The organism is Pseudoalteromonas sp. 1181_04, from assembly GCF_052850545.1.
Map to the genome: position 1 here is coordinate 115,344 of NZ_VXCS01000003.1, position 57,671 is coordinate 173,014.

Consider the following 57,671-nt stretch of genomic DNA (forward strand, 5'->3'; position numbering starts at 1 on the left):
TAATAAATATGCTTCCGCTAAGATAATATAACCGTAGTACACTAATTTTTCATTGGCTAACTTTTTGCTCAACGTCAGTAATTTCTGACTACTTGCAATCGCCTCTTGGCTGCGCCCCATCTTTAAATAAACTTTAGCTAAATGAAAATACGACACTAAACTGTCAAACGCTAAGTCATGTTTTAAAAAATAATCTAATGCCTTAGTTTGCACTTCAATTGCTTTGTTGTAATCAAACAAATATTCGTACGATTTTGCCATTGTTGATTCTATGTAGGCTAAATCAAGTAAACTTCCACTACGCTTAATAATTACATAACTTTTATAGAAGTAATCTAATGCCCGAATATCATCATGGTTATACACATAAAAATTAGCTAAAGCGCCATATACATCACTTTTTAGCTTATCATTATCAAGTTGTTCAACTAGCTCTTTAGCTGTCATTAAAACTGCTAATGATTTTTCAGTTTGCCCAGTAAAATTGTAAATATCCGATTTTACTAAGTAGTAGCTTATCAGCGCATCACTACTTAGTGAGTTTAGCTGCTTCGCTATTTGCTGTTCCAATTCAATGGATTTAGTTATTTCACCATTTAATAAGTAATTTTCAGCTAAATTGAGTTGTAACCTTGTGCGTTGTAACACTGTTAAGCGACTCGTATGCTCTACTAATAATAGCGCTACAAACTCAATGGCTTGGCCTGGATCCTGAATGCTTTTTTCGTGGGCGGTATGCAGTTGTGTTGTTAACCATTGCTCATCAAAAGCGGTTTTTTGCTGTGCTTTTAAAGGTGCGCAGTACAAGTACAAACAAGTAACAAGAATCGTTAATAAAACTAAACTGTTTAAATGTTTAAAACAACTCCCTTGCTGTACTTGCATGGCATTACACCCTTGAAAAATCACACTTGAGCACGATTACCGTGATCTTCTAACCATTGACGACGATCTGATGAGCGCTTTTTCGCCAGCAACATATCCATCATTTCCATGGTTTCAACTTCATCTTCTAAGGTTAGCTGAACTAAGCGACGAGTATTAGGATCCATGGTCGTTTCGCGTAGTTGCAGTGGGTTCATTTCCCCCAAGCCTTTGAAACGCTGAACATTTACTTTACCGCGTTTTTTCTCTGCTTCAATACGCGCTAGGATGCCGGATTTTTCATCTTCATCAAGGGCATAATAAACATCTTTACCAATGTCGATTCTAAACAACGGCGGCATAGCTACATATACGTGACCCGTTTTCACCAACGTTGGGAAATGACGAACAAATAGTGCACACAACAAAGTCGCAATATGCAGTCCATCGGAGTCAGCATCCGCTAAGATACAAATTTTATTATAGCGCAACGAAGAGATATCAGTTGAGTCAGGGTCGATACCCAGCGCCACAGAAATATCATGCACCTCTTGTGACGCTAAAATTTGCCCTGATTCAATTTCCCACGTATTCAAAATTTTACCACGTAGTGGCATTATTGCCTGAAACTCACGATCACGTGCTTGTTTAGCTGAGCCACCAGCTGAGTCACCTTCTACTAAAAATAGCTCAGTACGGTCGTTATCTGCAGCGCTACAGTCGGTTAATTTGCCCGGTAATGCGGGACCTGCGGTAACACGCTTACGCACCACTTTTTTGGCTGCGCGAAGACGTTTCTGTGCATTAGAAATACATAACTCTGACAGTAACTCAGCAGTATCGGTGTGCTCATTTAACCATAAACTGAATGCATCTTTTACCACCCCAGATACAAATGCCGAGCACGAACGAGAAGATAATTTCTCTTTGGTTTGACCGGCAAATTGTGGATCTTGCATTTTCACTGATAAAACGTAGCTACACCGTTCCCAAATGTCATCGGGGGTGAGCTTAACGCCACGCGGCAGTAAGTTTCTAAATTCACAAAACTCACGCATAGCCTCAAGTAAACCTTGTCGCAAACCATTTACGTGAGTACCGCCTTGCGCAGTTGGTATTAAGTTAACGTAACTTTCAGCTATCGATTCACCGCCTTCAGGTAACCAAACAACCGCCCAATCAGCACCTTCCGTTGAACTTGAAAACTCACCGGTAAATGGGTCTTTTGGCAGTACTTCGTAACCTTTAACAGCTTCGTTTAAGTAGTCTTTAAGGCCTGTTTCGTAATACCACTCTTGGGTTTCTTTGGTTTGTTTATTAACAAACTTAATACGTAAGCCAGGGCAAAGTACGGCTTTAGCTTTTAATAAATGATGTAATTTAGTCAACGAGAAATTAGCTGAGTCAAAGTAGCTTACATCAGGCCAAAAACGTACAGTTGTACCTGTATTACGTTTACCTACGGTGCCTATAACATGAAGATCTTCAACTTTATCACCGCTTTCAAACGCCATCATGTATTGTTGTGCATCGCGGCGCACAACCACTTCAACGCGCGTTGATAATGCATTAACCACGGAGATCCCTACCCCGTGCAAACCACCTGAAAATTGGTAGTTTTTATTAGAGAACTTGCCACCAGCATGCAGCTTGGTAAAAATCAATTCGACCCCAGGAATACCTTCTTCTGGGTGAATATCGATAGGCATACCACGGCCATCATCGCTAACTTCTAGCGAATTATCTTCATGCAAAATGACATCAATTCTAGTGGCATGTCCGGCCATGGCTTCATCGACACTGTTATCAATAACCTCTTGTCCTAAGTGATTAGGACGGGTGGTGTCGGTGTACATACCAGGACGGCGTTTAACAGGTTCTAACCCATTTAATACTTCAATGGCTTCGGCGTTATAATTTTGCTGACTCATAGTTTTTATCTTTTATGCGCTTAGCTATGTTTTACGTGATTTTAAGAAAATCTACAATACTAGCAATGGAGTCTTCAAAGCCAACAAAGCTATGATCACCACCAAATTCTATCTGTTGCTTGCATTGTGAATAATATTTAACGGCCTGCTGATAATCCAGTACTTCATCACCCGTTTGCTGTAATAAATACAGTAATGATGGGCGCTCTAAGCTGGGTATCGACAGTGATTTTAACGCGTTAATATGACTATTTTTGAGCTCGTAATGGCTATCCTGATAGGGATTATAGTTCGGCCCTAACAAAGAACTCAATAATAAATAAGGCTTAACCGCAGGGTTTATAACCACTGCTGGTAACTGATATTTTTGCGATAAATAAGTGGCGTAAAAACCACCTAAAGAACTGCCAAGTAATACAGTATTTGGCGTTAATAATTGTTCAATTTGAATTATCGCATGAAACGGTTCATGGCTTAGCCGTGGCACACAATAATCAACGTCATAGTGTGCCATATACTCACCAAAGCGGACAGCTTTAAATGAATGTTCGCTGCTATTAAAACCATGAATATAAATTACTCGTTGGGCCACATCAGTTCCGAGTTAATTAATAGATTTGCACTGTTTGTTGGCTTTGATATTGTCAACAATCGATAACCAGGCCCCGCATTGTATTGCTGCCAGTCATCGGTGTGTTTAGTAAACTGCACTGAGCTTGCTGGCGTGGCAAAAATCTCAATACTTCTGAATTTAAATTGATAGTCATTGTGAACATGACCATGAAATAACTGCCTTACTAGCGCGCTATTATGCAATACATTAAGTAGTTGCGGGCCATTTTCGAGCATATGCTTGTCTAGGTAACCATTAATAGGTAATGGATTATGGTGGCAAAAAGCCACGCTCGGCGACTGTGAAGTCGCTAATAAATCAGCGAGTTCATTTAAATCGGCTTCGCTTACCCAACCTGCTGGTGTTGGCCCTTTAGAGCTAATTAACAACACTTCAAAGCCATCGGCAATTAATCGTTTTGCGCTATTGATTTGACCACCAGAAATACGCTGCATCGCACTGATATCATCATGATTACCAGGCAGCCAAAAAACAGGGCAAGTAAGCGCAGAATCGGCAATCAACTGAGCAAACAACAAATATGATGCAAAACTGTGATCTTGGGTTAAATCGCCACCAAAGATCACAGCGTCTAATGACTGGTGTGCCATATCAGCAAGCGCGCGAGAAAAGTGCTCAGCGGTATTGACCGCAAAATACTCCCCTTGTGGGTCTGCAAATAAGTGACAATCGGTAATATGCGCTAAGCGCAGCTGAGTATTATTGAACTGCGCCGACTCATCAAACCAGGCCATCATTTATATCCCAGTTAAGTACCGCTCGACCACTTTCAACACACGCCACTAACCAATCATACAAAAACGCATTAAGTTGATATTTTTCATCTTTTTGATGCATTTGCGGATTAGGGTAACCATATGAAGGTTTGATCCTTTGATGGTAATCATGGTGAATTATTTCAGCAACTTTTGCATCGTGATATAAACGCACAGTTAAAAACAGCGGATTAAACCCTTTTAACATACCGGTTAATTGGGTTATTGAAATATCCATCGTGTATTTAGCACAGCCATCCACCTTAATTACAAACTGGTTATTACCCAATTGTACTTGACGTGTATTGCCTTCTTTGCGCTCATTGGGCAGCAATTTTAAAGCACGTAAGTAGTTATGCTCACATAACGTCAAGTATTTAGGAAGACTCTGAATATATCGTTGTTTCACTGCAAGTGCTGTCACATTACCGCCATAAAGTTAGAGGTTAAGGGTAGTCTATTACTATTTTAGCTGCGCTGATTAATTATACGTTCGCGATTAAGCGCTAACCACTGCAATGAAATTACCGAGGCAGCATTATCTATCTCACCGGTTGCTAAACGCGCCATTGCATCATCAAAACTGAGAATATGCGTTTTAATATCTTCACCTTCAGTTGCAAGTCCATACACGTCACTTTGCAGCTGGCTTAAATCCGTTTTTGCAAGATAAAGATGTAACCGCTCAGTAGTCCCTCCTGGGCTTGACAGGTACGATAGCATAAACTCCAATTCGCTCAGTACTAAGCCCGCTTCTTCAAATGCTTCGCGCCTAGCGACATCTTCATAATTAGTACTGCCATCGGTCATGCCTGCTATACATTCTAATAACCAAGGTGACTGTTTAGTTCTTATCGCGCCAATACGTATTTGTTCTATCAATAAAATACTGTCTGCTATGGGATCATACGGTAAAACTGCAACCGCGTCACCGCGTTCGAGTATCTCACGACGGATAGTCTCTGATTGACCTCCCGCAAATAATGCATGTTCAAACTGATATAAGTTAATATTAAAAAAGCCGCTATAAAGTACTTCTATAGGAGCAATTTTAACGTCTTGTTTGGTAAATTTTGTGAGCTTTTCATCAGCCATGAAGTTTCCTATTACACATGCTATTACTTGAATTTAAACCTAGATACTTACTATCATGTCCGGGGATTATACCCAAACCACCTCAAGATGCAGAATCCAGCGTTTCACAGGGGCTTAATATCAAGGCGTTACTTTGCAACAATGGCAGTCCCTTTTAAGAAGTAACAACGATGAGAGTAAGTTCCTGTGAAACGCCCAGGGGGTTGGTTTAAAAGCGATTTATACTGCGTTATTGATTTTAATAATAGAACCACTATAACTTACAATCAATGCCTTGCCTAAATCGCTTTTAATTCCAACTGAAACTGACATATTGAGGTGGTTTGGGTATATATTCTGTTACACTTGTTTACGCTGTTTTACGCAAATTTTTTTTTGTTCTTAAGTAAAACAGGTTACCATGCTTTTAGAACGTAAATTGTCTAAGGACTGAACGAATAATGAAAAAAAACATTCTTGCTGCGCTGATTGGTATATCTTGCGCATTAACTGCCACAGCGTCAAATGCTGAAGACTTATTACAAGTTTATGAAATCGCCACAGCTAACGATCCTACTGTTTTAAAAGCAAAAGCCCAAGCAAACGCACAAGCTTATAACAGTGACCGTGCAATGAGCGCATTATTGCCACAAATCGGTTTTTCTATGGGGTATGATAAAACCGATAGCACATCATTTAATGGTACTGATGCGGCAGGTTACACCAAGGTCGATAGCGATTCAGATACATTCAGCCGTGGTCTTAAACTAAGCCAGACACTGTTTGATTTAGGTGCATGGAATTCACTCGGTATTGCAGACAAACAAGCGTTGCAAGCAGCTGCTCAATATGACTTTGCCAAGCAAGACCTAATTGTTCGTGTTGCTGATGGCTATTTCAACGTATTAAGTTCGATTGATAACTTAGAATTTGTACAATCTGAAAAACGCGCTATTGAACGTCAACTTGAGCAAACCAAACAGCGTTATGCAGTAGGCTTAACGGCAATTACCGATGTGCATGAAGCGCAAGCACAATTCGATAACTCGGTTGCCCGCGAAATCGTTGCCAGAAACGGCGTTGAAACTGCCCGTGAGCAGCTTCGCGAAATCACCGGTAAATATCACGCTAAGCTGGATATGTTAAACACTGAGACTTTCTCTACAGTTCAACCGGCAAAAAAATCACCCGATTATATTAAGCTTGCAGAACAAAATAATTTAACTCTGCAGGTCTCTAAAGTAACGGTTGATATCGCTAAAGATCAAATTGATTTAGCACAAGCGGGTCATTACCCTAAGCTGACTTTAGATGCCAGCTACGGTGATACACTAACTGATAGCAATAGCAACACTGCCCGTCCACGTGGTGATAGTACAAATATTGGCATTAACTTTAGTGTGCCAATATATTCAGGCGGTGCTACTACTGCAGCGACTGAGCAGGCACGTGCTTTTTATGTTGCTGCAAGTGAAGATCTAGAAGCTAGTCTACGTGGCGTAACCCGCTCGGTGATCACCTCTTATAATCAAGTGGTATCAGATATTGCGACCTTTAAAGCCCTTGAACAAGCCGTAGTTTCTGCTGAAAGTGCATTAAAAGCCACTGAAGCTGGTTTTGAAGTGGGTACTCGTACTATTGTTGACGTACTGGTCAGTACACAAAACTTATTTAACGCCAAACGTAACCTCGCTGATGTACGCTATCGCTACGTTGTATCAACGCTACGCTTAAAACAAGCAGCGGGCACGTTAACAAGTAATGATTTACAAGCCATCAACCAAGGTTTAAAAGAAATCCAATAAAGATAAGCTTAACATTACTCATTTAAAAGCCAGCAACTTGCTGGCTTTTTTGTATTTTTTTATTCATCCAGTTAAACTAGCTTCTTTTGCATATGAGATACTTCTGTGGTCAACAACTCCCCATTTAAATGGTCTTTCTTGGGCCCTCGTTATTGGTTTACTTGGTTTGGCGTATTTATTTTGTATATAATTTCTTGGCTACCGCAGAAATTACAACTTGCATTGGGCCGACTGCTAGGTCGCTTAGTCCATCGTTTTATGAAAAGTCGTCGCCATATTGCTGAAGTCAATATTAAACGCTGCTTTCCAGATATGCCCGCAGCCGAACAACAAGCATTAGTACTTTCTAACTTAGAAAATACCGGTATAGGTATGATTGAAACAGCCATGTCATGGTGGTGGCCTGATTGGCGTGTAAAAAAAGTTTGCGGCTCGGTTAAAGGGCTTGAATACTTTGAGCAAATACAACAATCTGGTAAAGGGATTCTAATGATAGTCCCACACATACTGCATCTTGAAATGGCAAGCCGTGTCATGGGATTACACTATCAAGGTATTGGTTTTTACCGCCCCCATAATAATCCGCTAATGGAATATTTTATTACCAATGGTCGTTTACGCTCAAATGAATTTGTGGTTGGCAAACGCGATGTTAAAGGCCTACTCAAAGCCTTAAAAAATAAAAAATTATGTTATTACTTACCCGATCAAGATTATGGCCGCCAACGCTGTGAATTTGCACCTTTTTTTGCAGTTCAAGATACCGCAACTACCACTGGGACTTTGCTATTTGCAGCCAGTAAGCACTGTGAAACCGTCAGTCTTATAAGTCGACGTGACGAACAGGGAAAATATCATTTAGAAGTACGCCCTATGCTTGAAGACTTTCCATCTGGCGATAACCTCGCCGATGTGACTCGTGTAAATCAACGCATTGAAGAAGCTATTAATGCCGCACCAGAACAATATATGTGGGTTCATCGACGCTTTAAAACTAGGCCGGATGAGAACGCCCCCTCTTATTACAAGTGACAACGCCGCTGTAATATGCTTTTATTAGTAAATATAAATACAAGAGTATGAGCCATGTGGTTTTGGGTTAAGCATTTATCACTAGCTGCTATTTTAATTGCCGCAGCGATTTATTTTTTATTAGGTCATGGCCCAGTCATGGACATGAAAGATACTAAAAATGCGGCTGCGCAAGGTTTATCACGTTTTTATTCATCGTTACGCAACCAGGTAAATAAAAGCAATGAACGCGATAAATACGTACTTAAATTAGCTAATCCGGATATAAATATAGATGCGGCGCTGACCGAGCGCGCTAAAGTTGTTGAACCATCCTCACCTAATTGGACTGGTGAGTTAATGCCGAGACGCTTTGAAAATGGCTCGACTTTAAAAAAAGTATTAACTGATTACGCACGCGATGAAGATATCGTTCTGTATTGGTATTTAAGTAAAGACTATGTGATCAAAGAACACTTTCGAGTGGATAGCAATTTTAATTCAACGCTTTATCAAGTTGGCCGGGCGATAAATGATGACTTTGAAAACGAAGTTTATACCTTCTTTTGTTTTAAACAGCGAGCAGCCGTGATCACCGAGCTGCCCTCTGAATATGTGCGCGAAAACTGTAAGCGCCTAAGAAGTTAAGCGCTTAACTCAAATATCTGCTGCCATGCTTGTGTAACAAATGCGATGTCTTTCGCAAATTCAGCTTTTGTTACACAACGTCCCTGCTGATCTAGACTCAACACATGATAACGCGAGCGATAATCAATATAGGCTGTAATAAGCCCTTGCTTGATCTCATCACTAATACAACCAAGCCTTGCTGCATCGGTTAAAATCCTTACGTTGTCTGAGTAAGTAGTTAGTTGCTCCAAGCTATAAGCGTTATCAAGCACTAAATATTGAGTCAGAAACTCAATATCAGCAATGCCGCCAGTATCTTGTTTTAAATCAAACTCAATATCGTTGCCTTTCGCTAAATGTGTGCGCATTTTTTCACGCATGGTGATCACATCGTCTTTAAGCTTTTGCGGGTCGCGCTGCTGGCACAAAATGCCTAAGCGAATTTGCGCAAAGCGCTGCTGTAATTCGGGTTGCCCAAAAATCATCCGAGAACGCACTAGCGCTTGATGTTCCCATGTCCAAGCTTGCGTTTGCTGATAGTGGTTAAAGCTCTCAAGATTGATTGCCATTAACCCTGAGGCACCTTCTGGGCGTAACCGCGTATCTAGTTCATATAAAATGCCCGACGCCGTTCGAGTATTAAATAAATGCATTAGTCGCTGTGCTAATTTTAAATAAAACTGCCGTGAATCAATCGCTTTAGTGCCATTAGTTTGCTCTGAGCCATCACTATTATGTACAAAGACTAAATCGAGATCAGAATCATAACCCACTTCAAAACCACCGGTTTTACCATACGCTATTACGGCAAAGCCCTTGTGCTCTTCATCAGTATTAGGCGGAATACCAAAACGCTGCGCCATTTGTTGCCAAGCAAGGTTCACCGCTTGCTCAACTATCGCTTCGGCTAATGCTGTTAAATGATCGCTTACTTTCATTACATCTAACACACCGATTGCATCAGCGGCAGCAATACGTAGTTGATGGGTTTGTTTAAACTGACGCAGTGCTTCCATTTGCTGTTCTAAGTCTGCGCTATCAATTCGTAAAAAATACTGTCGTATTTCGTCTTTATATGCAGTTAGTGGTGTAGGCTTATACAGCACCGCAGGATCGATAAGCTCATCAAGTAAAATCGGGTAACGCGAAATATGCTCACCAATCCATTTACTATGACAACACAACGAAACAAGCTGTTTTAACGCGCCTTGGTTTTCAAACAGCAACTCTAAATAGGCTGTTCGTGAAATAACCTTGCTTAATACTTGGCAGATCATACTAAATACGTCACCACTTGCTTGACTGTCTGATAGTTGCTTTAGCATTAATGGCATGAGTTTATCGAGAATATCACGGCCACGATGACCAATTTTAGTTTTCGTTAAGCGGGCTTTAAAATCTTCTAGTGGTATTTGCCATGCATCATTTGGGTCGGTTAAAACACTAATATCGGTGTGTTCCCAAGCACTTATAAAAGCACTTTCGCAAGGATCAACAGGCTCACTTTCATAACCAATAACTTGTTCAAATTCACTGTGGATGCCAGCCATAATGTCATTTATTTGCGCTAGAGATGCGCTGAAGTCACTCTGCTCTAACAGGCAATTTAGCCGTTGTTGGTTCAGGGCATCATCTGGCAATGTTTGCGTTTGTTGATCTGCAAAAATCTGCAAATATTGCTCAACTCGCCTTAAAAACAAATAATTGTGGCGTAATAATTTTGCTTCATCTGCGCCAATAACTTGAATATTTACTAATTCAGCTAACGCTTTTTGTAATGATTGTGTTTGTAAATTGGCTTCACGCCCACCTCGTACCATTTGCAATGCTTGCACCACAAACTCGACCTCACGAATCCCACCAGCGCCTAGTTTTATATTGTTGGTTAAGCGCTTACGGCGTACTTCTTGAGCTATCATTTGCTTCATTTTACGCAGCGATTCAATCACTGAAAAATCGATATAGCGACGATACACAAAAGGCTTTAATAACTGATAAAATTCATCACAGTAGCGCGTTTGAGGGCCAATTAAACGTCCTTTGAGCATCGCATAGCGTTCCCACTCACGGCCTTGATCTTGGTAGTAATCTTCCATGGCATTAAAACTCATCACCAAGGGGCCACTTTCACCAAAAGGCCGCAGCCGCATATCGACCCTAAATACTTGTCCATCAACCGTTGTTTGATTAAGTGCGGCAATCAGCTTTTGTGCCACTTTAGTGTAAAACACTTGCGCTTCTAAAGAGCGCCGCCCACCTTGAGTTTTTACACTACGCGGATAAGAAAAAATTAAATCGATATCTGACGAATAGTTAAGTTCTTGGCCACCTAACTTACCCATTCCTAATACCAACATCGCCAGTGGCAGTTGTTGCTCATCGAATGGTTGCCCATTAATCTGAGCAACCTGGGCAAATGCCCAGTTATTGGCACTATCAATTAGCTGATCGGCTAAAGCCGAGATATAGCCAATACTATCGGCTATATCATTGCTGTAACATAAATCTAAACACGCTACTTTTAGCCAATAGCGTTCCCGGTAACGGCGTAAAATTTTATGGCACTGCGCTTCATCAACCTCGGTAAGATTTAAGTCTTGAAATGGGTTAGGACTATCTCGCAAACTCATTTGAGTATCACTGAGCAACATCTCAATTAACTGCGGCTGAGATTGCAGGCAACGCCAGGCAAAGTCACTCAAACCTAACAAATTAATAATTAATTCATTAGCAGGAAGCTCTGGATATAGCTGAAAAAAACGTTCGCTGCCTAAGCCATGCAGTGCTGTTGGGAGTTGTTCGCCTGGTGTCATCAAATACTCTCTTTTATATCAGTCGTAACCGTACTAGAATAGTTAACATAATAATAACCACCCTAGGTTCTCAATGTCATATTTATCTTTATCTAACACTAGTTTACTCGCGATTGCTATCTGTTTTATGGTTATTTGTTTAGCTGTTATTTGTTTGCGGGTAGTAAGTCAACTCAAGGCTAAACAAGCATTAAAAGAAGAACTTGCTCAACATGACAATTTTGCTCTAGGAATTAGTTTTGCGTCAGAAATTAGTGTAGTGATCGCGACTGTAGCATTTTTATTTGATGAAATTAGTATCAGTGCAGCCCAATCAAACCCGCTTAAGATGATTGTACTGATAGTACTGTTGTTTACTTTTATTAAAGTAGGCCACTTGATCCACCGCAAGTGGATCTTGCACCGCTTTAATGAAGAAGCCGCCATACTAAAACAAAATGTCTGTGCCGCGTTGGTAGATTCAGGCATGTTGATCGCTAACTGTATTATTACATTAGGGCTATACAGCTGGTCTCATACCCAAGGGTTTAGCAGCTTACTAATTGCTTTTGTCAGCTTCTTTTTACTGCAAACTATTTTTGCCTTAGACAGTAAATTCCGTGAATATCGCTTTGCTCGCGCCAATCAAGGGGCGTCATTACAAAGTAACTTTAATTTAGAAAACACCTCTATTGGCATTCGTTATGCCGGTAAATCCATTGGCCTTGCATTAGCTATCTATGCGGGTCTTGCCAGTGCCACTTTTCACAGTGGTAAAATGGTTGAGAATTTATTCACATTAGCTTTACATTGCGGCACTATGTGGTTATTACTGTATCTATTAACGACTATAATCAAGTTCATCTCTTTGCCAAACATTGATACTGAGCTTGAAATTGATCATCAGGATAATATTGGAATAGCTTGCATTGAATTTGCTGTTTTCAGCGCTATAGGCTATTTACTAATAAGTATGTTTTCAATTTAATATTGAAAATGACGTAATACGTGGGGCCTTATGCCGTTTGAAGTAAATAACTATCTACTGATCGATAACGACAGTGAATTCAGCCGGCAATTCACTGAACATTATTTTGCTCAGCCACACGGCACCAGTCCAAGTACCCTTGTTGTTGCTGGTGCAAATACCCGTCACTTGGTTAAATTAATGTTTGACCAGTTGATCAAAGATTATTGCTACTGCGACTTTAGTAATGAAATTAGCGTGTCAGAACTGGCGAGTTATTTACATGAACACCATGATATTGCCGGTGTACTATACAATCAAACGGATTATTTATTAGCTGATGATAAACAACGATTTATATTCAATTCATTACATTCTGTACGATTTTTAATTAAAGAGATTGATGATGGATACCTGTTTGAACCAGTCACAGACTTAGCACAAAATAATCACTTATCATGCCAAACCGAAATAGCCGAAACACCGCAAAATTTAGACGCATTATGTGAAAAGCTTAATAATTAGTTAAAATAAAACTTAACTAATTATCACTGACTCACAATAAGTATTTGCACCGAAGAGATGACTTACATACCATAACGATATTAGCTATTTTTGTTGAAGGTCATCATGAGAGTTCCTCATATTTATCAAGCAAGTCCTATTGTAATTGCCACTGCACTTCAGTTAGAAGATGATGCAGCAGGCCACATAGGTCGCGTATTACGGATGAAAGTCGGTGAGCATATTTCATTATTTAATGGCCAAGGCGGCGAATATCTTTGCGAACTCATTGAAGTAGGAAAAAAATCAGTCGTTGCAATGCCGCTTGAATTTAATGAAAAAGATGTTGAATCACCGCTGAGCATTCACCTAGGGCAAGGGATTTCTCGCGGTGACAAAATGGACTTTACCATTCAAAAGTCTGTTGAATTAGGGATCACTGAAATCACCCCTATTTTCAGTCAACGTTGTGGCGTTAAATTAAGCGCCGAGCGACTTGCAAAAAAACACCAGCAATGGCAAAAAATAGCGATTGCTGCAGCAGAGCAATCTGGTCGTAACCGAATCACCACGATTCATCCACCGATAGACATCAGCCAATGGCTTGCACAAAGCAGTGATGAAATTAAGCTTACCCTACACCCTCGTGCAGAGCACAGTATTAAAACAATCGAAGTACCTAGCGCTGGCGTGCGGTTTTTAGTTGGTCCTGAAGGTGGCTTCACTGATGATGAAATTGCCCAGACCAAACAACAAAATTTTGTTGATATCCGTATCGGCCCACGCGTGCTGCGCACTGAAACTGCCGCTTTGACAGTCTTAAGTGCACTACAGCTACAATTTGGCGATTTAGCTAATTGAAATTAGTAAAACCACCCTCATATCAATAGCAACAGATTCAGTAAGGCAACGAACATGGCAATTAAGTTAGGTATAATTTCAGATCCGATCAGCGGATTCAACATCAAAAAAGACACCGGTTTTGCAATGATGATGCAAGCCCAAAGCCGTGGCTATGAAATTTACTACATGGAAATGAATGATCTTTCATTGCGTAAAGGCAAAGCGTATGCCACAGCCGCAAAAGCAACCGTGTTCGACGATACAAACCATTGGTATGAGCTGGAAGAAAAAGCCAGTATAGCACTTGCTGATTTAGATGTTATTTTAATGCGTAAAGATCCACCGTTTGATACTGAGTACATTTACGCAACCTATATTTTAGAACGCGCCGAACTTGAAGGCACGCTTATTATTAATAAGCCACAAAGCCTGCGTGATGCGAACGAAAAGTTATTCACCGCATGGTTTAGTGAGCATACACCTGACACTTTAGTAACCCGTTGTAAGCACCAGATCCGCGCATTTTTGGCTGAACATAAAGACATCATTCTAAAACCTTTAGATGGTATGGGTGGCGCCTCTATTTTCCGTGTGACTGAAAATGATGCCAACATTGGGGTTATTTGCGAAACACTCACCGAACACGGTAGCCGTTTTGCCATGGCACAAAACTATATCCCAGAGATCAAACAAGGTGATAAACGCGTATTGGTGGTCGATGGCGAAGTGATCCCATATTGCCTAGCCCGCATTCCACAAAATGGTGAAACACGTGGTAATTTAGCTGTTGGCGGTCGTGGTGAAGCACGCCCAATCAGTGATTCAGATCGTAGAATTGCCGAAGCCGTTGCACCAACATTAAAAGCTAAAGGGCTTATTTTTGTAGGTCTTGATATCATTGGTGATAAGCTAACAGAAATTAATGTTACAGCACCTACTTGCGTAAAAGAAATCGAAGCTGCCTATGATATTTCAATTACTGGGCGCTTATTTGATGCCATAGAAAGAAAACTGAGCCATACTTAAATTTACTAACAATAAAGGGGTATCGTTATGCAATCATTAGAAAATCATTTTTTAATCGCAATGCCATCAATGCAAGACCCTTTTTTTAAACGTGCTGTCGCGTATATTTGTGAGCACAATGAAGACGGGGCTATGGGGCTGGTGATCAACCAGCCGATCAATATTACAGTCGGCGACTTGCTCGACAAAATAGAGATTGATAACGACAAATCCACCCACGCAGCAAGTGTTGCAGTATTTGCTGGAGGACCTGTAAAAACCGATCGTGGTTTTGTACTGCATTCTCCAAAAGCAGGTTATAGCGCAAGCCAAGAACTTAGCAGCGAAATCATGATAACCACATCCAAAGATGTGTTGGCAAGTTTAACCACAGCCCAAGCACCAGAACAGTTTATTATTACACTGGGCTATGCGGGTTGGGAGCAAGGCCAGCTCGAACAAGAGCTACTCGAAAATTCATGGCTAATTATAAAAGCCGATCCTGAGATTATTTTTAACACACCGATAGAGCAACGCTGGGAAAAAGCAGTCGCGACGCTCGGTTTTGATATTAGCCAATTAAGTTCGGAAGCTGGCCACGCATAAGCGTGGTCAACCACAATTTTAAAGCACAGAGATAGCATGACTAAAAAACAACTAAAGCCCAAAGGTGAACGCACCGTGATGGGCTTTGATTTTGGCACCACCAGCATTGGTGTTGCTATCGGTCAAGAACTAACAGGAACCGCATCGAGCCTAAGCGCTATCAAAGCCAAAGATGGTATTCCAAATTGGGATTTTATTAAAAAGCATGTCGATGAGTGGCAACCTGATTTACTGGTGGTTGGATTACCGCTTAATATGGATGGCACAAATCAAGAAGTCACCTTTAAAGCTAAAAAGTTTGCCAACCGCTTACATAATCACTATGGACTGCCTGTAGAGACTCAAGACGAACGTTTAACCACAGCAGATGCTAAAGCACGATTATTTGAGCAAGGCGGTTACCGTAGCTTAGGTAAAGGGAATGTGGATAATATGTCGGCTGTTATTATTTTGGAAAGCTTCTTTGAACAAGCTTACGGGTAAGCGGTAGATTTATAATAAGCTGCTCACTCAGTTCAGGAATAAATCCAGCTTGGCGATAGGCTTTTTCTATCGCACCTTGTTCTCTTAATATCTTTAAGCCTTTTTGCAATGCTTTAAAAGCCTGAGCGCCATCAGGATGGCGTTTTGATATTACAAAATGACGACTATCATCTAATAATATCAGCACATTAGGTACCGCTTGCAAAACAATATCTTCAAGTACATATTGGTTACCCATCTGTGGCATCAGTGGCATTAACATAAAATCAATCCATTGCATCGATACCATACGCACTTGACTGAGCCATTCATCCTCTGCAACTAGATCTTTTAATGGTAATTGCGATAAAGTTTTCCAATCTGTACGCCAACGCGGCGTAGACACACTAGTTAGTTGATTAAAATCTGACAGGTGCTGCAGCTGAAATACTTTTTTATTGTTTGGAGAAGTAAAAATCCCCGCAAAATACTCGCCTTTACGGATCAGCTCATCGCTGATATACACTTTATCTGCCAGTGATTTGGCATCTTCATACCAATAACTATCAAAGCTGATCAGTAGCTCACCTTTTTCTAACAGTTTGGTATTACGAAAATTAATTTTACCAATTTGATAACTGAAAGTTTTATTAAAGCCCCCCAAGTACAAGGCTTGTTGGGCAATGATCATATCAACTACATCGCGACGTATAAATCGACCACTAAAATCAGTAATATCCTGCGGTGCTCTACCGGCTAAAAAATGTGTGTAATCATAATGCACGTCATCTCGGATAAAAATAGCAATCGATTGATCTGTCGCCATCGCAAAAAATGAGTTACTAACAACATAAAAACTAACTGTTACAAGTAACCATTTTATGCGTTTTTTCATACTACTGACCTTTAGGTTCTAACCCGTCAATTGTTACTCCCTGTAAAAAACCAGCCCCTTGCTGTTCATTATTTCGAAGCTTAATCATCAAACGTAAATCGTTAGGTGAGTCAGCGTGATGCAAAGCATCTGCATAGTTGATACGTTGCTGTTTATAGAGCTCAAATAACGCTTGATCAAAGGTTTGCATACCCATATCTTTCGCTTTAGCCATGGCTTCTTTAATGCCGCCAATGTCGCCTTTTTTGATAAGCTCGCCGATAATCGGGGTATTTAATAAAATTTCGATAGCAGCTACTCGACCATTGCCATCGGCTGTAGGCACTAGTTGTTGTGCTATGATAGCTCGTAAGTTTAAGGATAGATCATATTTTAGCTTATCGTGCTTTTCTTTAGGCACTAAATGCATAATACGGTCAATTGCTTGGTTAGCGTTATTGGCATGTAATGTAGCAACACATAAATGACCGGTTTCAGCAAAACTAAGTGCGTATTCCATGGTCTCTTGCGAACGTATTTCACCAATTAAAATGACATCGGGGGCTTGGCGTAATGAGCTTTTTAACGCCGCCTCAAAACTTTCCGTATCTAAGCCAACTTCACGCTGAGTAATAATACTTTTGCGATGTTCATGGACAAACTCAATCGGGTCTTCAATAGTCAAGATATGCCCACGTTGATTACGATTACGGTAACCTAATAATGCAGCCAACGACGTTGATTTACCGGTGCCAGTACCACCGACAAACAGCACTAAACCACGTTTAGCCATGATCACATCAGTCAATGTCGACGGTAGACCAAGCTCAGCAACATCAGGAATTTGCGTAACAATACGGCGAATAACCATACCCGCGCAATCTCGTTGCCAAAATGCCGAGATCCTAAAGCGCCCTTCATCGGTAGCTATGGCAAAGTTGCACTCTTTAGTATTATGAAACTCTGCTTTTTGTTTTTCACTCATCGCTGATTCAACTAATTGCAGCGACTCTTCGTCTGATATTTTTTCGTCGCCAAGTGCAATTAGCTCGCCATTAATCTTTGCGCTGACTGGCAATTGGCTCGATACGAATAAATCCGAACCTTGCTTTTCAATCATCAAATGTAAAAAGTAATCAAGAGAATGTGTCATTACTGCTCCTTACTCGGGCCTAGCCGCCGAAATTATTTTTATCTTGTGCTTTAGCACGCGCTTCAGCATTGGTAACAACACCGTGATTCACTAAATTGATTAAACACTGATCCATGGTTTGCATACCATGCGATGCGCCAGTTTGAATCGACGAATACATTTGCGCAATTTTATCTTCGCGGATAAGGTTACGGATCGCAGGCACTGCAATCATGATTTCATGTGCTGCGACTCGCCCGCCACCAATTTTTTTCAACAGGGTTTGTGAAATAACTGCGCGTAATGACTCTGAAAGCATTGAGCGGATCATACTTTTTTCTTCACCAGGAAACACATCGATAATACGGTCAATGGTTTTCGGGGCTGACGTAGTATGCAATGTACCAAATACTAAATGGCCGGTTTCAGCAGCAGTCATGGCAAGGCGAATAGTTTCTAAATCACGTAGCTCACCAACCAAAATCACGTCTGGATCTTCACGTAAAGCACTGCGCAGTGCATTAGAAAAACTATGCGTATCGCGATGCACTTCACGTTGATTAATTAACGATAGTTTATTGTCGTGCACAAACTCGATGGGATCTTCGATGGTTAAAATATGATGATGCTTGTGTTGATTTATATGATCCACCATCGCAGCCAAGGTGGTCGACTTACCAGAGCCTGTAGGTCCTGTTACCAACACTAAACCACGCGGCGTATCTGAGATTGTTTTAAATATATCTGGCGCACCTAAATCATCAAGCGTCAGCACTTCACTGGGAATGGTACGAAATACAGCTGCGGGGCCTCGATTTGAGTTGAAGGCATTAACACGAAAACGTGCTAAGTTTGGCACTTCAAACGAAAAATCCACTTCAAGGTTTTGTTCATAGTCCTTGCGTTGATTATCGTTCATAATATCGTAAACTAGGCTGTTAACATCTTTGTTTTCCAGCGCTGGTATATTAATACGTCGCACATCACCATCAACACGGATCATTGGCGCAACCCCTGATGATAAGTGTAAATCTGATGCTTTGTGCTGCACACTAAAGGCCAATAATTCGGTAATATCCATTTATGACTCCACAACTAACTGATAATTATATGGTTACAATAGCAGAACGACTTAAGTCCGCCTATGCTAGAATTGCCCTAGCGGCAAAAAAACATCATCGTAATGAACACGATGTCTGCTTGTTGGCAGTATCAAAAACCAAACCTGCTGATTTCATTCTAGCGGCTTATCAACAAGGTCACCGAGAATTTGGTGAATCATACGTTCAAGAAGCTGTTGATAAAATAACCCAATTAGCAAATTATAGCGATATTGTTTGGCATTTCATTGGCCCTATTCAATCAAATAAAACCGCCCTTGTTGCCAGCCACTTTGATTGGGTGCAAAGTATTGAACGTGAAAAAATAGCGCAACGTTTAAACGATCAAAGGCCCGCAGATAAAGCCCCTTTAAAAGTACTGATCCAAGTAAATATCAGCTTAGAGGACTCAAAATCAGGCTGCCACCCCGATAAACTTGCAAGCCTCGCTGAATTTATTCACCATTGCCCGCATTTAGAATTGCGTGGTGTCATGGCAATCCCAGCAAAAACTGACGATCCACAGCAACAAATACAATATTTTGAGCAATTACGTGCTTGCTTTGATAGACTTAAAGCCCAATATCCTCAAATAGACACCCTGTCGATGGGGATGAGTGGTGATGTCGAAGCTGCGATTGCAGCAGGCTCAACCATGGTACGCATCGGCACGGATATTTTTGGCCAACGAAGCTAAGGTGATAACTAAGATATGTCAGATAAAACAATTGCATTCATAGGCACAGGTAATATGAGCTACGCCATTATTGGCGGCATGGTAAAAAAAGGATTTGCTGCATCGAGTATTATTGCAACAAATCGTAACCAAGAAAAACTCGCTAAGGTAGCAGCGGATTTCGGGGTTAAAACCACCGCAGATAACAACGAAGCACTGCGCGATGCCGATGTTATTGTGTTGTCTGTAAAGCCGCAAATGATGGGTGATTTATGTCAATCATTTCAAGATTCGGGTATCGACTTTAGCGATAAGCTATTTATTTCTGTCGCCGCAGGCTTAACGGTTAAGCGGTTACGTGAAATGCTCGGACAAGACGTTAAGATGGTACGTTGTATGCCAAATACCCCGTCTTTATTAGGGCGCGGTGTATCAGGTTTATTTGGTGCCGGCGAAACCGAGCAAGAACACACTTTTGTGCAACAAGTATTTGAATGTACAGGTATTGCGGTATGGGTTGAGCAAGAGTCACAAATTAACGATGTTATTGCTGTTACGGGGTCATCACCGGCTTACTTTTTCTTATTTATGGAAGCCATAGAAGAAAAAGCCAAAGCACTTGGCTTTAGCGATGAAGACGCGCGTCGCTTAGTACAGCAAACAGCATTAGGTGCAGCTGAAATGGCGGTATCACAACCTGATATTAGTATTTCACAATTGCGTGCTAATGTGACATCAAAAGGTGGCACCACGCATGCAGCTGTTGAACATTTAAAAGCACACGGTCTGACTAACACTGTCGCCGATGCAATGGATGCCTGTATTGCTCGCGCGGAACAAATGGAACAAGAACTTTAAAAGCACTTTGCTGCTTTTAGCCCTATTTATGTTTAAGGTTTTTAATTAAGGTACGTTATGAACGCCATGCAATTTTTAATAAGCACACTATTCGATCTATTTTTAATGGTCGTATTAATGCGCTTTTGGCTACAAGCCGCCAAGGCTGATTTTTACAATCCGTTGAGTCAGTTTGTGGTCAAAGCTACTTCATTTGCTGTTAATCCACTGCGTAAAATTATTCCAGGGTTAGGTGGCCTAGACTTAGCTTCGTTATTACTGGCGTTCATTGTCGCTGCTGCAAAAATTACTGCGCTGATATTTTTAGTAGGCGCGACATGGGAAGTTGGATTTGTACTTTTAAATGCGCTAGTAACGGTGATTAAAGAAGGCTTAAACTTACTGTTTTGGGTATTAATTATTCGCGCGTTATTAAGCTGGGTAAGCCAAGGCAACAATCCAGTAGAAGCGGTATTTCAGCAGCTAACTGAACCAATGTTAAGACCTATTCGTAAAGTGTTACCGCCACTGGGCGGCTTAGATCTATCAATTTTAGTGTTAATTATCGCGCTGCAATTTGCCCAGTTTTTGTTTATTGATTTAGTCGGCTAACCTTATCATTAACACAGAGGCCTACTAGGCCTCTTTTTTTAAGAGTCATTTATGAAAAAGCTCGCAAGTATTTTATTCTTTGCATTAGCAGGTATTACCTTTAGTGCCCACAGTGAACAAATGCAAGGCGCACAATACAAAGAACTCGGCCCATGGCAAGTACATTACATTGCATTTCCGTCAACCTTTATTCAACCACAAATAGCCAAAACCTATGGCCTAGAACGTAGTGGTTATAAGGGCATTGTCAATATTTCAATCCTTAAAAAAGATACCGATGCCACAGCGCAAACGGCCATTCTTAAAGGCACTGCTAAAAACCTACTTGGTAATAAGCAAACCTTGGACTTCAAAGAAGTCATCGAAGGCGATGCAATTTATTACCTCGCGCAAGTTGATTTTACTAACGAAGAAATTCTGCGCTTTGAAATTGAAATACAACAAGGTAATCAATTTCAAAAGCTGCAGTTCCAGCAAAAATTTTACGTAGATTAATTCATGAAAAAAACTTTAGTGTTAGCCACTGGCAATCCGGGTAAAGTCAACGAATTAGCGCAGATGCTAAACCCGCTTGAAATAAACGTTGTGCCACAAAGCGATTTTAATGTGCCAGAAGTAGCAGAAACAGGCACCACCTTTGTTGAAAACGCTATTATCAAAGCTCGCCATGCTGCAAAAATAACGGGGCTACCAGCTATTGCTGACGACTCAGGGTTAGAGGTTGATGGCCTTAACGGCGCCCCTGGCGTTTACTCAGCTCGCTATGCCGGAGAAGGCGCTAGCGATCAAGATAATATTAATAAATTATTAAGCGAACTTGCTAACAACCCTAACCGCAGTGCGCGCTTTTGGTGTGTGCTGGTATTAATACGTCATGCTGATGACCCTACTCCACTGATTTGCAGTGCTAGCTGGGAAGGACAAATTACGCAAAGCCAAGATGGCCAAGGTGGTTTTGGTTACGACCCTATTTTTTATGTGCCAGAACTTGAATGCACCAGTGCGCAACTGACTAAACAGCAAAAAAATGCAGTAAGCCATCGTGGTCAGGCATTACAACATTTATTGTCTGAGCTTAAGCTCAAAGGCGGCCTGTGAATTTACCACCATTAAGTTTATATGTGCACGTCCCTTGGTGTGTGCAAAAGTGCCCGTATTGTGATTTTAATAGTCACGGTCAAAAAGGTGAGATCCCTGAAAAGGAATATGTGCAGCATTTAATTGATGATTTAAAAACCGATCTGCACTTAGTGCAAGGACGTAAAATTCATTCAATCTTTATCGGTGGTGGCACGCCTAGCTTATTAACCGGTGAGGCCTACGTTAATTTATTAACGGCGGTGGATTCATTAATTGGCCTAAGTGAAAACTGCGAGATCACCTTAGAAGCTAACCCCGGTACGGTTGAAACAGGCCGTTTTAAAGACTATGTGGCAGCTGGCATTAATCGTATTTCGATTGGTGTGCAAAGCATGCAAGACGACAAACTCAAAGCGCTGGGGCGTATTCACGGTGCTGATGAAGCCATATATGCCGCCGAGCAAGCTCATGAAGCAGGTTTAAATAGCTTTAATCTTGATTTAATGCACGGCTTACCGGGGCAATCTGTTGCTGATGCGCTGAGCGACTTGAAAAAAGTCATCGCCCTTAATCCGCCACATATTTCGTGGTATCAGTTAACGATTGAGGCCAATACCCAATTTGCCTCTAAACCGCCAACGTTACCGGCCGATGACACCTTATGGGATATTCAAGAGCAAGGCCAAGCCTTACTTACTGAGGCAGGTTATCAGCAATATGAAATTTCCGGCTATGCAAAACCGGGTTTTCAATGCCAACATAACTTGAATTATTGGCGCTTTGGCGATTATTTAGGCATTGGTTGTGGTGCCCATGGTAAGGTAACCGATGCTAAAACAGGCATCATTACCCGCACTGAGAAAGTAAAACATCCTCGCGGTTATATGGATTTAGCTAAGCCGTATTTATTTAAACAGTGGCCAGTTGAACAGCACGACTTACCGTTTGAATTCTTTATGAATCGCTTACGGTTATTTGAAGCCTGCCCAATTAGTGACTTTACAGCCTTAACTCAGTTACCGCTGCAAAGCCAAGCAGATGCGCTGCAACAAGCCATTGCCAAGGGTTTGCTTAAGCAAACGGATAGTCACTGGCAGGTAAGCCAAAAAGGTCATCGTTTTTTAAATGACCTGCTAGAATTGTTTGTGTAATAACGACCCAAACTTTACTAACAAATACACACTAATAATAATTAATAACCTTCAATGGTTTCTAACAACAAAAGGGAAAACATGCGTAAACTAACCTTTATCGCCGCCGCAGTGAGTATTGCACTGCTAGGTGGTTGCCAGCAAACACCAGAGCAACAAAGCACGCCAACTGTACAAGCACAACCGGTACAAAGCGAAATAGACAAAGCGAATGCGTTTTTCGAAGATACTTTTAACCGTGATGTGATGAGCAGCCCTGTTTATCAAACATACATGGGTATCAAACAAGACTACGACAAATGGGATGACGGTAGCGAAGCGCGCGTACTGAAAGATCATCAACAAACAAAAGATGATTTAGTGGCATTAAACGCTATTAACCGCGAACTCCTAGATGACACCACAAAAGTTAGTTATGACCTTAAAAAGCAAGACCTTGAAAACAGCATTGCTGATTTTAAATGGCGCTATCATAACTACCCAGTGAACCAAATGTTTGGTACTCACTCGATGATCCCGGCCTTTTTAATCAACCAACACCAGATTTCTGATGTTGCCGATGCCAAAGCCTACATCTCGCGTTTGAATGGCGTAACCACGGTTATTGATCAACTGATCACTGATTTAGAAGTACGTGCTGATAAAGGCATTATCGCTCCTAAATTTGTATTCCCACATGTGATTGATTCAAGCAAAAATATCATTCACGGTGCGCCATTTGAACAAGGTGATGATTCCACCTTACTTGCCGACTTTAAACGTAAAGTTGCGAAGCTTGAAATTGCTCAAGCTGATAAAGACGCGTTAATCAGCGATGCTGAGAAAGCCCTTAAAGCGGCTGTAAAACCTTCTTACTCTAAGTTGATTAATTATTTAGCACAGCTTGAAAAACGTGCTGATGATCGTGATGGTGCTTGGAAATTTCCTGATGGCGAAGCGTTTTACAACAACGCATTAGCGCGCACGACTACCACTGATTTAACGGCTAAAGAAATCCACACCATCGGTTTAGCTGAAGTATCTCGTATTCATGACGAAATGCGCCAAATCAAAGAAAAAGTTGGTTTTAAAGGCGATTTAAAAGCCTTTATGCAGTTTATGAAAACCGATAAGCAATTTTACTTACCTAATACTGAAGCAGGTAAGCAGCAATACCTTGACGAAGCCACGGCACTTATTAACACCATGAAATCACGCTTGGATGAGCTATTCATTGTTAAGCCTAAAGCCGACATGATTGTTAAGCGTGTTGAAGCCTTCCGTGAAAAAGCGGCTGGTAAAGCATTCTACCAACAGCCTGCACCAGATGGTTCACGCCCGGGTGTTTACTACGCTAACCTTTACGACATGGAAGCAATGCCAACGTATCAAATGGAAGCGCTGGCTTATCACGAGGGTATTCCAGGTCACCACATGCAAATTGCAATTTCGCAAGAGCTTGAAGGCGTGCCTAAGTTCCGTAAATTCGGTGGCTACACAGCCTATATCGAAGGTTGGGGCTTGTACTCAGAGTTATTACCAAAAGAAATGGGCATGTATGCAGACCCTTATTCTGACTTTGGCCGTCTATCGATGGAACTATGGCGTGCATGTCGCTTAGTGGTTGATACTGGTATCCACGAAATGAAGTGGACTCGCCAACAGGGTATTGATTACTACGTAAATAACACGCCAAACGCGACGTCTGACGGCGTTAAAATGGTTGAACGCCACATTGTAATGCCTTCGCAAGCAACGGCTTACAAAGTAGGTATGCTGAAGATTCTAGAACTTCGTGAAGCTGCCAAGGTTAAACTAGGTGATAAGTTTGATATCCGTGAATTCCATGATGTGGTACTTAAAAATGGCGCAGTGCCACTAAACGTACTAGAGAACTTTGTTGATGAGTGGGTTGCAAGCAAACTAGCAGCTTAAGCATCCTTACTTTATAACATATACAAAGGCCGTATCTACGGCCTTTTTTATTGCCTGAAAGATAGATAAACACTTGACCAACAAGTGCTTTACGCTAGGATAAAGCACTTGATATACACGTAACGTATAGGATTAACAATGGATACATGTATCAGTCAACTAAACCAACAGATGCAGCAGCATCAGTTGCAAGCCATTGTTGATAGCTTTGCCAGTTTATCTGCAATACAACAAGCCATGCAGTTACAGCACTTATATAGCAGTGCGCAACGCATGAGTGTAAAATATACTTATCTGCAAAATATCGCCACACGCATATTAACTCAACACTCGCTACCAACAGCCATCATCAGTCAGCTAAATAATACCGACCAATTAAGTTTTTTTACCCCTGGTCTAAAGTTCAATCATGGTTTTACACAACAAAACCAACAGCAGCAAAATGTATTGCACCGCTTATTTAGCGAGTGTAGTGAGGCTAAATTACCGTTTAATTATGTACGTTCACTGATGCTATTTGAAAGTAACGAAAACTTGTTGCAAGCTTTAGCGCAAGTTAATGATATCGGGCTGACCCCAGTTGCAAGTTACATTGCAAACAATCCAGCCCAACACAGCTTACCAAAGCATGAATTTTCGGCCTTGCTGGCATTAATGGAAGTTGAGTTTAAACAAAATCAGGGCAATATAAACACTGCCGCATTCTTAAAAGCCTTACTCACGTTATCTCAAACAAGCCCAGACAAGCCACTCAGTGACTATAAAATACTGCTCAGTGGCGCTTACTTACGCTGTAAAACAGAACAAGTTGAGCGCTACCTTGTACAACATAAATAATATTAATCAGATAAATAATATTCAACGCTGGTTACAACTCGCACTTTTTTGATCTGCGGAGTGTTTGAATCGCGGTCGATTATACTAAACTGCCCTTGTCTTGCGGTGCGAATTTTACCTAGTTTTGACTGTGAGTCCTTGGCAAATTTTAATGCCACTTCGCGAGCTTTTTCGGTGGCTTCTTGCACCATTGCTGGTTTTATATCGTTTAGCCCAGAGAACAAATATTCAATGCGGGTTTCATAGTTATCTTGCACAATCGCAATACCTTGTTTGGCTAGCTGGCCCACCTTAGTTAAGGCGTTTTGCACTTTATCAGGCTGCTGCGAATACACGGTAATATTTGCGCGGGCAATATAGCGAAACTGTTGATTATCAGCGCCGTATTCGCGCGCTTGTTTATCAACAATTGATTGCCTACCTTGGCTGATCTCTTGTTCATCAAAGCCATGCAGTTTTAAAAAAGCGATCACTGCGGCATTTTTCTGCTCAACCCGTTCAACTAACTTTTCGAGGTCATTATCTGCATCACTAAATTGTACCGGCCAGATCACTGTATCAGCAGTTACTTCACGCTCTGCTAATCCTTTAACCTCAACCGTGCGTTCCATATTTTTTACATCAAGCGCTGCTGATTTTAAAATCCATCCGCAGCCAAGTATAGCGACACTCAATACAGCTGCGCCAAGCAACTGATAATATCCATTTGGTTTATTCATTTAATGATCCTTTGATAATAATCAATTATATGTGGTTATGATGCTCGAAAAATCAACCTAAACAGGTTACATTGAGCATATACTCAAACCACCTCAAGATGCGAGCGTCGTTAGCAAAAAGATTATATGCATCACCTCGCTAGAAAACAAATAACCCGCAAGGAAAGACCATGAGTGTAAAACGCATTAGTCAGTTTTTCAACCCGACTTCGGTTGCCGTGATTGGTGCATCGAATAACGTTTCCCGAGCAGGATTTGTAGTAATGCGCAACTTATTACAAGGCGGATTTAACGGCCCTATCATGCCAGTAAGCCCGACTAATAGCGCCGTACATGGCGTGTTGGCCTACCCGTCAATTGCGGCGCTACCGAAAATACCGGACCTTGCGGTTATTTGTACGAACAAACACACCCTACTTAATATCATTGCAGAGCTTGGAGAGTTTGGCTGTAAAAATGCGATTGTGATCGCAGCCGGACTCAATCATGAACAAAAAACAGCACTGCAAGAAGCCGCTAAACAAGCCAAAGTATCGTTACTTGGCCCTAATTGTTTGGGTTTGTTGATCCCTCATATTGGCCTCAATGCGAGTTTTTCTCACACTATCGCAAGCCCTGGTAAATTAGCGTTTATTTCACAGTCCGCAGCTGTGTGCTCCACTATTTTAGATTGGGCAAAACACAAAGAAATTGGCTTTTCATACTTTGTCTCTGTGGGTGATTGTTTAGATATCGACTTTGCTGAACTACTCGACTTTTTAGGTCGCGATGCAAAAACGAAGGCTATTTTGCTGTACATCGATAACATTGAGAATATCCGCAGCTTTATTTCAGCTGCTCGTGCCGCTGCGTTTAGTAAACCGGTGATCGCCATTAAAACCGGTAAAACAGCGGCTGGAGCGCTTGCTGCCGAAATTCACACTGGCGGCAAGCAAAGTTCAGATGCGGTGTATGACGCCCTCTTCCAACGCGCAGGTATGTTACGGGTAAATGATTTAACTGAACTGTTTGCTGCTACACAAACACTGGCCATGCATCCTAAATTATTAAAGGTGGAACAACTCACCATTTTAACCAATGGCGGCGGCCCCGGCGTAATGGCCGTTGATAGCTTATTACAAAGTTCTGGTAAGCTGACACAATTGAGTGAAGAAACCCGTGCGGCGCTCAATAAAGTGATCCCACAGTCGGATATGACCTCTAATCCGGTGGACATTTTTGGTGACTCAGTTCCGGCACGCTACCAACAAGCACTGGAAATTTTATTACATGCTAAGGAAGTAAAAAATCTACTGATCATTCATACGCCATCAGCCCTTGCGCCAAGTGAAGACTATGCATTAATTATCGCTGAAACGTTGAATAAACTACCGAAAATGGCGCGTCCTTATGTGATCACAAATTTTATGGGCGAAGATGCCGCCTATGCCGCCCGTCGCGTATGTAGCAACTACGGCATTCCTACTTATCGCACCCCTGAGGGCGCAGTACGCGCCTTTATGCACTTAGTAAGTTATCGCCGTAATCAAAAACATTTAACCCAAACTCCAGAGTCAAACACAGATGACGCTAAAATCAATAAACACGCAGCAAAAGCGCTCGTGAATGAATTTTTAGCAGAGCAGCAAAGCTATCTATCCACCCATCAAGCCAGCCAAATACTCGCTCACTATGGCGTTGAATGTATTCAAACCGAGGTCGCATACACACCAACAGAAGCAAAAGAACAAGCCATAGAGCTAGGCTTCCCGGTTGCACTGAAACTGATCAGCCCTAGCATTCCATCTAAATCAGAAGTCGGTGGCGTGGTACTTAACTTAAACGATGCACAAGAGGTTGAACAAACCGCCTTTGCCATGCTATTGAGAATAAAAAACACCTACCCTGATGCGATTATTGAAGGCTTTTCACTGCAAAAAATGGCACCTAGAGCTGGCGCCAATGAACTACGTATTGCGATAAAAACAGAACCGAATTTTGGTCCTGTAATACTTCTAGGAGAAGCCGGCACAGGTCTAGAGTTTGCTCAAGCAGCGGTTGCTTTACCACCTTTGAATATGAACTTAGCAAAATATTTAATTGCTGCGGCGCATGATAAAGGCGTGCTTAAAGATCGCATTTTGCCTGAGAAAGTTGATAAGTATCGCCTGTGTGCATTGCTTACGCGAATTTCACAACTGGTAATTGATCAACCCGATATAACTTCGCTTGAGTTAAATCCTATTTTAGCCAGTAATGGCCAGTTTTTGGTGCTTGATGCCACCATGACCCTGAGTCACTACCAAGTACAATCACATCGTAAACGCTTATCTATTCGCCCTTACCCAATTGAGCTGGTTAAACAAGTGACGCTTAAAAATAATACCCTTGCGACACTCAGACCAATAAAGCCAGAAGATGAACAAGCGCACCAAGAGTTTGATCTATCTCTCAGCAAAGAAGATCGCTACAAACGCTTTTTTGGCGAGCTGCCGCAGTTTAACCACGATCAACTCGCTAAAATGACACAAATTGACTACGATCGTGAAATGGCGTTTATTATCACTCAAGACAACGCAACGCTTGGCGTCTCTCGGGTGTTAATGGACCCTGATAAAGTGCATGCCGAATTTGCTATAGTAGTACGCTCAAACTGCCAAGGCCTTGGCTTAGGTGGCTTATTAATGCGCGCCGCTATTGAGTATTGTCAAAGCCAAGGCGTACAATTTATTGAGGGTATCACCCTGCCGGAAAATACCGGCATGATTGAATTAGCCCGAAAACTAGGCTTTAAGATCAGCCGCGACTTTGAAGAAGGCAGCATTAATATGGTACTTGCTTTAACTCCCAATAACACATACGGATAATAGCTTGAATAATTTACGTAAACGCACAGCGCTATTTTTTGAAGGTAATGGGGAGTACCGTAAGACTGGTCATTACATCGATATATTTCTAATATCGCTGATCATGATTAATGTAATTGCAATTGTGCTTGAATCCGTGGTCAGTTTGGCTCAGCAATATAAGTATGAATTTTTAATACTTGAGCTTGTCTCGGTTAGTATTTTTGCCATCGAGTATTTACTTCGCCTTTGGTCATGCGTAGAACGTGCCGAGTACAAAAGTCTAGACTGTGGTAATTTTCAACGCCGTTTAAAATATTTACTCTCTCCTTTAGCCTTAATTGATCTCATGGCAATCCTGCCCACGCTCTTAATGATGTTTATCACCTTTGATTTACGTTTTTTAAGAGTACTCAGACTCCTACGTGTTTTTAAGCTCACTCGTTACTCACGAGCAATGCAGCTACTTTTACAATCATTTCGTGATGAAAGCAGTTCGCTTTTGGCCGCATTCTTTATAATGGCAGTGGTGCTAATTTTAGCTTCCTGCGGAATTTATTTAATTGAACACGATATACAACCGGATAAATTTGGCTCCATTCCTGCGGCAATGTGGTGGGCAATGGCAACGCTGACCACTGTAGGTTATGGTGACGTTGTGCCAGTAACACCGCTAGGGCGTTTTTTTGGCGGCGTGATCACGTTACTGAGTATGGGAATGGTAGCAATACCCACCGGCTTATTAGCTTCGAGTTTCTCTGAACAGCTACGTAAGCGTAGGATCATGTTTAGTGATGCGGTGCATGAATATCTGCATGATGGCGAGCTAGATGGCAAACTAGATGATGTGCAACTGGAGCATCTAGAGAATTTGCGCTGTAAGCTTGGTTTAAGTAAGCAAGAAGCAAACAAAGCAATTAAGTCTCAACTTAGTGCGCGCACTAAAAACCTTTATTGTCGTCACTGCGGTGAACGCCAAGACTAGATATAGCTTCTAGTTAAAATTTCAACTGTTTAGGGCATCAACACCGCGATTGGTTTAATTGTAGTGTTGAGTCTCAAAAACGTTATGACTCAGCAAATAAAACCCAAGCTATAAAAAAGAAGAAAGCAAAGAAGACCATACCTTTTATATAGCCAGTATTTCGAACTTTAAGCCAAAATTCTCTTTGAGTTTTTTGCTCCGTATGACTGAGCAAATAATCACAATGCGGGCACCTGTTTCCTAAGTACATAATCAAATTACAATTAGGACATCTCGCTGATGGCTTAAATTCGGACATATCCATAATAGTAGGCTTCTCAGGCTTCATAACTTCCTTGATTCATAATAGTTATTTTTTTGCTAAAACAAGTTAAGCTTAAAAATTCAAAAAAGTAACCATTTATAAACTCGGCACTGATATTTTCACCATTTAATAAAACTCTAGCTAGCATTAGTCTTCATTCAACAACGACTGCCAGTCTTTATTTAATAATGCGCTTACATCATCACCTGGGATTGGTTTACTGAATAAATAGCCCTGAAATAAATTACAGCCTAAGTTGCGCAAAAAGGTAAGCTGCTGCTTAGTTTCAACGCCTTCTGCGACGCATTCTTTACCTAAGCTTTTCGCCAATGCAAGCGTTGACTGAATAATCGCTTCATCGTCACTATCTATACCAATATCTGTTACAAAACTGCGATCAATTTTCAGTACATCGATCGGAAAGCGCTTTAAATAAGTGAGTGAAGCATAACCTGTACCAAAGTCATCCATATATAAGCGACAACCTAGTTGCTTCAACTTTGACATGCTATTTAACGCTTGCGGTGAATCATGCATCAGCACTGATTCTGTAATTTCAAACACCACAGAGCTGGCTGATACATCAGCATTAATTAGCGCACTGCGAATTTCATCAACTAAATTTTTATACTCAAAATCCAGTGCAGACAGGTTAATAGACACATACAAGTCAGGCTTTTGAAACTGCCATTGTTTAAGTTCAATCAACGCTCTAGCTAAGGTTTGCAACATAATTTTTGTTATCAAACCGATACTCTCAGCAGCAAGCGCAAACTCTTGTGTTTCATAGCTGTTATTTTCTGGCCAACGCAGCAATACTTCCAGCCCTTCGGCCTGATGGGTTTTAGCATTAACAATTACTTGGTAATGATTACAAAACGCATGATTTTGGTAGGCTTGAGTTAATTGTGATTCTAAATGCAGAGAGCGTTGTACATGCTGGTTCATTTCTTGTTTATAAAATTGATAACAACCTTCCAAGCTCTTTTTCGAATGATACAGTGCAATATCAGCCGCTTTAATTAAACTTTTAGCACTGAGTGCATCATCAGGCGAAATCGCCACGCCAATACTTAAACTGACACTAATCGCTTGGTTGTTAATAATGATGTTGTCATTCAAGCTGGCCATCAACTTAACGCACAGTAAAACAACCTCTTCGATTTGTTGAATGCCCTCGACTAACAACATAAATTCATCACCGCTAAAACGGGCTACACTATCTTTGGCCTGTACACGCGATTTGATCCGCAGTGCCACCGCCTTTATTATCTCATCGGCAGCTTCATGCCCTAGTGAGTCATTAAAATACTTAAAGCGTTTGATATTAATATTGAGTAACGCAACTTTTAGGTTTTGGCCTTTAGCCTGTTCAAGTGCATGTTCAACTCGATCATTAAATAAAGTACGATTTGGTAACCCCGTTAAACTGTCGTAATTTGCTAATAAGAATAATTCATTCTCAGCTAACTTTTGGGCATTAATATCAGTCAGAATAACCACATAGCTTTCTAAGCGTTGCTCCGTATCAGCAACCGCACTAATTTTAATAAGCACATGACGCTGCTCGCCATTCGCCAAGCAAACAGTATCTTCTGCAGAAAAGTGCTCGCCAGCTTGCAACTCTTTCATTACACGTAAATAGTTAACTCTTACAGCACGACTTAATCCTAAGTGTAATGAGCAGCTAGAACGATAATCAACAGGAAAGTTAAATGCGCTCTGCAGTGCTTTGTTGGTAGCTAAAATACGTAAACTTTTATCTAGAATAAAGACCCAATCGCGGGTTTGCTCAAATGCTGCGCCAAATAAACGGGCATGTTCTTCAAACACTAATTCACGAGTCATATTAGTGTAAGTTCCAGCCACTTTCTCGGGTGTACTTCCTTGCCAGGCAACCACTTTGCCAAAGTCTTTATACCAGCGCCAATAGCCTAATTTATGGCGTAAACGATAGGTGCAGTTAAAATAGCCTTTTTCGGTGGATAAAAATTCTAACCACTCAATGCGAAAATTTTGTTTATCTTTAGGATGAATTTTTGCTAAATAATCATCTAAATTAACCGATTCAACATCATAACCTAACTCATTTTTAAGCCGTGGTTGATAAATTATTGGACTTGCAGATTGCCAATCCCACACCCCTGAACGACTGCCCTCCAATGCTAACTTTAAGCGCGCTTCACTTTCTTGGCTTTCTCTGTGAGCTGCTAATAATAATTGCTGGATTCGATTACGACGCATTATCCAAGCTGCTACTAATCCAAAAAATACCAGTGCGTAAAGCACTATAAACTGAGGTGCGCGCCATAGCGGGTATTTAACCACAATATCCAGCACTGCCGGTTGTGTGTAGTCGCCAGTAAGCGGATCTTTAGCCCAAATTTTTAGTTGGTATTTGCCGGGGTTAAGTTTTGGAAATAGCACTCGGTTATTATTACGGGTATAAGATTTTTGCCCATCAGAGAGTTGATACTCATAAATAATACGTTCCTGATAATTAAATGCCATTGCCGAAAAAGCGACTTCGAGACCGATATCGTCGTGCTCTAAGGTGATTGTTTTTATAGGTTGCTTAAGATCCGTAGATAATTCACGAGACATCAAATCAATGCTGGTTATATTTACGTGATCAATTAAACCATGCCTAGGGTGATTATCATTTGGGTAAAAATAACTAAACCCTTTTAACGTACCATAGACTATTTGGCCAGTTTTTAAACGCGTAAATGCACCACTATTAAACTCGGTAGAGACCAGTCCTTCTGAAGTTGTAAATTGCTGAAAGTGTTTATTTTCTGGATTTAATCGCCATATTCCTTTATGACTACTCATCCAGATCATTCCAGCATCATCTAACACCATATCGTACAATAAGGTGCCGAGCTTATTTTTATCTAAATCTATGGTATACAACAGCTTGTAATTCGATGCATCAAGACCAATTAAGCCAAAATTCGATAACGTGATCCACAGCACATTATTATTATCAACAATATAAGACATTACATTAACGGCTACATTTTCATGTTGCTGTGGCACTGTATAGATTTTTGTTAAAGCAAATGAGTTTGGATCAACCTGATAAAGCACCCCTGCATTATAAAATAACGGGGAGTCAGATTTGGTAGATAAAGGCGGTAAGAAACCATAAGCTAAAAACGGTTCAAATTTTTCAAATTCACCACCTAAAGGAGTGATCTTTTGGCTGTCGATATTATAAACAAACATGCCATGATCAGAATGAACATAAAATAATTCACCATTTGGCATCAATACCGAGCCATGTACCCACCCTGTGATCAGGTGTTGCTGGCTTGGGTCGGCTGTTGTCGCTGGAAAAATTTCATAGCTATGCGGATCAAAACTAAAAATCCCGCGATTAGTACGCAGCCACAATTTATCTTTATAAGGAGAAATAGCGTAGATATTAAATTCAGTGGTAAATAAATCAGCTTGATAATCTTTTAAAAACACTTGTCCTTGATTAGTTTTTAAATCAACCGCAGTTAAACCATTATGAGTTGCTAACCAGAGTTTATCTTCATACTCGGTTATGCCCCAAATAGAAGGGTGCGATAAACCATCACCGGAGAGCATGCTGGCATTAACATTTTCAAAATGATAATTATCATAAGGTAAATAAAATGCCCCATCACTTTTAGTAGCTGTCCACATAGCGCCGTTATTATCTTTGACAATATCGATAACACTTGGATCTGCCAGTGAGTATTTACTTTCTTTTACTCTATTATTTTTAGTCAGCTCACCGGTATTCAAATCGAGACTAAATAAACCTTTATCGGTGCCTAAATCAAGCACCCCATGGTCATTTATTATTTTCCAAATATTAAGATCGTTCAATATGGTTTTATTTTTAAAAGGCACATCTGGGCGCTCAAACATACTCGGTAAATCACTAATATCAACTTGATATAAACCACGTACGGCCCCCACTAACAGTTGCTCATTTTCGCCTATTGCAAACGACTTTATATAATTTTGATATACATGGTCTGGCTCGGTGCTTAAATGCTCTAATTTTCGGTATTGCCCAGTTGCTATATGATAGACATATGCGCCAGTACTGGCGGCAATAAAGATATAACCTTTGTAATGTAATAAATCGCGGATCACGGTATTACGAGTGCGCTCTGGTAATTCAAAAATAGTCTCAATTTGGCCCGTCGCTAAATCAAGGCGAGCAAAATCCCAACCGCGACCAATCCATAATGACTTATTATCGGTGGCAACCATACTAAATACGGACTGACTTAAAACTTGCTCTTCAGTGGTAGGTTTTGATAAAAATTGTTGGTAACTATCGGTACTTGGATCATAGCGAAATAGCCCTGCAACTAACGACGCAATCCAAATATAACCATCAGGGTCTTGATATATAAGGTCAATAATTGCTTCATCTAGTTCACCATTAGGCCCTGCAATATGTACAACCTGATAGCCATCGTAACGATTTAAGCCCCCTTCCGTCGCTAACCAAAGATAGCCGCTTTTATCTATCAACATGGTACTGACATAGCTTTGTGATAAACCTTCACTTGGCGATAAACGTTTTACTTGCGCCATAGCAACTTGGCTAGCAACAACTGAGGCGGCTAACAAAAAGAATATACTAGCCTTAAACCATTGACCCATTTAAATTTCCACGTAGTTGTTTTAACTAATTATTTTAACTAGCACTGCATAGCTACGATATTTCGTTGCTGATAGACAGTAAAGAGTGTATCCAAAGGTGACGGCAATGTTAACACAAAGTTAAACCCAATTGATTGATAAAAATCAGCTAAATGCGTATAAGCAAATGTATAAACGAGTGAGTTTTGGTTAGATAAGGTATGTATTAGTAGCTGTTTGGCAAGTCCTTGACCACGCCAAGCAGGTGCAACCAGCAAGGTAGACAAAAACAAATAATCACTGCGATTTTGAATTCTGCATGCCGCGACAATAACTAAGTCATGATAAACAACCCACACTTGATCTTGTCTGGTTGCCCGACCTCGGGCTTTATATTGGCTGTAAAACTTATTCACTAAGGGGGTTTTAATTGGCTCTAGGCATTCAAAACGCAATGCCGTCATTAACTTTGCATCGTCGCTAAATATTGTTCAAATTGCTGCTTCAAAAACATCTGCTCTGCCACTGGGCGACTATGAATTGTATTGTATATTTGCTCACGAGTACTCTTACCACGCTTTATTTGATAAGCCCAAAACGATGCCTCGTAATCCAATTGAATTTGATATTTTTGTTCACGAGGTAGTAAGCATAAGTTAAACGACATAAATTACCAGTTATTACTAATCATATTAATGCCCAGAGTATAACAAACATTTGCCTAAAAGAGTCACGGCTAAACTTGCGCTTTTTAGCTTTTAAACGTAGATTGGTGGCGTTTTTAGTCCTAATATGGAAACGCTGTGATTAAGTGCTTTTTTTCTCTCATAGTGCTCTGTTATTTACTAACGCCACTGAGCACTATAGCAAACACACAACATATGCTATTTAATCGCCCAGCCGATACCCCACAGGCTCGCTATGTTATTGAGCTGATGACCCTTGCATATAAAGAACTTGGCTATGATGTACATATTATTGACTTTAATCACCAAAGCGCTTTATCTGCAGCGAACAATGGCACGCTTGATGGCCAATTAGGGCGAGTGGCCAGTATCAGTCAACAATATCAAAACTTGCATCCGGTTAACTTTGCGCTATTTGAGTTTAACCTTGTGCTATTAAAAAACTGCCAGCAATGTACATTTGAGCAGCTAGACAATATCGCCATTCAAGTTGGTTATCCTGCAGCGCAGAGTTACCTTAACGAACACCCTTTTATTGGTGACATTATTAAGGTGAAAAGCGTCACTGCTCAACTTAATTTACTCACTCAAGGTAAAGTACAAGGTGTAATTTTACTCGACTTTTTATTATCGACTAAACACCCTCAGTTTAATATTAAGCAATTTCAAACTGAAGTACTGGCACCGATAAAAAGCTTTCACTTTTTGCATTCACGCCATAGCGCGTTAATACCTAAGCTTGAAGAGCAACTGCATAAACTCAATGAAAATGGCACAATTCGTTTACTCAGGGCTAAACATCATCTTGATTAAAAACCAAAATCCCCCTGCTCAGGTACTGCTGGCTTAGCGCCAAGTGCTTGGCGTTTTTGCAAGTAACGCTTATAACGTTGTTGACACAAACTGATGACTTGCTTTTTTTCTACGTTTGAAAATGAATTCCAACCAAAGCGCTCCTCCCGACTTCGGTAGCAGCCTTTACAATAGCCTCGGTTATTTACCTCGCAAATGTCTTTGCAAGGACTTGGAATTTCAAAAATTTCAATTTGTTGCATAGCAAACATCAGTCAATATACACAACTTTAGTATAGCCCGTTTTTTAAACGAAAAAAAACCGTAACTTAATTACGGTTTTTTGAAGAAGTTTTACATTGGTTTCTGGCCGCTTTAGCTACTTTTAAACTCAACTTTACGATGAAATGGCTTAGCGTACATTGCTAACACCAGTGGTTTTAGCTCATCTGGCACACGCGCCAGACGCATCTCAAATGCCTGAGCGTCGGCTTTATCAATCACCGCTTGTTTACAACCGCCCGCAATGTAGTTCCCGGGATGTAAAAAAAACGAATCAATAATTTGCTGATCAATGGTTTTTGCCAGCTGCTCTGGTGATTCACACCCTTCTTCAATTGGTTGCCCAAATGCTAAATGAACATGCCCTTTGGCGGTACTAAAACCTTCAACAATACTGGCAATATCTTCACCCGCTGACTTAACATATTTACCATGATGTTGCTTATGATAAAGCTCTTTGGCTTTGGCTGTTGCGCAAGGTTCATATTGATATGAAATTGATACTGGTACAATTTTTAGCTCGCGTACATATTCAGCAAACTCTTTCTTTTGCTTACGACCATTAAGCTGCAACATTTTAAGTAGCGCAGGATCTGTTTGATCAAAGCCATCTTTAGCACGACCTTCTTTTTGTGCAATCCAAATTGAATCACCGCCAGCAAGCGAATCATAAATATAAGCCGACAACTGCGATAGTGCTCTGAGCATTTCTTTTGGCGCTTTAACTGAGCGCTTAACAATAAAGCTTTTATTTAAACGCATCAGTTCGGTGATATAAGGAATTTGCAGTAAATTATCGCCAATGGCGATACGGACCGTCTTCATTTTATAGCTGAATAAGCCCCAATTAATTAACGCAGGATCAAGTACGATATCGCGATGATTTGAGATAAACAAATACGCTTGCTTTGGATCAAGTTGATCCAAACCAGAAAAAGTCACCTCAGTTGTGGTGCGTTTTACCAGCTGTGCTAAATACTTAGCAACGATTTGTTGAACTTGCTCAACACTGTTGATAGCGCCCCACTTTTTACGTAACTGATACTTTACCAATGCTCTAGACAGCAAAGGTACAGCTGATAAAAAACGCGGTAAGTTATATTTTGCAACTACATCAATAAACGCATTATCATCAATCAAACGTGCAACCGAAGCGGCTACTTCATCATCATTGTAAGGTCTTATATCTGCGTACTTGTCCACTGGCTCACTCATTACTGCATCTTTAAAGTTAAAAAAACGGTGCGCTCATGCGCACCGTTTATATTCTATGGGCGATTATAACTCAGACAACCTAAAATGCGAACTAAGTCATTAATTTGGTCCATTGTTTATATTTTATAACCGCTAAAAATCTATTTAATAACATTCAATTATGCAATGCTCTTACCAGTACTACGGTATTTACTAAGCGCTCCTTTAAGAACTAAACGCACCATTAACAGCGCTAAAATAGTACCACAGAGAAGGGTTAGCCAATGTGGTAGCACTTGATGTTCTTCACCTAATAATGGTGTAACAACAAAGCCAAATTCTGCCACTAAATAATCGGTTAAAAAGCCAAATATTAAAGCAACGCCTATTACACCAACTAAATAAGCAACCACTGCACGTTTACCAAGCTCATTGGCAACCACGCCAAGCGTCGCGACATTAGTGGCAGGACCTGCCAACATAAAGACTAAAACAGCGCCAGGTGCTACGCCACTTAATAACAAACCAGCTGCAATCGGCGTTGATGCGGTCGCGCAGATATACATGGGAATACTAATCACGATCACCACCAGCATAGCCAAAATACCACTGCCCCATTGGCTTAAAAATGACTCTGGCACATAAGTTTGCACTAAGGCTGCAAAGAACAAACCAATCATTAACCATTTCATAGTGTCTGATAGTAATTTATTACAGCTAAAACTCACAGCCTGTTTCATCTTTTGCCATTGGCTGGCTGGTACTGCGCTTGATGAATCGCAACAGCTAGTCTTCTCTTCGACCGCTGCTGGTTTCGTTGAGTAACAACTTGCCTTCTCTTCAGCCGCTGCTAATTTCGTTGAGCAGCAACTTACCTTCTCTTCGACCACTGCTGATTTCGTTGAACAACAACTTGCCTTCTCTTCAGCCGCTGCTGATTTTGTTGAACAACAACTTGTTGTAGCTGCTCGCTTTTGCTCATTATTAGCTTCACTAGTGTGAGCTGTAGTTTGCGTTTTTTCAGCATCACGCCCCACTAAGACACCTGCGACAATAGCACTACAAATCGCCGCTATTGGACGAATTATTGCCATAAAAGGACCGAGTAGCACATACGATACCGACACCGAATCAACCCCAGTTTCAGGAGTCGATACTAAAAACGCAGTGGTAGCACTTTTTGAAGCGCCTGCACGTCTTAAACCTATTGCAGCGGGTATTACACCGCACGAACACAGCGGCATTGGTGCGCCAATTAAAGCAGCTTTCACTGTGGTCCAAAAACCTTCTTTACCTAAATGTTTATTTAAAAAATTTGCCGGTAAATACACATTTAATAACCCGGCAATGAGTAAACCAAGCATTAACCAAGGGGCAGATAATAAAAATAACTGCCAAAAATTATTGAGTAAGTCCATCGATGTCCTCCAAAGTGGTTAATATTGAACAGTTATCTGCGGGCTCTTGTCCACCACAGCACTTATCAGCTAACACGGATAATGATTGATGAAAACGTGTTAATTCAGCAATGCGCTCTGCGACTAAGTCACGCTTTTGTATTGTTAAGTTTTTAACTTCATGGCAAGAATGCTGATGTTTTTTAAACTTAATTTGTAGTAGTTCTTTGATCTCTGCCAAGCTAAAGCCAACATTTTTAGCACGCAAAATAAACTTCATTTGCTTTAATGCAGCTTCACCATAATCGCGATAACCGGCCCCGGTTCGACTTGATGGCGTTAACAAATTATGTTTTTCATAGTATCTTAGGGTATCTGTAGAGACACCTAACTGATTAGCAAACTCACCTATTTTCATCTGTGTCTCCAATGAGTGTATTATCAACTGATGCCAAGTATAAACCTTAGAGTACACACCAAGGTCAAGCATTAAAATTATTTTATTTAATAAGGAAAGCGCATGAATATTACCCTTCTCGATACTGCCACATTAGCAGGCACATCACTTGAGCCTTTTCAAACACTTGGCAACTTCACTAGTTATTCACTAACCAGTCCAGCACAAGTATTAGCGCATAGTGCAGGCGCTGATGTCTTGATCACCAATAAAGTGGTACTTAATCGCGAAACACTGGCAAAACTCCCTGAATTAAAGCTCATATGTGTAGCCGCAACTGGCACTAACAATGTTGATTTAGTCGCCGCTAAAGAGTTTGGCATTGCCGTTACCAATGTGGCCGGGTATTCAACACCTTCGGTTGTACAACATACCTTTGCACTGATCACAAATTTACTGGGTAATACTCACCGCTACATTGCTGATTGCCAACAAGGGTTATGGCAACAAAGCGAGATGTTCTGCCGCCTTGATTACCGTTTTAATGATATAGGAGGTAAAACTCTGGCAATTATCGGTTATGGTTCGCTTGGTAAAGCTGTTGCGGATGTTGCACGTGCTTTTGGCGCCAATGTAATTATCAGTGAGCGTAAAAACCAAGTAACTAGAGAGGGCCGAACAGAATTTTACCAGGCAATAACAACAGCTGATATTATTAGCATTCACTGCCCTTTAACCGATGAAAGTCGTGATCTGATTGGTACTGCTGAACTTGCTATGATGAAACCCAATGCCATTTTAATTAACACCGCTCGCGGTGGTATCGTTAATGAAGCTGATTTAGCCAACGCACTGAGCAATAATCAAATTGCAGGAGCGGGATTTGACGTATTAAGCAAAGAACCAGCTGCGCTGGATAATCCATTGGCTGCTTATCGTGGGGATAATTTAATTCTGACTCCACATATTGCATGGGCCAGTGAAGAGTCAATCATTCGCTTAGTAAAGCAAGTCAGCTTAAATATTAGCGCATTTAGCCAAGGTGAAAGCTTAAATAGACTGGTCTAATCAACTAACTTTTAGTTAGTTACGCTATACAAGGTGGTTAAATGTAATTTACCGCCTTACAAAAAAACCTAATATATTGATTTTAAATAATATAAAATATTGGCCAGTTCTTTGCTAACTAATAGACAAATTAAAATCAATATTTAGTATCAGGATAAAATAATGAAAAAAGTACTTTTAATTGCCGCGCTTACAGCCCCTCTTCTTACTGGTTGTGTAATTGCAGTATCCGATGGTGAAGCAGAAACGCATTGGGCTGGTAATAGTTCAAGCTGGGAAGAACATCATCAATTTAATCGTGAAAGCATCTCGGGGCTCACTTTAGATACCAGCTATCAAAATGTATTAAATAAATTAAAAACTCCCGACTTTACAGAATTATTAAAAAAAGACGGTGATGTATACCAAGTACTATTTTATGCCACCCATAGTATTCACTCTGACGGAAAAATGACAAAAGATGAATGTACTCCACTGGTCTTTAAAAACGAGAAACTGATTGGTGTGGGTGATAGTATTTATAATTCACTTAGCGCCATTTAGACACAAAACTAAAGCAGTAAAGAGTGGAGTATATTCACTCTTTATTTGCTGTAATAACTGACTTTACTAACTTGCGTCAATAACTCGAGCGATAATTTTATCGCGGCCACTATCTTTAGCTTGATATAAACCTAAATCGGCTTCTTCAAGTAATATATGCTCAGCATAAACTTGACCAAACTCAGTTGTAGCAACCCCAATACTTATCGTAATGTGAGCGGCATTGAGTGATGCTTTATGCGGGATAGCAAGCGCATTAACAGCATCTCTGAGTTTATTAGCAAATTCCAATGCCTCGTACTGGTTGGTGTCGGGTAATACTGCAGCAAATTCTTCACCGCCGTAGCGCGCAACAAAGTCAGTACCTCGCTCACACGCTGCAACTAATGCATGTGCCACACGTTTAAGGCAGTCATCCCCGGCACGGTGGCCATAACAATCGTTATAACGCTTAAAGTGGTCTATATCTATTAATAGCACCGATAACGGTGTACCAGCTCGACGGCTGCGACGCCATTCTCGCGATAAGCTTTCATCTAAATAACGCCGATTAGGTATTTCTGTCAGCCCATCAATTGAGGCGAGCATTTCTAACAAATCATTTTTTTGCTTGATCAATAATTGATTACGCACTCGTGCACGTACTATTGCGGGACTAAATGGCTTAGCAATATAGTCCATTGCGCCTAATTCAAACCCTTTCGCTTCATCATCATGGCTTGTATTAGCTGAAATAAAGATAACTGGAATAGCGTGCGTAGTTGAATTTTCTTTTAACTGAATTAACACCTCATAGCCATTAATGCCGGGCATTACTATATCGAGGATAATTAAGTCAACCGCCGTTGATTTAACAAATGTAAGGGCTTTTTCACCACTTTCAACTAAAAATATTTCGTGATCATTCGCTAATGTTTTTTCCAACACTAATCGATTTAATGGGTCGTCATCAACGATCAGTATTTTGGCTTTCTTCAACATTTACTGAGCCTTGTATTTGAATGTATCTATTTACTTGTACTAATTCGAACTCTAACTGACTCAGGGATATTTGCCCTACGTCTGGTGTCTTACGTAGTCTACTTTCTAATTGCTGAGCGGTAGCACTTAGGCGATTAAAGCCAAGGTTTCCTGACACACCTTTAATACTATGCACTAATCGTTCCAACGCTTTTGTTTGCATCGGCACTTTTAATTGCTGCAGATGGCTTACACACAACTTAGCAAGTTTACCCAACATTACCTGTAGTAAATCATTATGGCCCGAGAATTGTTCTAATGCAAAAGAATGATTATAAAAAACAGCGCCGGTAATTCTCAGCTCATTTATCGCCGCTAATAACGTCGCTGCAACTACTGGTTTTGTTAAATGTTTATTCATACCCACTGCAAGTGAGCGTTGCTCGTCAGCTGCTTCACAATGCGCAGTTAGCGCAAAAATAGGTAATTGCTGTTGATCATAACGTTGTCGCAATAAAGCGGTTGCTTGCAACCCATCGACTTCTGGCATTTGAATATCCATTAAGATCAGATCAGGCATGACTTGTGCAACCAAATCTATCCCTGCCATCGCCGAATTTGCCGTCATTACATTAATATGTGCTTTGCTTAAGATATTACTAACAATATCTAAATTAAGCTGATTATCATCAATAACTAACACTAGTAAGCCCGCAACGTTGAGTTTACTCTCTGCCGCTGTCAGATTTACATCAGGGCGTTTAGATACCGGCTCAACTTGCTGTATTCGTTGCACTAATGCAGAATTTTTCACACTGCACATTTGCATACCTTTAAGAGTTGGCAGCGGAGTATTTGGATCATTTTTAACAACATAAAGCTGCGTGTTATTACTCATCAATGCTGTTTTTATATTGTCTCGCGTTATAACTCTCGGTAGATCAACGTCATTAATGATGATCCGCTGATAATCTGCTAATACAGCGTGGTCTGTTAATTCAGCTAACTCAGAAAATTCTAGCGGTTTTAATGGCGCTAATGCGGCAGGTAAATTAATTCCCCGCTCAGAATGAATCACTAAAGTATTGTGCCAGTCGATAGGGTCGATTTGAGCGGCAACATTAAAGGTTATAGTAAAGAAAAACTGACTACCTTGGCCTTTATTACTGACAACTTTAATTTCAGCTCCCATTAATGCCAATTCGTGTTTGACTATAGCGAGCCCTAGACCAACACCTTGATGGGTGCGAGTGAGTGATTCGTCGCCTTGCGTAAATGCGTCAAATAATCGACTCTGATCAGCTTTATCAATACCGATCCCGGTGTCAATCACTTTAAAACACAGGGTTTGTTTTGTTGGCGTCAATTCAACGGCTGTTATTTTCAAAGTGATACTGCCATGTTCAGTAAATTTCACGGCATTGGTGAGTAAATTACCGAGCACTTGCTGTAAGCGAATGTAATCGCCGACTAACTGCGGAGCAATTAGCGGATCAATATCGATATTAAAAGCCAAATCTTTTTGCTGGCAGAGCCCTATTAATACACTCTCGCAGCTGTCAACAAGTGCAACTACAGCAAAATCAACTAAGTCTAATTGCACTTGGTTATTTTCGATTCGCGCAAAATCAAGCATTCGATTAAGCATGGTTAATAAACTTTGCGCAGCATTTTTTGCTTGAACTGCATGCTGTTGCTGCTGCGCTGTTAAGCCTTGCTGAGTTACCATATCAATAAGGCCTGTCACAGCATGCAGTGGCGTGCGTATTTCATGGCTTAAGTTAGCAATAAACCGACTTTTGGCCTCGGTTGCCCGCTCGGCATCTTGTTTGGCCTGAGTCAATGCACTGACATCTTGAATATGAATAACATAATAGTAAGGTGCTTGTTGCTCATCCCATACTAAAGAGACGCTCAGCTGCCACCAGCAATTTAGCTCTTCTTGTCCTAAAGTAAGGTGGTAAACTTTCTTTTTCTCACTCAGCAATAAAGCTAAAAGCGTTGCTATTTCTTGCCACTGTTGCTGTGGAAATAAATCCACTAATAATAAATCCTGCTCAGTTTTATCAATCTTAAAAATCTTTCGCGCAGTTCGATTAAGTTGTAATACGGTCTGTTCAAGTGAAAGTAAAATCACTCCATTAGCAGCATACTCTATGGCGCTGCGAAACTTAGACTCTGACGCTTTTAATGCCAAAAGAGCTTGTTGTTGAGCAGTTATATCCCGGCCAATCCCCATTGAACCTAGTAACTGATTTTGATCGTTATAAAATGGCGCGATGGTTAATTGAAATGTTTGCTGCTGGGTTTCAAGACGTTGCTCAGCTTTAGTTTTGGTTGTTAAAACTTGTTGCTCTAATTCGCTGATCTGACCATTATCATCACTAATATCACATAACTGTAAGCCAACTAACTGCTCTTGCTCAAGACCTATGTATTGTTCATAAGCACGATTGCATCCTAAGAATGAGCCATCAATGTTTTTAAAATAAATAAGATCTGGCACACTATTGAGCATAGTATTCAATAATGCTAAGTGGCGTTCTTTAGCCTCATAACTGCGCGCGAGTTCACGGGTCTTTATTTTTACTTGGTCATCAAGTTCACTATTTGCCTGCTGCAATGAGTTTACCAACTGCTGATTTTTGTTAAGCACCCACTTAATTCGGCTAAACCACGGCTGCCAGTTTGCTGGTATATGGTAATTTGAATAATCTTTATAGTGCTCCTCATTTTGTTCAAGATACGCCATTAAATATGTCATGGGTTTCACAAAAATACGCTGGCTTAACCATAACAAGGTACTGAACATAATCACTAAAAACATACTCAAAAAAGTAAGTTCAATTAATACATCAGTTACAATCGGTGAGGCTAATTCATCATGCGATGCAAAATAACCCGCATAAATTGGTAGCTGCTTTTGCGCTTGTAAAAGAGTGAGATTACCCTGATTATCTAATTCTGCTAATGGCGCTTTAGCTGAAGGCCAATACTCCGCTAATGGTGTGTCTTCTTCAATATCATAAAGTGAGCTGATAATGACGTGCTGTGCACTATTTAAAAATATATATTCGCCACTGCGTGGTGATATTTTTTTTAGCCATTGCGATACTGCCGATAAGTCATAAATCAAAATAATATAATCTTCACTGCCCTGCTCACGCGCACGCCCTATTGATAAGTAGTTTTTACCAGCAATTTTGATAACGGCACTAGAACTTAGTGAATCACCTGAAAATACAGGACGAAGTTGACCATCAAGTAATTGGGTTAACATTAAGCTATCGCAGTCATGGCGACGCTTGATATAAGCAAAACCCTGTTCGTTAACGTAAGCGACCGCAGCCAAAGATTGAACTAACGATAATGTCGTATTAAAGGCAGGTCCCATCGCAATGACTTGTTGCCATTGTGCAATTGCATTAGGGGAGGAAGAAAATTTACCCTGGCCGACAATTTCACCACCTCCATTGGGAATTTCCCGGTAGTAGTAACTGTCTTGCTGATTAATATCTTCAAGCCATTGTTGATCAAATCGATAAGAAATGGGTTGTTCATATTGGGCAAATAAAGTACTAACCAAGTCGTCTGTCGCATTCATTAAAAACGCAACTTGCGCCGCTACATTAGCAAAATCAGCTTCGCGTTTAGCTACGGCGCGATCTAATTTAATATTATATAAGTGTAAACATAATAGAAAAGCCACCAGCAGCGGCACAATAAGTGCCACAGCCAGTGAACGATAGTAATGTTTTAAAGGTAGAAAATTCAATCTACAATCCGATGCTTGGCGCTAAATTTGTCAACAAGGTTAGCGAGCCAAGTGGGACTGCGCAAGTTATAAATTTTCTTCCGCAAACGATGCTAAACGGCTTCTCACCACACCATTTAAGTTAACCGTGGCGCTGCCTTCAAAATCTTTGAAGCGCTCCACAATATAAGTTAAACCAGAAGTAACTGGAGTTAAGTAGTTACTATCTATTTGCGCAAGGTTACCAGAGCAAATTAACTTAGTACCTTCACCACAACGGGTAATAATAGTTTTCAGCTGTGAGGCAGTAAGGTTTTGGCTTTCATCTAAAATGACCACGGCATTTTGAATGCTGCGACCACGCATAAAGTTAACTGATTTAAACTGTATGTTTGCCTTTTCCATAATATAGTTACGGCTTGAAATAGGGTTTTCGTCACCTTTGTGTAATACCTCTAAGGTATCGGTGATCGCAGCTAACCATGGTGCCATTTTTTCCTCTTCGGTACCTGGTAAAAAACCGATCGACTCAGCAATTTCAGGAGTATTTCGGGTGACAATTACCTTATCGTAAATACCTTTTTCAACCACCATTTCCAAAGCACAGGCAAGCGCTAGTAATGTTTTTCCGCATCCTGCAGGACCTGTTAAAATAACTAATTCAATACCGGTATCGAGTAACGCATCCATTGCCATGCCTTGATAAATATTTTTTGGCTTTACTCCCCATGCCGATTGATGCATTAATCGCTCAACACCGATATCTTTGAGCATAATATGCTGCTCATCATAAGATTTGACTCGTGCGGCAAACTGACCGCTGTCATCAAGTAAATATTCATTGCAAAATACATCGGGGATCAAACTTTTTGCCACTTTATGAAACGCATCACGACCATGTTGCTCGGTTTCACATTCGCCCACATGCTGCCAAAAATCGCCAGCAATTTTTTTATAACCACTGGAGAGCAAAGCAATATCATCAATCAGCTGATCAGTACGATAATCTTCAACAAATTTAAGCCCTGCGCCTTTGGCCTTTAAACGCATATTAATATCTTTGGTAACTAACACCACTTTGCTATTAGGATGTTGTTTTTGTAGGTGCACGGCACAATTGATAATACGGTGGTCATTTTCGTTGCCAGGTAAACCTGAGATAGAATCGACAAATAAATGATCATTAACAATAATAAGTGTGCCAGCCGAAGACGCTTTGGCCTTTTTATTACTAGGTAGAGCGACGCCTTTGAGCATTTGTTCTGGTGTGGCATCTTTGAGCACTTCATCCAAACCACGAATGGCCACACGGGCATCACGGCTGACATCATGCTTACGATCTTTTATATGATCCAGTTCCTCTAAAACTGTCATGGGAATTACAACATCATGTTCTTGGAATGATAAATACGCGAGGGGTTCGTGAAGCAATACATTGGTATCTAGCACATACATTTTACTATCAAGGTTCGAAGCTTTTTCCATAGCACTTTCCTTACGTTTTATGATTTTTATGCTATACCCAACTAATCAAGTAAAACGGGTTGAATGTTCACCCTGAAAAACTTAATTGCTTGGTATATTCTAAGTTTAGCTTAGATGTCATAAAAGTCTGTTTTATGACAAACCTTTTTTTGTTTTGAATTAATCCTTATTGCAGCAACTTTAATAGGAATAATTCACAGTTATTAAATTAATTAAAAGTCAGCTGGTTCGCACCTTGCAGTGGTGTTAGCTAACAGGTAACATAGCCGCCTTTTTCTTCATAGACGAGACATACATGAATTTTTCCTTAGGTCAGCGTTGGATCAGTGATACAGAGTCAGATTTAGGATTAGGCACAGTGGTTGCCCTTGAGGGCCGTCAGGTCAGCATTTTATTTCCCGCCAGTGGCGAAAACCGTGTTTACTCAATGTTAGAAGCACCGGTTACCCGCGTGGCATTTAATCCTGGTGATGTGATCAAAAGCGTTGAAGAATGGGAACTTGAAGTCGAGTCAATTGAACCTATCGGTGATTTACTTTGTTATCACGGCACTCGTATTGATAACGGTGAAAAAGCACAATTAAAAGAAACGTTTTTAGATCACTTCATCAAATTTAATAAACCACAAGATCGCTTATTTGCCGGCCAAGTTGACCGCTTTGATCGCTATACATTGCGCTATCAAACATGGCAACACCAGTTTGAACGCCAACAATCACCTATTAAGGGTTTGATTGGCCAGCGCGCAAGCTTAATTCCGCATCAGCTTTATATTGCACAAGAGGTCGGTAAACGATTTGCTCCTCGAGTGTTATTGTCTGATGAAGTAGGCCTTGGTAAAACCATTGAAGCGGGGATGATTTTACATCAACAAATTATCAGTGGTCGCGCAAGCCGAGTGCTCATCGTAGTGCCGGAGAACTTACAGCATCAGTGGTTAGTTGAAATGCTGCGCCGCTTTAATTTACACTTTTCAATTTTTGATGAAGAGCGTTGCGATGAAGCCTTTGCCGACTCACCAAATGTATTCGACACTGAACAGTTAGTACTAACTAGCCTTGAGTTTTTAACCAAGAAAAAACGCTGGTTTGAACAAGCAACAATGGCTGATTGGGATTTACTGATTGTTGATGAAGCGCATCATTTAAGTATTACCAACGGTAAACCAAGCACTGAATATCAACGTATGGCTGAGCTTAGCCAAGATATTCCAGGGCTAATACTATTAACGGCAACACCGGATCAACTTGGTCACCGCAGCCACTTTGCGCGCCTACAGTTACTCGATCCTGATCGCTTTTATGACTACGATGCCTTTGTTGCTGAAGAAAGTAACTATAAGCATGTGGCAGAGGCTGCAAATCAGTTACTGCAACAGCAAGCGCTAGACGACAGCGCCAAAGCCACGCTAATTGAGCTATTAAAAGAAACCGATATCACAACGGTGCTTGAACAAGCACAAAATGGCGACGCAGCTGCCCGTAAAGAAATTTTGGCGATGTTATTAGATCGCCATGGCACAGGCCGTATTTTATTTAGAAATAGCCGTAGCGGCATTGACGGCTACCCTAGTCGCAAACTACACGCCTACCCGATGGCGATGCCGAAACAATATAAAACGGCAATTTCAGTATTGGGCAATATGAGCGGCATTAAAAATGCAGAGCTGAGCGCGCAACGCGCCCTATTCCCTGAAAAAATATTCCAAGAGTTTGAAGGCGAAAGCGCTAGCTGGGGACAATTTGATCCTCGAGTAGAATGGTTGATCGACACCCTAAAAACCCTTAAACGCGAAAAAGTCCTGCTTATTTGTGCTAAAGCCGAAACAGCAATCAGCCTTGAGCAAATCCTGCGTGAACGCGAAGCGATTAAAGCCTCTGTGTTCCACGAAGGGATGACAATTATTGAGCGTGACCGCGCCGCCGCGTTTTTTGCTGACGAGTACGACAACGCACAAATATTGCTGTGCTCTGAGATTGGCTCTGAGGGTCGTAACTTCCAGTTTGCTCATCACTTAGTGTTATTTGATTTACCACTGAACCCTGACTTACTTGAGCAGCGTATTGGTCGCCTCGACCGTATTGGTCAAACTCAAGATATCAACATTCATGTGCCGTACTTTGAAAGCAGCGCACAAGAAGTATTACTGCGTTGGTATAACGAAGGCTTAGATGCCTTTGAAACCACCTCAAGCACCGGACAACTTTTGTATAAAGAGTTTAAAGATGAGCTACTTGAGTTTATTGCCGCCCATAACTGTGATGAAGACGAGCTAGAGCCATTACTAGAGCAAGTAGCCGGTCAAAACGCAGTGCTGCGTAAACAAATGGAAAGCGGCCGTGACCGTTTGCTTGAGTTACACTCATCGGGCCAAGGTGCAGCAGACTCGCTGGTTGTTGATATTGAAAAACTAGACAACCAATTTGAACTACCAAGTTATATGATCAACGTGTTTGATACCTTTGGCGTTAGCCAAGAAGACAAAGGTGAAAATACTATTATCTTAAAGCCAACTGAGCATATGCTAAATCCGTCATTCCCAAGTTTAAAAGACGACGGCATGACAGTCACATTTGACCGTGACACTGCACTTGCACAAGAAGATGTGCATTTCATCAGCTGGGATCACCCTATGGTGCAAGGCACCTTAGACATGATCTGTGATGATGACTTTGGTACTGCGTCAGTCGCATTACTTAAAAACAAAAAATTACCACCAGGTACCTTTTTTGTTGAGCTAATTTACGTAGCAGCAGCCATGGCACCAAAAGCGCTGCAAGTTGGCCGCTTTTTACCGCCGACGCCGATTCGTATTTTGCTAGATAAAGCCAGCAACAACTTAGCTGATAACGTCGGCTTTGATGGCTTTAATCAGCAGCTTTCTGCGGTAGGCCGTCAAACAGCCAGTAAACTAGCTGGCGCATTACAAAGTGCGATTCACCCAATGCTTAAAACCGCCCAAGAAATGGCGCAAACTAAGTTAGAAGTCATTCGCACTGCGGCGCTTGAGCAAATGCAACAATCGCTCAGTGAAGAGCAGGCGCGTTTAGCGGCGCTGAAACAGATCAACCCTAATATCCGTGAAGAAGAACTTACCTTCTACGATAAGCAACGCACAGAGCTGACAAGTTATATCGGCAAAGCACAGTTGCAGTTAGATGCCATTCGCTTAATTGTGGTATCACATTGATTTGGGAGCTGAGCTTTAAGTTATAAGCGGTAAGTTTTAAGTTTAAAAAAGCGCGGTGTATTAAGTTACAGCGCGCTTTTTTATTACATGTTACGCTGAAAACCCACGCCAACAAGATATTGCCTATTCGTTGCAGCGATTTTACATCGCGACAAAGGTTGTTTCGAGGCTGAATTTTATCCCGTATTTACACTTTACATTTGCGCGGGGTAAACCCGCGCCTACAAGATATTACAAATTTGTAGCAGCGATTTTATATCGCGACAGGAGTTGTTTCGCGGCTGAATTTTATCCCGTATTTACATTTTGCATTTACGCGGGGTAAACCACCCACGCCTACGTATTGGTAGCTGCGAGTTTACCTCGCGATAAAGCCCATTATTTACCACTGAGGGCACAGAGGCGCTTCGCGCTACACAGAGAAACCAAAGTAAAAAATCACTTATTTCTTCTCTGTGTTCTCGGTGGTGAATTAATCACTGAACGAACTTTAATCTAATTGCGCGGGGTAAACCCGCGCCTACGAGATATTGCCCATTCGTAGCAGCGATTTCATATCGCGACATGGGTTGTTCCGCAGCTGAGCTTTATAACGTTCTTACATTTTTCATTTGCGCGGGGTAAACCCGCGCCTACGAGATATTGCACATTCGTAGCAGCGATTTTACATCGCGACATGGGTTGTTCCACGGCTGAATTTTATCCCGTATTTACATTTTGCATTTGCGCGGGGTAAACCCGCGCCTACGAGATATTGCCCATTCGTAGCAGCGAGTTTACCTCGCGATAAAGCCCATTATTTACCACTGAGGGCACAAAGGCGCTTCGCGCTACACAGAGAAACCAAAGTAAAAAATCACTTATTTCTTCTCTGTGTTCTCGGTGGTGAATTAATCACTGAACGAACTTTAATCTAATTGCGCAGGGTAAACCCGCGCCTACATCACCAAAATGCTAGACTCATACATAAACACAATCCCAGTATGGATAATCAGCAACATTTTTAACCAAACCAGCTCTTAGTGGATTCGCGATTATATAACGCGCATTTTTAACTAAATCATCTTCATCTCGAATTAAATGATCGTAATACCCTTTTTGCCATAATTTATAAATACCGAATTCACGGCAAGCGGCTGCAGTTCGTCCTTTAAAGCAACGGATTATTTGTGGTAAGGGGCTGTTAATGAGCAACTGAAATTGCCAATGGATATGATTTGGCATAATAATAAACGCATTAGATTTGAGGTATTCTTGTACTTCTAATAATTGCATTTGTTTTATAATGTGACGATTAAAATCCAAGTTTACAAAGTAGTTGCTGCGATTATGTGTAACGAGGGTAATAGCATAAAAGTGATGTGGTAAAGAAACCCGCCCTTTTCTTAGATTTTGTGATTTATACATCTACCAATCCTTGTAGGTAAAGTATAAAAATAGCTCATAGCTTGAATGTTGTTAAATTTTTTGTCGCACATTTGCGCGGGGTAAACCCGCGCCTACGAGATATCACAAAGTCGTAGCAGCGATTTTACATCGCGACAGAAGCAACATAGTTTTATCCAGCATCTAAATTATATATTTGCGCGGGATAAACTAAAACCTACGTCGGCCTGCCTTTATTGCGCTTTCCTAACAAATACGCGTCGCGAAACTTCATAAAATGCTGTTCAAGCTTAGTTGCTGCATCAGACTCCCCTGCCAGTGCTAACACCATAATGGCCACTTCAGCAGTGCCAAGTTGGTGAGCATGCGGGGCAACCCGTAAGCGATAGTCAGACAGTTTTTCAGCGGTGATCGACAGCACGGGTAAATTATCGAGATAAGGGCTTTTGCGGATCATTTTTTTCGCTTCACGCCATGTGCCATCTAAAAAGATAAACAAGGGACGTTTATTAGGCTGGTGTTGTACATCAGTAATAACGCGTGCAGTATCTTCAACATCTGTAGCAGGAAAGATCACCATAGGTTGATATTGCGGGTCATTTAATAAGGCTAATAGTTTATCGTCAGGATCAGTCCTGTCCCAACGAAAAGCATGATTATCAGGAATAATTTCAGCAATTAATCGCCCTGTATTAGAGGGTTTAAAACTCTCGTTGTGATACATAAGTAAGCATACCGCCGCCTGACTATCAGCCTGCTCCACACCGTCACAAATACAGTAATGTTTCGCGATTAAGCATCGCTCACAGCGATCCATTTTACCGCCACGAGCATTAAACTCACGGCGAGATTCACTAATTTGCTGGGCACGCAAAGTAAGTACTGAATTAGAAGAGCGTTTATTCACGTGGTTTATTACCTAAAATAGTACCTAAATTTGTTCGGCGGATATTATAACACATTTGCGCAGGGTAAACCCACGCCTACGTATTGGTAGCAGCGAGTTTACCTCGCGATAAAGCCCATTATTTACCACTGAGGGCACAAAGGCGCTTCGCGCTACACAGAGAAACCAAATTAAAAAATCACTTATTTCTTCTCTGTGTTCTCGGTGGTGAATTAATCACTAAACGAACTTTAATCTAATTGCGCGGGGTAAACCCGCGCCTACAAGGTATTACGTATTACACACCCGCGCCTATAAAACAAAAAACCCAAGCCGTGGCTTGGGTTTTTAAACAATTAACTAAAAGAACTTACTTCTTCTTTTTAACTGCTTTTTTGTTTGGTAAATCAGTGATTGAACCTTCAAATATTTCAGCTGCAAGACCGATTGATTCGTTCAATGTTGGATGAGCATGAATAGTTAATGCTAAATCTTCACCGTCAGCGCCCATTTCGATACCTAGACCGATTTCGCCCAGCATTTCACCTGCGTTAATACCAATCATAGCACCACCGATAATACGGCCACTTTCTTTATCAAAGATCAGTTTAGTAGAACCTTCAGTACGAGAAGATGCAATTGCACGACCTGATGCAGCCCATGGGAATACAGCTGTTTCAATGCTTAAGCCTTGCTCTTTTGCTTCTTTCTCAGTTACGCCAACCCAAGCGATTTCTGGATCAGTATAGGCAATTGAAGGAATACATTTCGGATCAAAGTAATGTTTTTGACCTGAGATAACTTCAGCTGCAACGTGACCTTCATGAACCGCTTTGTGCGCAAGCATAGGTTGGCCAACTAAGTCACCAATCGCGAAGATGTGGTCAACGTTAGTTTTAAGTTGCTTATCAACATTAATGAAGCCACGCTCATCAACATTAACACCCGCTTTGTCAGCATCTAATAAGTTACCGTTTGGTGTACGACCAACAGCAACTAATACTTTGTCATAACGTACTGGTTCAGCTGGTGCGTTTTTACCTTCAAATGTAACGTATAAGCCATCATCTTTCGCTTCTACGCCAACAACTTTAGTTGATAGCATAACGTTAAATTTATCACTTACGTATTTTTGGTAAATCTTGATGATGTCTTTATCAGCAGCTGGTACTAGTTGGTCAGCAAATTCAACTACGTCGATTGCAGAACCTAGTGCGCGATACACAGTACCCATTTCAAGACCAATAATACCACCACCTAATACTAATAGCTTTTCAGGGATGTCTTTAAGCTCTAGTGCACCGGTTGAATCAATTACGCGGTCATCTTCAGGAATGAAAGGTAAGTTTACAGGTTTAGAACCAGCAGCAATGATAGCGTTATCAAAAGTAATTGTTGTTTTACCGTCAGCGCCTTCAACATCAAGCGTGTTGCTACCTGTGAATTTACCGTAACCGTAAACCACTTTAACTTTACGCATTTTAGCCATGCCGTCTAGGCCACCAGTAAGTTGGCTAACAACTGACTCTTTCCACGAACGAATTTTATCTAAATCAATTTGTGGTGCGCCAAAAGTAACACCATGAGATGACATTTCTGCTGCATCATCAATTACTTTAGCTACGTGTAAAAGTGCTTTCGAAGGAATACAACCAACATTAAGACATACACCGCCTAATGTGTCGCGAGATTCTACTACTGTTACTTCTAAGCCCAAGTCAGCAGCACGGAAAGCCGCAGAATAACCACCAGGACCACCGCCTAGTACAACAACTTGAGTTTTTAATTCGTTGCTCATGCTTTTACCTTAATTGTTTGAACGGGACACTGCCCTAAAGTTTAACTGCCATGTTTCTGCAAGGCAGAAAGGGAGAGCAGATCAAAAATTTATGCAAAATATACAAATATTGTATCATTGCAAATGGTAAAAATCCCAGCAAAAAACAACTGGCTGGGATTTGATTCTATTTATTTCGCTACATGCAGCAATTGCTTACATTACTAATTGGCGAATATCGCTCATGTAACTTGCTAAAGTTACAGTAAAGCGTGCCGCTAGTGCACCGTCAATCACCCTATGGTCGTAAGACATAGAAAGTGGAACCATTAGTTTTGGTTCAAACTCTTTGCCATTCCACTTAGGTTTAATTTCTGATTTAGAGACACCTAAAATAGCAACTTCTGGGGCATTTACGATTGGCGTAAAGGCTGTACCGCCAATACCACCAAGGCTTGAAATTGTAAAACAGCCACCTTGCATATCAGACGAGGTAAGTTTACCGTCACGCGCTTTAACAGATACTTCCATTAATTCACGCGATAATTCAATGATGCCTTTCTTATCAACATCTTTAAATACTGGCACAACCAAACCGTTTGGCGTATCAACTGCAACACCGATATTGATGTACTTCTTAAGAATTAAGCTTTCACCGTCGTTAGATAGTGATGAGTTAAATGTAGGGAACTCAGCAAGTGCTTTCGCTGCTGCTTTCATTACAAATACCAGCGGGGTGATTTTAACACCTAGCTTTTTCTTCTCGCTAAGGGCATTTTGCTCTTTACGGAACTCTTCAAGAGTTGTGATATCAGCTTCATCAAACTGCGTAACATGTGGAATTTGCACCCAGTTACGGTGTAAGTTTTTACCCGATAGCTTTTGAATACGAGATAGTTTTTTCTCTTCGATTTCACCAAATTTAGCAAAATCAACTTTTGGCCATGGAATTAAACCAAGCTCACTACCGCCAGCATTGCCAGAAGCTGTCGCTAATTGGCCTGACTCAACTTGCTTAACTAAGTTCTTCACATAGTCTTGCACGTCTTCTTTCACAACGCGATTTTTACGACCTGAGCCTTTTACGTTCGCAAGGTTAATACCAAACTCACGGGCTAAGCGGCGAACAACTGGCGATGCATGAGCATACGCACTATTGTTTTCAAAGCTTTCATTGCTCGCTTTTGCAGGCGCTGCTTGTGGAGCTGGAGCTGATTCTGCTTTCGCTGCTGGTGCAGATTCAGAAGCCGCTTTTTCAGCGGTAGCTGCAGGTGCACTACCTTGCACTTCAAATACAAAGATAAGTGAACCGGTCGATACTTTATCGCCCGCAGCAACTTTAATCTCTTTAACAGTACCGGCAAACGGTGCTGGTACTTCCATTGCCGCTTTGTCGCCTTCAACGTTTAAGATTGACTGATCTTCAGTAACCTTATCGCCTACCGCAACCATCACTTCAGTGACTTCAACCTCATCACCGCCGATATCAGGCACGTTTACTTCTTTACTGCTTGGCGCTGAACTTTGTGCCGGCGCAGACTCTTGAGCTGGCGCTGCTTCTGCTTTCGCAGCTGCAGGCTCACTACCAGCCACTTCAAAAACAAACACTAAAGAGCCTGTTTTTACTTTATCGCCAGCGGCAACTTTAATTTCTTTAACAGTACCTGCAAACGGCGCTGGTACTTCCATTGCCGCTTTGTCGCCTTCAACGTTTAAGATAGATTGTTCTTCTTCAACAGTGTCGCCAACAGCAACCATGATTTCCGTTACTTCAACTTCATCATCGCCGATATCTGGTACGGTGACTTCTTTAGTTGTTGAACCTGAAGACGCAGCAGGTGCTGCAGCTTCAGATTTTGCTGGTTCTGCAGGCGCTTCGCTAGATGCTTGCTCTTCACCTTCAAACAAGAATACTAAAGAACCCGTAGTAACCGTGTCGCCCACGTTTACTTTGATTTCTTTTACAGTACCGGCTTGTGCCGCAGGTACTTCCATTGAGGCTTTATCACCCTCAACAGTTAGTAATGATTGGTCAACGTCAACTTTGTCACCAACGCTCACTAGAATTTCGGTTACTTCGACTTCATCGCCACCGATATCTGGTACTTTAATTTCAATACTCATTGCAAACCTCTTATGCGTACAGTGGATTAAGTTTGTTAGTGTCGATGTTGAACTTTTTAAGTGCTTCAACCACAACTGACTTCTCAACTTCACCACGTTTAGCAAGTTCAGATAACGTCGCAACTACTACGTAGCTGGCGTTAACTTCAAAGTGACGACGAAGGTTTTCACGGCTATCAGAACGAC

49 protein-coding genes (2 of these 49 cut by a window edge) are annotated in these 57,671 nt (G+C 41.0%); 23 read left to right on the forward strand and 26 right to left on the reverse strand.

Going from position 1 to position 57,671, the window contains the following annotated elements:
* The 6 genes in view from FW757_RS03235 to FW757_RS03260 are tightly spaced (at most 44 nt apart) and all read right to left on the reverse strand, a layout consistent with a single transcriptional unit that may run on beyond the window.
* Window positions 1-885, reverse strand: partial view of a diguanylate cyclase gene (locus FW757_RS03235; RefSeq protein ID WP_446440854.1) — the 5' end (the start) only. It extends 1,044 nt beyond the left edge of the window; the window shows 885 of its 1,929 coding nt (coding positions 1-885); it begins with the start codon at window positions 883-885; its stop codon lies beyond the left edge, outside the window.
* Window positions 886-905: 20 nt separating this feature from the next.
* On the reverse strand, window positions 906-2,795 hold the full coding sequence (gene parE / locus FW757_RS03240) for a DNA topoisomerase IV subunit B (RefSeq protein WP_182718451.1): 1,890 nt from the start codon (window positions 2,793-2,795) through the stop codon (window positions 906-908).
* Between the two features lie 31 nt (window positions 2,796-2,826).
* Complete coding sequence (locus tag FW757_RS03245) at window positions 2,827-3,387, reverse strand: YqiA/YcfP family alpha/beta fold hydrolase (protein WP_182761181.1); 561 nt, start codon at window positions 3,385-3,387, stop codon at window positions 2,827-2,829.
* On the reverse strand, window positions 3,372-4,163 hold the full coding sequence (locus FW757_RS03250) for a metallophosphoesterase (protein WP_182761203.1): 792 nt from the start codon (window positions 4,161-4,163) through the stop codon (window positions 3,372-3,374). Before FW757_RS03250 ends, FW757_RS03245 begins: the two co-directional genes overlap by 16 nt.
* Complete coding sequence (locus FW757_RS03255; RefSeq protein WP_145234962.1) at window positions 4,150-4,608, reverse strand: DUF1249 domain-containing protein; 459 nt, start codon at window positions 4,606-4,608, stop codon at window positions 4,150-4,152. Before FW757_RS03255 ends, FW757_RS03250 begins: the two co-directional genes overlap by 14 nt.
* 44 nt (window positions 4,609-4,652) lie before the next feature.
* Window positions 4,653-5,279 (reverse strand): NUDIX domain-containing protein, encoded by a 627-nt coding sequence (locus FW757_RS03260; protein WP_149981265.1) that lies wholly within the window; start codon window positions 5,277-5,279, stop codon window positions 4,653-4,655.
* Between the two features lie 440 nt (window positions 5,280-5,719).
* Between FW757_RS03260 and tolC the strand changes: the two genes are divergently transcribed.
* The 3 genes from tolC (at window position 5,720) to FW757_RS03275 (ending at window position 8,722) form a co-directional block, all read left to right on the forward strand.
* Window positions 5,720-7,063, forward strand: a complete 1,344-nt coding sequence (tolC, locus tag FW757_RS03265) for an outer membrane channel protein TolC (protein ID WP_149981266.1) — start codon at window positions 5,720-5,722, stop codon at window positions 7,061-7,063.
* Between the two features lie 105 nt (window positions 7,064-7,168).
* Window positions 7,169-8,095: an LpxL/LpxP family Kdo(2)-lipid IV(A) lauroyl/palmitoleoyl acyltransferase gene (lpxL, locus tag FW757_RS03270; protein WP_182718454.1), complete on the forward strand. Its 927-nt coding sequence runs from the start codon at window positions 7,169-7,171 to the stop codon at window positions 8,093-8,095.
* A 54-nt stretch (window positions 8,096-8,149) separates the two neighbouring features.
* Window positions 8,150-8,722 (forward strand): TcpQ domain-containing protein, encoded by a 573-nt coding sequence (locus tag FW757_RS03275; protein WP_145234952.1) that lies wholly within the window; start codon window positions 8,150-8,152, stop codon window positions 8,720-8,722.
* Here the strand turns inward: FW757_RS03275 and glnE are convergent.
* A complete protein-coding gene (glnE, locus tag FW757_RS03280) occupies window positions 8,719-11,517 on the reverse strand; it encodes a bifunctional [glutamate--ammonia ligase]-adenylyl-L-tyrosine phosphorylase/[glutamate--ammonia-ligase] adenylyltransferase (protein WP_446440855.1) in 2,799 nt (932 codons plus the stop codon). The two genes, FW757_RS03275 and glnE, sit on opposite strands and share 4 nt — an antisense overlap.
* A 73-nt stretch (window positions 11,518-11,590) precedes the next feature.
* Here glnE and FW757_RS03285 point away from each other — a divergent pair, with 73 nt between their 5' ends.
* The 6 genes from FW757_RS03285 to ruvX all read left to right on the forward strand — a co-directional run bounded on the left by FW757_RS03285 (window position 11,591) and on the right by ruvX (window position 15,904).
* The gene (locus FW757_RS03285; protein WP_145234948.1) at window positions 11,591-12,484 is read left to right on the forward strand and encodes a DUF350 domain-containing protein; all 894 of its coding nucleotides are present in this window, start codon (window positions 11,591-11,593) and stop codon (window positions 12,482-12,484) included.
* A gap of 30 nt (window positions 12,485-12,514) precedes the next feature.
* Window positions 12,515-12,988, forward strand: coding sequence for a hypothetical protein (locus tag FW757_RS03290; protein WP_145234946.1), 474 nt, complete (start codon window positions 12,515-12,517; stop codon window positions 12,986-12,988).
* Window positions 12,989-13,093: 105 nt separating this feature from the next.
* Entirely contained in the window at window positions 13,094-13,828 is a 735-nt protein-coding gene (gene rsmE / locus FW757_RS03295) for a 16S rRNA (uracil(1498)-N(3))-methyltransferase (protein ID WP_145234944.1), read from the forward strand.
* A 54-nt stretch (window positions 13,829-13,882) separates the two neighbouring features.
* Window positions 13,883-14,836 (forward strand): glutathione synthase, encoded by a 954-nt coding sequence (gene gshB, locus FW757_RS03300; protein WP_145234942.1) that lies wholly within the window; start codon window positions 13,883-13,885, stop codon window positions 14,834-14,836.
* Window positions 14,837-14,863: 27 nt separating this feature from the next.
* Entirely contained in the window at window positions 14,864-15,421 is a 558-nt protein-coding gene (locus FW757_RS03305) for a YqgE/AlgH family protein (protein ID WP_145234940.1), read from the forward strand.
* A 36-nt stretch (window positions 15,422-15,457) separates the two neighbouring features.
* Window positions 15,458-15,904 carry a Holliday junction resolvase RuvX gene (gene ruvX, locus FW757_RS03310; RefSeq protein WP_145234938.1) on the forward strand — a complete coding sequence of 149 codons (447 nt, stop codon included), beginning with the start codon at window positions 15,458-15,460 and terminating at the stop codon, window positions 15,902-15,904.
* Here ruvX and FW757_RS03315 read toward each other — a convergent pair.
* From FW757_RS03315 to FW757_RS03325, 3 genes are read right to left on the reverse strand one after another with little or no spacing between them, the layout of a single operon-like run.
* Window positions 15,867-16,778, reverse strand: a complete 912-nt coding sequence (locus FW757_RS03315; protein ID WP_145234935.1) for a hypothetical protein — start codon at window positions 16,776-16,778, stop codon at window positions 15,867-15,869. The two genes, ruvX and FW757_RS03315, sit on opposite strands and share 38 nt — an antisense overlap.
* 1 nt (window position 16,779) lies before the next feature.
* The gene (locus FW757_RS03320) at window positions 16,780-17,910 is read right to left on the reverse strand and encodes a PilT/PilU family type 4a pilus ATPase (RefSeq protein ID WP_145234933.1); all 1,131 of its coding nucleotides are present in this window, start codon (window positions 17,908-17,910) and stop codon (window positions 16,780-16,782) included.
* Between the two features lie 19 nt (window positions 17,911-17,929).
* A complete protein-coding gene (locus tag FW757_RS03325) occupies window positions 17,930-18,970 on the reverse strand; it encodes a type IV pilus twitching motility protein PilT (protein WP_145234931.1) in 1,041 nt (346 codons plus the stop codon).
* Window positions 18,971-18,972: 2 nt separating this feature from the next.
* On the opposite strand from FW757_RS03325, the gene FW757_RS03330 reads away from it, so the two are divergent.
* From FW757_RS03330 to FW757_RS03365, 8 genes are all read left to right on the forward strand, one after another.
* Window positions 18,973-19,686, forward strand: coding sequence for a YggS family pyridoxal phosphate-dependent enzyme (locus FW757_RS03330; protein WP_310736240.1), 714 nt, complete (start codon window positions 18,973-18,975; stop codon window positions 19,684-19,686).
* Between the two features lie 15 nt (window positions 19,687-19,701).
* A complete protein-coding gene (proC, locus tag FW757_RS03335) occupies window positions 19,702-20,523 on the forward strand; it encodes a pyrroline-5-carboxylate reductase (RefSeq protein WP_182718460.1) in 822 nt (273 codons plus the stop codon).
* A 57-nt stretch (window positions 20,524-20,580) separates the two neighbouring features.
* Window positions 20,581-21,114, forward strand: coding sequence for a YggT family protein (locus FW757_RS03340; RefSeq protein WP_182718461.1), 534 nt, complete (start codon window positions 20,581-20,583; stop codon window positions 21,112-21,114).
* Between the two features lie 51 nt (window positions 21,115-21,165).
* Window positions 21,166-21,609 (forward strand): DUF4426 domain-containing protein, encoded by a 444-nt coding sequence (locus tag FW757_RS03345; protein WP_145234922.1) that lies wholly within the window; start codon window positions 21,166-21,168, stop codon window positions 21,607-21,609.
* 3 nt (window positions 21,610-21,612) lie between these two features.
* Entirely contained in the window at window positions 21,613-22,212 is a 600-nt protein-coding gene (locus FW757_RS03350) for an XTP/dITP diphosphatase (RefSeq protein ID WP_446440856.1), read from the forward strand.
* The gene (hemW, locus tag FW757_RS03355; protein ID WP_182718463.1) at window positions 22,209-23,345 is read left to right on the forward strand and encodes a radical SAM family heme chaperone HemW; all 1,137 of its coding nucleotides are present in this window, start codon (window positions 22,209-22,211) and stop codon (window positions 23,343-23,345) included. Before FW757_RS03350 ends, hemW begins: the two co-directional genes overlap by 4 nt.
* A gap of 81 nt (window positions 23,346-23,426) precedes the next feature.
* On the forward strand, window positions 23,427-25,259 hold the full coding sequence (locus FW757_RS03360; RefSeq protein WP_182718464.1) for a DUF885 domain-containing protein: 1,833 nt from the start codon (window positions 23,427-23,429) through the stop codon (window positions 25,257-25,259).
* A gap of 138 nt (window positions 25,260-25,397) precedes the next feature.
* Window positions 25,398-26,096 (forward strand): hypothetical protein, encoded by a 699-nt coding sequence (locus FW757_RS03365; RefSeq protein ID WP_182718465.1) that lies wholly within the window; start codon window positions 25,398-25,400, stop codon window positions 26,094-26,096.
* Between the two features lie 2 nt (window positions 26,097-26,098).
* Here FW757_RS03365 and FW757_RS03370 read toward each other — a convergent pair whose 3' ends face one another.
* Window positions 26,099-26,815, reverse strand: a complete 717-nt coding sequence (locus tag FW757_RS03370) for an SIMPL domain-containing protein (protein ID WP_182718466.1) — start codon at window positions 26,813-26,815, stop codon at window positions 26,099-26,101.
* 170 nt (window positions 26,816-26,985) lie between these two features.
* On the opposite strand from FW757_RS03370, the gene FW757_RS03375 reads away from it, so the two are divergent.
* Both FW757_RS03375 and FW757_RS03380 read left to right on the forward strand, forming a co-directional pair.
* Window positions 26,986-29,661 (forward strand): bifunctional acetate--CoA ligase family protein/GNAT family N-acetyltransferase, encoded by a 2,676-nt coding sequence (locus tag FW757_RS03375; RefSeq protein ID WP_446440857.1) that lies wholly within the window; start codon window positions 26,986-26,988, stop codon window positions 29,659-29,661.
* A 4-nt stretch (window positions 29,662-29,665) separates the two neighbouring features.
* Window positions 29,666-30,625: an ion transporter gene (locus tag FW757_RS03380; protein WP_446440858.1), complete on the forward strand. Its 960-nt coding sequence runs from the start codon at window positions 29,666-29,668 to the stop codon at window positions 30,623-30,625.
* 451 nt (window positions 30,626-31,076) lie between these two features.
* Here FW757_RS03380 and FW757_RS03385 read toward each other — a convergent pair whose 3' ends face one another.
* The 3 genes from FW757_RS03385 to FW757_RS03395 are packed head-to-tail and all read right to left on the reverse strand — an operon-like array spanning window position 31,077 to window position 36,231.
* Window positions 31,077-35,585, reverse strand: coding sequence for an EAL domain-containing protein (locus FW757_RS03385; protein ID WP_446440859.1), 4,509 nt, complete (start codon window positions 35,583-35,585; stop codon window positions 31,077-31,079).
* 38 nt (window positions 35,586-35,623) lie between these two features.
* Window positions 35,624-36,028 (reverse strand): GNAT family N-acetyltransferase, encoded by a 405-nt coding sequence (locus FW757_RS03390; RefSeq protein WP_149981284.1) that lies wholly within the window; start codon window positions 36,026-36,028, stop codon window positions 35,624-35,626.
* On the reverse strand, window positions 36,028-36,231 hold the full coding sequence (locus tag FW757_RS03395) for a DUF3283 family protein (protein WP_064667173.1): 204 nt from the start codon (window positions 36,229-36,231) through the stop codon (window positions 36,028-36,030). The genes FW757_RS03390 and FW757_RS03395 overlap by 1 nt, the downstream gene beginning before the upstream one ends.
* A 214-nt stretch (window positions 36,232-36,445) precedes the next feature.
* Here FW757_RS03395 and FW757_RS03400 point away from each other — a divergent pair, with 214 nt between their 5' ends.
* On the forward strand, window positions 36,446-37,063 hold the full coding sequence (locus FW757_RS03400; RefSeq protein WP_149981285.1) for a transporter substrate-binding domain-containing protein: 618 nt from the start codon (window positions 36,446-36,448) through the stop codon (window positions 37,061-37,063).
* On the opposite strand, the gene FW757_RS03405 is transcribed toward FW757_RS03400, so the two are convergent.
* The 4 genes from FW757_RS03405 to zntR form a co-directional block, all read right to left on the reverse strand.
* Complete coding sequence (locus FW757_RS03405) at window positions 37,060-37,305, reverse strand: DUF1289 domain-containing protein (protein WP_149981286.1); 246 nt, start codon at window positions 37,303-37,305, stop codon at window positions 37,060-37,062. The genes FW757_RS03400 and FW757_RS03405 overlap by 4 nt on opposite strands.
* Window positions 37,306-37,417: 112 nt before the next feature.
* Complete coding sequence (locus FW757_RS03410; protein WP_446440860.1) at window positions 37,418-38,539, reverse strand: 1-acyl-sn-glycerol-3-phosphate acyltransferase; 1,122 nt, start codon at window positions 38,537-38,539, stop codon at window positions 37,418-37,420.
* Between the two features lie 158 nt (window positions 38,540-38,697).
* Window positions 38,698-39,936 (reverse strand): SO_0444 family Cu/Zn efflux transporter, encoded by a 1,239-nt coding sequence (locus FW757_RS03415; RefSeq protein WP_182739962.1) that lies wholly within the window; start codon window positions 39,934-39,936, stop codon window positions 38,698-38,700.
* Window positions 39,920-40,333 carry a Zn(2+)-responsive transcriptional regulator gene (gene zntR / locus FW757_RS03420; RefSeq protein ID WP_149981289.1) on the reverse strand — a complete coding sequence of 138 codons (414 nt, stop codon included), beginning with the start codon at window positions 40,331-40,333 and terminating at the stop codon, window positions 39,920-39,922. Before zntR ends, FW757_RS03415 begins: the two co-directional genes overlap by 17 nt.
* 102 nt (window positions 40,334-40,435) lie before the next feature.
* On the opposite strand from zntR, the gene FW757_RS03425 reads away from it, so the two are divergent.
* On the forward strand, window positions 40,436-41,380 hold the full coding sequence (locus tag FW757_RS03425) for a D-2-hydroxyacid dehydrogenase (RefSeq protein ID WP_149981290.1): 945 nt from the start codon (window positions 40,436-40,438) through the stop codon (window positions 41,378-41,380).
* A 162-nt stretch (window positions 41,381-41,542) separates the two neighbouring features.
* Entirely contained in the window at window positions 41,543-41,923 is a 381-nt protein-coding gene (locus FW757_RS03430; RefSeq protein WP_149981291.1) for a DUF3192 domain-containing protein, read from the forward strand.
* 66 nt (window positions 41,924-41,989) lie between these two features.
* Here FW757_RS03430 and FW757_RS03435 read toward each other — a convergent pair whose 3' ends face one another.
* From FW757_RS03435 to FW757_RS03445, 3 genes are all read right to left on the reverse strand, one after another.
* Window positions 41,990-42,904, reverse strand: a complete 915-nt coding sequence (locus tag FW757_RS03435; protein WP_182718474.1) for a diguanylate cyclase — start codon at window positions 42,902-42,904, stop codon at window positions 41,990-41,992.
* Window positions 42,873-46,658: an ATP-binding protein gene (locus FW757_RS03440; protein WP_446440861.1), complete on the reverse strand. Its 3,786-nt coding sequence runs from the start codon at window positions 46,656-46,658 to the stop codon at window positions 42,873-42,875. The genes FW757_RS03435 and FW757_RS03440 overlap by 32 nt, the downstream gene beginning before the upstream one ends.
* A 66-nt stretch (window positions 46,659-46,724) precedes the next feature.
* A complete protein-coding gene (locus FW757_RS03445) occupies window positions 46,725-48,122 on the reverse strand; it encodes a PhoH family protein (RefSeq protein WP_182718476.1) in 1,398 nt (465 codons plus the stop codon).
* Window positions 48,123-48,417: 295 nt separating this feature from the next.
* On the opposite strand from FW757_RS03445, the gene rapA reads away from it, so the two are divergent.
* Window positions 48,418-51,312, forward strand: a complete 2,895-nt coding sequence (gene rapA / locus FW757_RS03450) for an RNA polymerase-associated protein RapA (protein ID WP_182739959.1) — start codon at window positions 48,418-48,420, stop codon at window positions 51,310-51,312.
* Between the two features lie 960 nt (window positions 51,313-52,272).
* On the opposite strand, the gene FW757_RS03455 is transcribed toward rapA, so the two are convergent.
* From FW757_RS03455 to aceE, 5 genes are all read right to left on the reverse strand, one after another.
* On the reverse strand, window positions 52,273-52,719 hold the full coding sequence (locus FW757_RS03455) for an REP-associated tyrosine transposase (RefSeq protein WP_182718478.1): 447 nt from the start codon (window positions 52,717-52,719) through the stop codon (window positions 52,273-52,275).
* A 196-nt stretch (window positions 52,720-52,915) separates the two neighbouring features.
* The gene (locus tag FW757_RS03460) at window positions 52,916-53,605 is read right to left on the reverse strand and encodes a tRNA-uridine aminocarboxypropyltransferase (protein WP_182718479.1); all 690 of its coding nucleotides are present in this window, start codon (window positions 53,603-53,605) and stop codon (window positions 52,916-52,918) included.
* Between the two features lie 349 nt (window positions 53,606-53,954).
* Complete coding sequence (lpdA, locus tag FW757_RS03465) at window positions 53,955-55,382, reverse strand: dihydrolipoyl dehydrogenase (RefSeq protein WP_145235220.1); 1,428 nt, start codon at window positions 55,380-55,382, stop codon at window positions 53,955-53,957.
* 195 nt (window positions 55,383-55,577) lie between these two features.
* Complete coding sequence (gene aceF / locus FW757_RS03470; RefSeq protein ID WP_446440862.1) at window positions 55,578-57,485, reverse strand: pyruvate dehydrogenase complex dihydrolipoyllysine-residue acetyltransferase; 1,908 nt, start codon at window positions 57,483-57,485, stop codon at window positions 55,578-55,580.
* Between the two features lie 10 nt (window positions 57,486-57,495).
* A protein-coding gene (gene aceE, locus FW757_RS03475; RefSeq protein WP_182830539.1) for a pyruvate dehydrogenase (acetyl-transferring), homodimeric type crosses the window boundary here: on the reverse strand, window positions 57,496-57,671 show its end. It continues 2,491 nt past the right edge of the window; 176 of the gene's 2,667 nt are visible here — the last part of the coding sequence; the start codon falls outside the window, past its right edge; it ends in the stop codon at window positions 57,496-57,498.

Coding starts and splice junctions, on each gene's coding strand:
- FW757_RS03405 (WP_149981286.1), bottom strand. CDS start 37,305: ATGCAACAAATTGAAATTTTTGAAATTCCAAGTCCTTGCAAAGACATT.
- FW757_RS03365 (WP_182718465.1), top strand. CDS start 25,398: ATGGATACATGTATCAGTCAACTAAACCAACAGATGCAGCAGCATCAG.
- FW757_RS03375 (WP_446440857.1), top strand. CDS start 26,986: ATGAGTGTAAAACGCATTAGTCAGTTTTTCAACCCGACTTCGGTTGCC.
- FW757_RS03395 (WP_064667173.1), bottom strand. CDS start 36,231: ATGTCGTTTAACTTATGCTTACTACCTCGTGAACAAAAATATCAAATT.
- lpdA (WP_145235220.1), bottom strand. CDS start 55,382: ATGAGCAACGAATTAAAAACTCAAGTTGTTGTACTAGGCGGTGGTCCT.
- FW757_RS03410 (WP_446440860.1), bottom strand. CDS start 38,539: ATGAGTGAGCCAGTGGACAAGTACGCAGATATAAGACCTTACAATGAT.
- FW757_RS03320 (WP_145234933.1), bottom strand. CDS start 17,910: ATGACACATTCTCTTGATTACTTTTTACATTTGATGATTGAAAAGCAA.
- FW757_RS03400 (WP_149981285.1), top strand. CDS start 36,446: ATGCTATTTAATCGCCCAGCCGATACCCCACAGGCTCGCTATGTTATT.
- FW757_RS03330 (WP_310736240.1), top strand. CDS start 18,973: ATGACTCCACAACTAACTGATAATTATATGGTTACAATAGCAGAACGA.
- FW757_RS03430 (WP_149981291.1), top strand. CDS start 41,543: ATGAAAAAAGTACTTTTAATTGCCGCGCTTACAGCCCCTCTTCTTACT.
- rsmE (WP_145234944.1), top strand. CDS start 13,094: ATGAGAGTTCCTCATATTTATCAAGCAAGTCCTATTGTAATTGCCACT.
- tolC (WP_149981266.1), top strand. CDS start 5,720: ATGAAAAAAAACATTCTTGCTGCGCTGATTGGTATATCTTGCGCATTA.
- rapA (WP_182739959.1), top strand. CDS start 48,418: ATGAATTTTTCCTTAGGTCAGCGTTGGATCAGTGATACAGAGTCAGAT.
- glnE (WP_446440855.1), bottom strand. CDS start 11,517: ATGACACCAGGCGAACAACTCCCAACAGCACTGCATGGCTTAGGCAGC.
- FW757_RS03285 (WP_145234948.1), top strand. CDS start 11,591: ATGTCATATTTATCTTTATCTAACACTAGTTTACTCGCGATTGCTATC.
- ruvX (WP_145234938.1), top strand. CDS start 15,458: ATGACTAAAAAACAACTAAAGCCCAAAGGTGAACGCACCGTGATGGGC.
- aceF (WP_446440862.1), bottom strand. CDS start 57,485: ATGAGTATTGAAATTAAAGTACCAGATATCGGTGGCGATGAAGTCGAA.
- FW757_RS03350 (WP_446440856.1), top strand. CDS start 21,613: ATGAAAAAAACTTTAGTGTTAGCCACTGGCAATCCGGGTAAAGTCAAC.
- FW757_RS03305 (WP_145234940.1), top strand. CDS start 14,864: ATGCAATCATTAGAAAATCATTTTTTAATCGCAATGCCATCAATGCAA.
- FW757_RS03260 (WP_149981265.1), bottom strand. CDS start 5,279: ATGGCTGATGAAAAGCTCACAAAATTTACCAAACAAGACGTTAAAATT.
- FW757_RS03390 (WP_149981284.1), bottom strand. CDS start 36,028: ATGACGGCATTGCGTTTTGAATGCCTAGAGCCAATTAAAACCCCCTTA.
- FW757_RS03455 (WP_182718478.1), bottom strand. CDS start 52,719: ATGTATAAATCACAAAATCTAAGAAAAGGGCGGGTTTCTTTACCACAT.
- FW757_RS03425 (WP_149981290.1), top strand. CDS start 40,436: ATGAATATTACCCTTCTCGATACTGCCACATTAGCAGGCACATCACTT.
- FW757_RS03445 (WP_182718476.1), bottom strand. CDS start 48,122: ATGGAAAAAGCTTCGAACCTTGATAGTAAAATGTATGTGCTAGATACC.
- FW757_RS03315 (WP_145234935.1), bottom strand. CDS start 16,778: ATGAAAAAACGCATAAAATGGTTACTTGTAACAGTTAGTTTTTATGTT.
- FW757_RS03435 (WP_182718474.1), bottom strand. CDS start 42,904: ATGTTGAAGAAAGCCAAAATACTGATCGTTGATGACGACCCATTAAAT.
- FW757_RS03360 (WP_182718464.1), top strand. CDS start 23,427: ATGCGTAAACTAACCTTTATCGCCGCCGCAGTGAGTATTGCACTGCTA.
- zntR (WP_149981289.1), bottom strand. CDS start 40,333: ATGAAAATAGGTGAGTTTGCTAATCAGTTAGGTGTCTCTACAGATACC.
- proC (WP_182718460.1), top strand. CDS start 19,702: ATGTCAGATAAAACAATTGCATTCATAGGCACAGGTAATATGAGCTAC.
- FW757_RS03275 (WP_145234952.1), top strand. CDS start 8,150: ATGTGGTTTTGGGTTAAGCATTTATCACTAGCTGCTATTTTAATTGCC.
- FW757_RS03290 (WP_145234946.1), top strand. CDS start 12,515: ATGCCGTTTGAAGTAAATAACTATCTACTGATCGATAACGACAGTGAA.
- FW757_RS03325 (WP_145234931.1), bottom strand. CDS start 18,970: ATGGATATTACCGAATTATTGGCCTTTAGTGTGCAGCACAAAGCATCA.
- FW757_RS03385 (WP_446440859.1), bottom strand. CDS start 35,585: ATGGGTCAATGGTTTAAGGCTAGTATATTCTTTTTGTTAGCCGCCTCA.
- FW757_RS03345 (WP_145234922.1), top strand. CDS start 21,166: ATGAAAAAGCTCGCAAGTATTTTATTCTTTGCATTAGCAGGTATTACC.
- FW757_RS03340 (WP_182718461.1), top strand. CDS start 20,581: ATGAACGCCATGCAATTTTTAATAAGCACACTATTCGATCTATTTTTA.
- FW757_RS03415 (WP_182739962.1), bottom strand. CDS start 39,936: ATGGACTTACTCAATAATTTTTGGCAGTTATTTTTATTATCTGCCCCT.
- parE (WP_182718451.1), bottom strand. CDS start 2,795: ATGAGTCAGCAAAATTATAACGCCGAAGCCATTGAAGTATTAAATGGG.
- FW757_RS03250 (WP_182761203.1), bottom strand. CDS start 4,163: ATGGCCTGGTTTGATGAGTCGGCGCAGTTCAATAATACTCAGCTGCGC.
- gshB (WP_145234942.1), top strand. CDS start 13,883: ATGGCAATTAAGTTAGGTATAATTTCAGATCCGATCAGCGGATTCAAC.
- FW757_RS03370 (WP_182718466.1), bottom strand. CDS start 26,815: ATGAATAAACCAAATGGATATTATCAGTTGCTTGGCGCAGCTGTATTG.